Annotated in this window: 51 protein-coding genes and 2 pseudogenes (2 of these 53 running past the window's edge); 27 read left to right on the top strand and 26 right to left on the bottom strand. The window is 45.1% G+C overall.

The genetic code is table 11. The annotated features are described in order from the left end of the window. From NQ492_RS06460 to NQ492_RS06360, 21 genes and pseudogenes are all read right to left on the bottom strand, one after another. Positions 1 to 4,395 carry the 5' portion of a translocation/assembly module TamB domain-containing protein gene (locus tag NQ492_RS06460; protein ID WP_015547089.1) on the bottom strand. 291 nt of this gene lie to the left of the window's left edge, so 4,395 of the gene's 4,686 nt are visible here — the first part of the coding sequence; its start codon is at positions 4,393 to 4,395; the stop codon falls past the left edge of the window. 636 nt (positions 4,396 to 5,031) lie between these two features. After that, positions 5,032 to 5,763 carry an SDR family NAD(P)-dependent oxidoreductase gene (locus NQ492_RS06455; protein WP_044054332.1) on the bottom strand — a complete coding sequence of 244 codons (732 nt, stop codon included), beginning with the start codon at positions 5,761 to 5,763 and terminating at the stop codon, positions 5,032 to 5,034. Between the two features lie 198 nt (positions 5,764 to 5,961). After that, positions 5,962 to 6,348 (bottom strand): WbuC family cupin fold metalloprotein, encoded by a 387-nt coding sequence (locus NQ492_RS06450; protein WP_015547090.1) that lies wholly within the window; start codon positions 6,346 to 6,348, stop codon positions 5,962 to 5,964. Between the two features lie 2 nt (positions 6,349 to 6,350). Next, positions 6,351 to 7,318, bottom strand: a pseudogene (locus NQ492_RS06445) (MraY family glycosyltransferase). After that, entirely contained in the window at positions 7,315 to 8,427 is a 1,113-nt protein-coding gene (locus tag NQ492_RS06440) for a glycosyltransferase family 4 protein (RefSeq protein ID WP_044054333.1), read from the bottom strand. Before NQ492_RS06440 ends, NQ492_RS06445 begins: the two are co-directional and overlap by 4 nt. A 208-nt stretch (positions 8,428 to 8,635) precedes the next feature. Beyond that, a complete protein-coding gene (locus NQ492_RS06435) occupies positions 8,636 to 9,511 on the bottom strand; it encodes an NAD-dependent epimerase/dehydratase family protein (protein ID WP_015547092.1) in 876 nt (291 codons plus the stop codon). Further along, the gene (locus NQ492_RS06430; protein ID WP_015547093.1) at positions 9,508 to 9,942 is read right to left on the bottom strand and encodes a dTDP-4-dehydrorhamnose 3,5-epimerase family protein; all 435 of its coding nucleotides are present in this window, start codon (positions 9,940 to 9,942) and stop codon (positions 9,508 to 9,510) included. The genes NQ492_RS06435 and NQ492_RS06430 overlap by 4 nt, the downstream gene beginning before the upstream one ends. Continuing rightward, on the bottom strand, positions 9,939 to 11,039 hold the full coding sequence (gene rfbG / locus NQ492_RS06425; RefSeq protein WP_044054334.1) for a CDP-glucose 4,6-dehydratase: 1,101 nt from the start codon (positions 11,037 to 11,039) through the stop codon (positions 9,939 to 9,941). The genes NQ492_RS06430 and rfbG overlap by 4 nt, the downstream gene beginning before the upstream one ends. Positions 11,040 to 11,043: 4 nt before the next feature. Next, complete coding sequence (gene rfbF, locus NQ492_RS06420) at positions 11,044 to 11,817, bottom strand: glucose-1-phosphate cytidylyltransferase (RefSeq protein ID WP_259873971.1); 774 nt, start codon at positions 11,815 to 11,817, stop codon at positions 11,044 to 11,046. Next, positions 11,814 to 12,686, bottom strand: coding sequence for a beta-1,6-N-acetylglucosaminyltransferase (locus NQ492_RS06415; RefSeq protein WP_083810206.1), 873 nt, complete (start codon positions 12,684 to 12,686; stop codon positions 11,814 to 11,816). Before NQ492_RS06415 ends, rfbF begins: the two co-directional genes overlap by 4 nt. Positions 12,687 to 13,152: 466 nt before the next feature. Next, complete coding sequence (locus NQ492_RS06410) at positions 13,153 to 14,190, bottom strand: polysaccharide biosynthesis protein (protein ID WP_015547097.1); 1,038 nt, start codon at positions 14,188 to 14,190, stop codon at positions 13,153 to 13,155. A gap of 3 nt (positions 14,191 to 14,193) precedes the next feature. Further along, positions 14,194 to 14,640 (bottom strand): DapH/DapD/GlmU-related protein, encoded by a 447-nt coding sequence (locus NQ492_RS16200; RefSeq protein WP_316929256.1) that lies wholly within the window; start codon positions 14,638 to 14,640, stop codon positions 14,194 to 14,196. A 220-nt stretch (positions 14,641 to 14,860) separates the two neighbouring features. Next, entirely contained in the window at positions 14,861 to 16,081 is a 1,221-nt protein-coding gene (locus NQ492_RS06400) for a glycosyltransferase (RefSeq protein ID WP_015547098.1), read from the bottom strand. A 2-nt stretch (positions 16,082 to 16,083) separates the two neighbouring features. Then, entirely contained in the window at positions 16,084 to 16,845 is a 762-nt protein-coding gene (locus NQ492_RS06395; protein ID WP_015547099.1) for a glycosyltransferase family 32 protein, read from the bottom strand. A gap of 310 nt (positions 16,846 to 17,155) precedes the next feature. Then, positions 17,156 to 18,241 carry an EpsG family protein gene (locus tag NQ492_RS06390; RefSeq protein ID WP_015547100.1) on the bottom strand — a complete coding sequence of 362 codons (1,086 nt, stop codon included), beginning with the start codon at positions 18,239 to 18,241 and terminating at the stop codon, positions 17,156 to 17,158. Positions 18,242 to 18,376: 135 nt separating this feature from the next. Then, positions 18,377 to 19,279 carry a glycosyltransferase family 2 protein gene (locus tag NQ492_RS06385; RefSeq protein WP_044054337.1) on the bottom strand — a complete coding sequence of 301 codons (903 nt, stop codon included), beginning with the start codon at positions 19,277 to 19,279 and terminating at the stop codon, positions 18,377 to 18,379. Then, positions 19,245 to 20,384 (bottom strand): glycosyltransferase, encoded by a 1,140-nt coding sequence (locus NQ492_RS06380; RefSeq protein ID WP_044054338.1) that lies wholly within the window; start codon positions 20,382 to 20,384, stop codon positions 19,245 to 19,247. The genes NQ492_RS06385 and NQ492_RS06380 overlap by 35 nt, the downstream gene beginning before the upstream one ends. 505 nt (positions 20,385 to 20,889) lie before the next feature. Then, entirely contained in the window at positions 20,890 to 22,161 is a 1,272-nt protein-coding gene (locus NQ492_RS06375) for a nucleotide sugar dehydrogenase (RefSeq protein WP_015547102.1), read from the bottom strand. A 19-nt stretch (positions 22,162 to 22,180) separates the two neighbouring features. Beyond that, the gene (locus NQ492_RS06370; RefSeq protein WP_015547103.1) at positions 22,181 to 23,155 is read right to left on the bottom strand and encodes an SDR family oxidoreductase; all 975 of its coding nucleotides are present in this window, start codon (positions 23,153 to 23,155) and stop codon (positions 22,181 to 22,183) included. A 37-nt stretch (positions 23,156 to 23,192) separates the two neighbouring features. Continuing rightward, positions 23,193 to 25,106 (bottom strand): polysaccharide biosynthesis protein, encoded by a 1,914-nt coding sequence (locus NQ492_RS06365; RefSeq protein WP_172633814.1) that lies wholly within the window; start codon positions 25,104 to 25,106, stop codon positions 23,193 to 23,195. 79 nt (positions 25,107 to 25,185) lie between these two features. Next, positions 25,186 to 26,298, bottom strand: a complete 1,113-nt coding sequence (locus NQ492_RS06360) for a hypothetical protein (RefSeq protein ID WP_015547106.1) — start codon at positions 26,296 to 26,298, stop codon at positions 25,186 to 25,188. A 697-nt stretch (positions 26,299 to 26,995) separates the two neighbouring features. Between NQ492_RS06360 and NQ492_RS06355 the strand changes: the two genes are divergently transcribed. The 11 genes from NQ492_RS06355 (at position 26,996) to NQ492_RS06305 (ending at position 37,806) form a co-directional block, all read left to right on the top strand. Next, positions 26,996 to 28,120, top strand: a complete 1,125-nt coding sequence (locus NQ492_RS06355) for a transcription antiterminator (RefSeq protein ID WP_015547107.1) — start codon at positions 26,996 to 26,998, stop codon at positions 28,118 to 28,120. Positions 28,121 to 28,254: 134 nt separating this feature from the next. Further along, the gene (locus NQ492_RS06350) at positions 28,255 to 29,406 is read left to right on the top strand and encodes a glycosyltransferase family 4 protein (RefSeq protein WP_044054340.1); all 1,152 of its coding nucleotides are present in this window, start codon (positions 28,255 to 28,257) and stop codon (positions 29,404 to 29,406) included. A gap of 29 nt (positions 29,407 to 29,435) precedes the next feature. Next, complete coding sequence (locus tag NQ492_RS06345) at positions 29,436 to 30,749, top strand: oligosaccharide flippase family protein (RefSeq protein WP_083810208.1); 1,314 nt, start codon at positions 29,436 to 29,438, stop codon at positions 30,747 to 30,749. After that, entirely contained in the window at positions 30,742 to 31,206 is a 465-nt protein-coding gene (locus NQ492_RS06340; protein ID WP_157359471.1) for a GNAT family N-acetyltransferase, read from the top strand. Before NQ492_RS06345 ends, NQ492_RS06340 begins: the two co-directional genes overlap by 8 nt. A 37-nt stretch (positions 31,207 to 31,243) precedes the next feature. Then, the gene (locus tag NQ492_RS06335; RefSeq protein WP_083810209.1) at positions 31,244 to 31,786 is read left to right on the top strand and encodes a GNAT family N-acetyltransferase; all 543 of its coding nucleotides are present in this window, start codon (positions 31,244 to 31,246) and stop codon (positions 31,784 to 31,786) included. A gap of 3 nt (positions 31,787 to 31,789) precedes the next feature. Continuing rightward, positions 31,790 to 32,686 carry a glucosamine inositolphosphorylceramide transferase family protein gene (locus NQ492_RS06330; RefSeq protein ID WP_157359472.1) on the top strand — a complete coding sequence of 299 codons (897 nt, stop codon included), beginning with the start codon at positions 31,790 to 31,792 and terminating at the stop codon, positions 32,684 to 32,686. A gap of 110 nt (positions 32,687 to 32,796) precedes the next feature. Next, positions 32,797 to 33,417: an acyltransferase gene (locus NQ492_RS06325; protein WP_157359473.1), complete on the top strand. Its 621-nt coding sequence runs from the start codon at positions 32,797 to 32,799 to the stop codon at positions 33,415 to 33,417. Then, positions 33,417 to 34,655: a glycosyltransferase family 4 protein gene (locus NQ492_RS06320; protein WP_083810210.1), complete on the top strand. Its 1,239-nt coding sequence runs from the start codon at positions 33,417 to 33,419 to the stop codon at positions 34,653 to 34,655. The genes NQ492_RS06325 and NQ492_RS06320 overlap by 1 nt, the downstream gene beginning before the upstream one ends. Beyond that, on the top strand, positions 34,630 to 35,343 hold the full coding sequence (locus tag NQ492_RS16195; protein ID WP_083810211.1) for an acyltransferase: 714 nt from the start codon (positions 34,630 to 34,632) through the stop codon (positions 35,341 to 35,343). The genes NQ492_RS06320 and NQ492_RS16195 overlap by 26 nt, the downstream gene beginning before the upstream one ends. Next, the gene (locus tag NQ492_RS06310) at positions 35,333 to 36,406 is read left to right on the top strand and encodes a glycosyltransferase (RefSeq protein WP_172633815.1); all 1,074 of its coding nucleotides are present in this window, start codon (positions 35,333 to 35,335) and stop codon (positions 36,404 to 36,406) included. Before NQ492_RS16195 ends, NQ492_RS06310 begins: the two co-directional genes overlap by 11 nt. After that, on the top strand, positions 36,391 to 37,806 hold the full coding sequence (locus NQ492_RS06305) for a hypothetical protein (protein ID WP_157359474.1): 1,416 nt from the start codon (positions 36,391 to 36,393) through the stop codon (positions 37,804 to 37,806). Before NQ492_RS06310 ends, NQ492_RS06305 begins: the two co-directional genes overlap by 16 nt. Before the next feature lie 251 nt (positions 37,807 to 38,057). Here the strand turns inward: NQ492_RS06305 and NQ492_RS06300 are convergent, their stop codons facing one another. Then, positions 38,058 to 39,221, bottom strand: coding sequence for an IS4 family transposase (locus NQ492_RS06300; RefSeq protein ID WP_141405246.1), 1,164 nt, complete (start codon positions 39,219 to 39,221; stop codon positions 38,058 to 38,060). 122 nt (positions 39,222 to 39,343) lie between these two features. Between NQ492_RS06300 and NQ492_RS06295 the strand changes: the two genes are divergently transcribed. From NQ492_RS06295 to NQ492_RS06240, 12 genes are read left to right on the top strand one after another with little or no spacing between them, the layout of a single operon-like run. Beyond that, on the top strand, positions 39,344 to 40,249 hold the full coding sequence (locus NQ492_RS06295) for an acyltransferase family protein (protein WP_326929414.1): 906 nt from the start codon (positions 39,344 to 39,346) through the stop codon (positions 40,247 to 40,249). Positions 40,250 to 40,255: 6 nt separating this feature from the next. Then, on the top strand, positions 40,256 to 40,963 hold the full coding sequence (locus NQ492_RS06290; RefSeq protein WP_044054345.1) for a nucleotidyltransferase domain-containing protein: 708 nt from the start codon (positions 40,256 to 40,258) through the stop codon (positions 40,961 to 40,963). Positions 40,964 to 40,973: 10 nt separating this feature from the next. Then, complete coding sequence (locus NQ492_RS06285; RefSeq protein WP_044054346.1) at positions 40,974 to 42,071, top strand: glycosyltransferase; 1,098 nt, start codon at positions 40,974 to 40,976, stop codon at positions 42,069 to 42,071. A 10-nt stretch (positions 42,072 to 42,081) separates the two neighbouring features. Beyond that, positions 42,082 to 43,251 (top strand): glycosyltransferase, encoded by a 1,170-nt coding sequence (locus NQ492_RS06280; protein ID WP_083810282.1) that lies wholly within the window; start codon positions 42,082 to 42,084, stop codon positions 43,249 to 43,251. Then, positions 43,218 to 43,868, top strand: a complete 651-nt coding sequence (locus NQ492_RS06275) for a thymidylate kinase (RefSeq protein WP_044054348.1) — start codon at positions 43,218 to 43,220, stop codon at positions 43,866 to 43,868. Before NQ492_RS06280 ends, NQ492_RS06275 begins: the two co-directional genes overlap by 34 nt. Continuing rightward, the gene (gene pssD, locus NQ492_RS06270; RefSeq protein WP_083810212.1) at positions 43,861 to 44,319 is read left to right on the top strand and encodes a PssD/Cps14F family polysaccharide biosynthesis glycosyltransferase; all 459 of its coding nucleotides are present in this window, start codon (positions 43,861 to 43,863) and stop codon (positions 44,317 to 44,319) included. The genes NQ492_RS06275 and pssD overlap by 8 nt, the downstream gene beginning before the upstream one ends. Continuing rightward, complete coding sequence (locus NQ492_RS06265; protein ID WP_083810213.1) at positions 44,316 to 44,786, top strand: glycosyltransferase; 471 nt, start codon at positions 44,316 to 44,318, stop codon at positions 44,784 to 44,786. The genes pssD and NQ492_RS06265 overlap by 4 nt, the downstream gene beginning before the upstream one ends. Before the next feature lie 2 nt (positions 44,787 to 44,788). Next, entirely contained in the window at positions 44,789 to 45,370 is a 582-nt protein-coding gene (gene rfbC, locus NQ492_RS06260; protein ID WP_083810214.1) for a dTDP-4-dehydrorhamnose 3,5-epimerase, read from the top strand. Positions 45,371 to 45,387: 17 nt separating this feature from the next. Beyond that, positions 45,388 to 46,293, top strand: a complete 906-nt coding sequence (gene rfbA / locus NQ492_RS06255; protein ID WP_015547115.1) for a glucose-1-phosphate thymidylyltransferase RfbA — start codon at positions 45,388 to 45,390, stop codon at positions 46,291 to 46,293. Positions 46,294 to 46,310: 17 nt separating this feature from the next. After that, positions 46,311 to 47,210 (top strand): dTDP-4-dehydrorhamnose reductase, encoded by a 900-nt coding sequence (gene rfbD / locus NQ492_RS06250; protein ID WP_083810215.1) that lies wholly within the window; start codon positions 46,311 to 46,313, stop codon positions 47,208 to 47,210. Continuing rightward, positions 47,207 to 48,337, top strand: coding sequence for a dTDP-glucose 4,6-dehydratase (gene rfbB / locus NQ492_RS06245; RefSeq protein ID WP_044054350.1), 1,131 nt, complete (start codon positions 47,207 to 47,209; stop codon positions 48,335 to 48,337). Before rfbD ends, rfbB begins: the two co-directional genes overlap by 4 nt. Before the next feature lie 54 nt (positions 48,338 to 48,391). Further along, the gene (locus NQ492_RS06240; protein ID WP_083810216.1) at positions 48,392 to 49,201 is read left to right on the top strand and encodes a glycosyltransferase family 2 protein; all 810 of its coding nucleotides are present in this window, start codon (positions 48,392 to 48,394) and stop codon (positions 49,199 to 49,201) included. A gap of 219 nt (positions 49,202 to 49,420) precedes the next feature. Here NQ492_RS06240 and NQ492_RS06235 read toward each other — a convergent pair. Then, positions 49,421 to 50,583 (bottom strand): annotated as a pseudogene (locus NQ492_RS06235) (IS256 family transposase). 1,569 nt (positions 50,584 to 52,152) lie between these two features. Here NQ492_RS06235 and NQ492_RS06230 point away from each other — a divergent pair. Next, the gene (locus tag NQ492_RS06230) at positions 52,153 to 52,443 is read left to right on the top strand and encodes a helix-turn-helix domain-containing protein (RefSeq protein ID WP_015547120.1); all 291 of its coding nucleotides are present in this window, start codon (positions 52,153 to 52,155) and stop codon (positions 52,441 to 52,443) included. Positions 52,444 to 52,521: 78 nt separating this feature from the next. After that, the gene (locus NQ492_RS06225) at positions 52,522 to 52,749 is read left to right on the top strand and encodes a helix-turn-helix domain-containing protein (RefSeq protein ID WP_157359521.1); all 228 of its coding nucleotides are present in this window, start codon (positions 52,522 to 52,524) and stop codon (positions 52,747 to 52,749) included. Between the two features lie 86 nt (positions 52,750 to 52,835). Here the strand turns inward: NQ492_RS06225 and NQ492_RS06220 are convergent, their stop codons facing one another. Together NQ492_RS06220 and NQ492_RS06215 are read right to left on the bottom strand one after the other, a co-directional pair. Next, positions 52,836 to 53,831: a BACON domain-containing protein gene (locus tag NQ492_RS06220; RefSeq protein ID WP_259873960.1), complete on the bottom strand. Its 996-nt coding sequence runs from the start codon at positions 53,829 to 53,831 to the stop codon at positions 52,836 to 52,838. A gap of 45 nt (positions 53,832 to 53,876) precedes the next feature. Next, positions 53,877 to 55,046: a BACON domain-containing protein gene (locus NQ492_RS06215; RefSeq protein ID WP_259873958.1), complete on the bottom strand. Its 1,170-nt coding sequence runs from the start codon at positions 55,044 to 55,046 to the stop codon at positions 53,877 to 53,879. Between the two features lie 98 nt (positions 55,047 to 55,144). Here NQ492_RS06215 and NQ492_RS06210 point away from each other — a divergent pair, with 98 nt between their 5' ends. Together NQ492_RS06210 and NQ492_RS06205 are read left to right on the top strand one after the other, a co-directional pair. After that, positions 55,145 to 55,627, top strand: a complete 483-nt coding sequence (locus tag NQ492_RS06210) for a hypothetical protein (RefSeq protein WP_259873956.1) — start codon at positions 55,145 to 55,147, stop codon at positions 55,625 to 55,627. Continuing rightward, a complete protein-coding gene (locus NQ492_RS06205) occupies positions 55,624 to 56,514 on the top strand; it encodes an IS3 family transposase (RefSeq protein ID WP_014774758.1) in 891 nt (296 codons plus the stop codon). The genes NQ492_RS06210 and NQ492_RS06205 overlap by 4 nt, the downstream gene beginning before the upstream one ends. A gap of 27 nt (positions 56,515 to 56,541) precedes the next feature. Here NQ492_RS06205 and NQ492_RS06200 read toward each other — a convergent pair whose 3' ends face one another. After that, positions 56,542 to 57,671 carry the 3' portion of a leucine-rich repeat domain-containing protein gene (locus tag NQ492_RS06200; protein WP_259873954.1) on the bottom strand. Its footprint extends 115 nt past the window's final position, so only the last 1,130 of its 1,245 coding nucleotides appear in the window; its start codon lies off the right edge, out of view; it ends in the stop codon at positions 56,542 to 56,544.

The raw sequence follows: 57,671 nt of genomic DNA, 5'->3' as shown, positions 1-57,671 counted from the left end.
CGAGAGCCGGTAGGAGTAGTCGGTGCGCTGGCCGTTGGGGTCGTCTTCGCCGTGGGAGTCGATGCCGAAGGAGAGGTCCACGCCCTTGAGGTTGTTCTGCGCCCATTGGTTCAGCTCCTTCTGGATGAACGTGTTGAGCGGATTCTCGGAGCTGACTTTCGCGGTCGTTCCCGGGCCGGTGTAGGTGTTGTAGATCAGCAGGTTCATCGCCTGGTTGGCGCGCTGCTCGGCCGTCAGCGAGTTCAGCTGGTTCTGCATGGCGAGGTCCTCGGGGGCCGCCAGGCCGAAACTGATCGCCAGGTCGTTGAGCGAGTTGCGGATGTTGATCGAGATGTCGAAATTCACCGGCCGGGAGTCCTGCCCGTCGGAGGAGACGTTGGCCCGCACGGTCTCGACGGCCGTGATGTTGAAGGCCGGGTCGGCGATGTCGCCGATCCATTCGACGTAGCTGTCCGGCGTGATTTTGAAGATTTTCTGCGAGATGACGGGCGGGTTGTAGCGCACGCTTCCGCCCGAAAGCACGTATTTGCCCGACAGGCGGACGTCGCCCAGCGGGTTCATCGTGTAGGTGAGGTTGCCGCCGCCCCGGAGGTCGATCCGGTTGCTGCCGTCGGCCGAGAGGTCCACGGCGGCCTGCACGTCGTTGTTGATGTCGACGTTTATAAGCACGTCCATGCCCCCGATGCGTACCTCCTGCGGCGTGTCGTCCGGGGTTTGGGTGTCCAGCTCGCTGAACGAGACGAACGTCACGACATTCTGCGGGCGTTCCTTCACGTCCATCGGCGAGTCCTGCATGACGTAGTTGATGTCCGTGCCGCCCAGCAGGGCGACGTTGCCGCGGACGACGAGTTCGTCCACGGGACCTTTGGTCGTGGCGCCGAGGTCGAGATAGGCCTTGCCGTAGACCGCCGTGCCGGCCTTGCGGGCCACGTCGACGAACTGGAAATCCGAGGCCCGCAGCGCGAGGTCGGCCGTCATGCGCCCGAAGTCGGCGAGGCTGACCTCGCCGCCGACGGTCAGCGCGCTTTTGTTCGGGGCGTAAACCGCGTATTCGTCGAACAGGATGCGGCTGCCGGCGATGCGGATCGTGTCCGCGGAGAGGCCGAACGACGTGCCGATCATCGGGACGCGGACGTCGGTCCCGGCGAACCGCACGCCTCCGTCGAGTTTCGGCCGCTCGGGAGTGCCGCCCGCGTGGACCCTGGCCTGAAGGCTGCCCGAAAGGCGGAGCAGGTCGGCGGGCAGGAAGACGTTGGCCCGCTGCAAGGGGAAGCCCGGGACGGTCACCGTCAGGTCGAGCGGGCTTTCGCGCCCCTCGCGGCAGTCCCCCTGCACGGTCAGCACCTCGGCTCCGTCGAGCGTCAGACGCGCGTCGGCGAGGTGTCCCCGGTCCTGTTTGTAGAACAGCCCGAGGTCGACGCTGCCGAAACGCTGTTTGTCGTAGGTCAGCTCCGCCACCGAGACCCCGCCCCGGAGGGAGAGGCTGTCCGCCGCGAGATTCAGCGTCAGGTTCGCGCCCAGCACGCCGTCGACGGGCGGGGCCGAGGGGAACAGCCCCAGCGCCGGACCGACGTTCAGTCCGGCGATGTCGAGGCGGATGTCGTCGTCGGCGTCGCCGCCCGGGGTCGTGCGGATCGCGAACCGCTGGTCGCCGTGGGTCATGTCGAGGTCGGCCTCCACGCGCTTGTCGAAGCGGTATGCGAGGTAGTTGCCGCGATTGACCGTCCACGGCTCGAAACCGAACAGCGGGTCGGGAGGCGTCACGCTCGCGCGGACCAGGCTGTCGGTCCACGTCACGTCCAGCCCGAAGCGGAATCCTTCGCGGCCGGCGCGGTTGCGCTGGTAAAGGTTCGCCTGCCCGGTGTTCCGCACGAGGTGGCCGTACAGTCCGGCCCGGGCGATGTTGTCGAGGTTCTCGGGGGCGTTCGCCAGCCCGAGGGCGTATTCCAGCCGTTTCCCGTTCTGGCGGATGTCGGCCGTCACGGTGTCGAGGACCACGTTCCCGTAGGCCAGTCCCTCCGTGCGCAGGCGGATCGAAACGGGCAGCGAGTCGCAGTTCGCCCCTTCGGCGTTCAGCGCGTCGAAGGCGATCTTCCGGGATTTCAGCAGGCTGTTGAGGATGTTGTCGGGACCCGCCGAGACCCGCAGGGCGAAGTCGGGGAGCGCGGGTTTCAATTGCTCCATGTCGATGCTCTGCGCGTCGATCTGTCCGGCCAGCGTCCGGGCGCTCCGGGTCAGCGCCGCGATCAGCGAGTCAGCGGATTGGGGCGTGGAGAACGTCAGCGACAGGTCGCCGGAAGCCGCTTCGGCCCGGGTTGCGGCCGAGTCGGTGTGCAGCGAGACGCTCGTCGGGCGGATGCGGTCCGTCCGGTGTTTGTTCCGGATTTCGATGCTGTCCAGCGCGATGCGGGCGGCATAGGCCCCCTTTCCGGCGGCGGATGCGGAGGCATCGAGGGCGAACGATCCGCCGATCGGCTCCGGGCTGACGCCCAGCGCGGCCAGGTCGAACCCGAAGACGCTGCCCGAGAGGCCGATGCGCTGTTCGCGTTCGGTCAGCGTTCCGGAGACGGACAGCAGCAGCCGGAGCGCCTCGTCGCGGTCGGAGATCCGTCCCGAAAGACGCTGGCTGTCGAGTTCTGCGTCGAGTTCGATGCCCCCGAAGTCGCGTCCGCCGAACTCCGCGCGGTCGATCTGCGCCCGGAGGCTCGTCCGGGTCCGGGGCAGCAGCGGGTCGAAGCCCGTGCCGCGGGCTTGCAGGGCCAGGTCGACGATCCCCAGCGAATCGGCCGGGAGGAAACTGTTGAGCGGGAAGCTGTCGGCCCGGATCGCGGCGTCGTAACTCTGTTCGCGGGGGTTGAACCGCCCCTTCACGGAAAGTTCGCCGCCGTCGGCCGAGAGTGTCGAAGCCGTCGAGAACGTCCCCCTGTCCGCCCCGGCGGAGCCGCGGAGCCGGATCAGGGCCGGAATCGCCACGCGCCTCCGCAGGACCGTGTCGGGGAGCAGCGCCTTGAGGAACGCAAGGTCCCGGAAGTCGCCCTCGAAGCGGGCTGACGCCTCCATCCGGTTGGCGTCGAGCAGGTTTTTCGCCGCGGCGTCGGCCTTGAGGTCGAGGTGTCCGGGCGACGAGATTTCCAGCTGCGTCTTTCCGAGGTCGCTCAGAGTTCCCGCCGCGGAGAACGATAGCCGGACGGTCCGGTCGTCCAGCACGGGCGGGACCGCCTCCGGGGAGAGGTATTTCAGGTCCTTTGTGTTCAGGTCGGCCGAAAGGGCGGCGTCGAGCGGCGAAGCCGGCTCCAGTTTCAGGATTCCGGCCCCGGCGGTGAGCTCCGCCCGGATTCGGGAGAAGGCGGTTTGCAGGTCGAGGCCGGAGAGGACGATGCCCGAGGCGTCCATGCCGAAACGTCCGGTCAGGTCGCGGACCGAAAGCCCGCAGCGTTCGGTGAACGCCGTCCGGCGGATTTGCAGCGCGATGTCGGCGCCCCGGTTGTACACCGAATCAATCGTGAGGTCGAGCGGCGCGAGGGCGATGAACGCCGGGTCGAACCCCGCGGCGGGACGGTGGCCCAGCCGGCCGTATTCGACGCTGTTGTCGGTCAGCGCGACGCGGCCGACCCGGACGGTCCATGGTGCCGACGCTTCGGTCGTCCCGGCGGAAGTCCCGCTTTCCGCTTCGGCCGGTCCGGTGAGGTAGGAGTAGGCGCCCCGGTCGAGCAGGACGCTTTTCACGGAGACCTGCTGGCTGTCCAGCAGCACCCGGCAGGTGTCGACGCTCCCGTCGGCCAGGCGGACGGAGAGTTCGGAGACCGCAGGGGAGGTCCGCATCCCGAAGGCGAGGCTCGAGACCGCGATTCTGTCGAGTCCCACCGTCCACGGCAGGGCGGCGGCGCTCTCCTTTTTCTCGGCGGGAGCCGCTTCGGTCAGGTTCAGCCGGATGTCCGCGTCGGCGAGAACGAGCCGGGAGATGCCGGCCGTGTTGGCCGAAAGATCGGCGCGGACGGCTTCGAGGGACAACTCTCCCGCAGCCAGGCGCAGATCCATGCCCGCCAAGGTGTCCTTGTAGTGGGCGGCGACGCGTTCCAGCGCGAAGCTCCGGATGACGACCTCTTTGCGGATCAGCGGCCACAGGGCGGCGTCGAGCGAGAGCCTTCCGCAGCGAAGGAGCGTGTCCGTCCTGTCGGCCAGCAGGGTGTTGTCCACCGTCAGCCGCAGCGGAAAGGCGAGGCGGATGCGTTCGACGGAGACCTCCATGCCGAGCGTCCGGGAGGCATAGGCGACGGCCCGTCGCCGGGCCAGGTCCTGAACGGCCGGAACATAGAGCAGCGCCGGGACCAGCAGCAGGACGAGGAGAATGACGAGCAGCGTCCGGAGCGTATGTTTGAGAATTTTTTTCAGCATTTGTGGAAACAGCGTGTTTCGGAATCCGGCAAAAGACAGGCCGTCGGCCTGTCTTTTGCGCGTGCGTGTTTGCGGCAAAGCGGCAAAATCGCCGCAAATTACAAAAAAAACGATGATCCGTCAATGGAACGCGCCAAAACAAACGGGCCTATTCGAGGCATATCCCGGCGTTCTGTCCGGTCTGTCCGGCCGGAAACGGAGGAGGCGCCGGGGACGGCGGGGACGGTGGGGACGATGGGGCGGGAAGCCGGAGCGGCTGTCGCACCGGGCGGGTCCGGAAAAAGAAAAACGTCCGGCCTTGTAGCCGGACGTTTCGGTGCAGTTCGCTGTCATTGAGCGTCTCCTGGCGGAGAGAGAGGCTCTTCTGGTTGAAAATTAAGTATTTACCTCCCAATAAAATTCGAACCCGAATTTTTTGCGTTACCGAATGGCTCTCGCTGAATTTCCGCGTTGCTCCCTGTTTTGCATACGGTATTGCAAAAATAGGTAATAAAATGAACAATCCAAACTTTTTGCCGATAATTTTTTTCTCTTTCCTGGTGGCGGAAAAAAGTGTATGAAAAGCACAAAAAAAGACGCCCCGGAGCGGAGATTCCCGGGGCGCTTCTTGTTATTATATATTAGGTGAGTCGATCGCTATTCCGGGTAGATCATTCGGATGGTGGCACCGCCGTCGATTGTCAGAGTCTGCCCGTTGAGAAAATCGTTTGCCTCGTCGCACAGGAAGAGGCAGGCGCGCGCAATGTCTTCCGGGGTTCCGACCCGCCCCGAGGGGTGGAAGGCGTGATCCTCGGGACGCAGCTGCTCTTCTTCGCGGACGTGGATCCAACCCGGGGCTATGGCATTGACCGTGATGTGGAGCGGAGCCAGGGAGACGGCCAGCGAATGGGTCAGCGAGTAGATGCCGCCCTTCGAAGCGGAGTAGGCCTCGGTTCCGGCCTCGCTCTGCAGGTAGCGGGTCGAGCAGAGGTTGATGATGCGGCCATAGTTGTGGTTGCCGTTCTGCTGGCGGTGGAGCGCCAACTGGCGGGAGGTGATGAAGACCGGGCGCAGGTTGGTGGCGATGACCCGGTCGAACTCCTCGATCGACAGTTCGGTGAGGGGCTTGAAGGGGCTGATCCCGACGTTGTTCACCAGGATGTCGATGTCGCCCCAGGTCTCGAAGAGCTCCCGCATGCATCTTTCGAGGCTGACGGCATCGGTAACATCCAGCTGACAGAACCGGGCTCCGGTTTCGGCTGCGGTTTGGGCACTGAGGACGGAATCGATGTCGCAGAAGACCACTTCATCACCTTGTCGGGCAAAGGCCTCGACGATACCCTTTCCGATTCCGTGGGCACCGCCCGTAATGAATACGCGTCTTTTCATGGTTTTCGGATTTTTCCACAAAGATAGCGCAGGCCGGTCACCGGAACAAAACTCTGTCGCCGATTTTTCGGTTAACGAGCCGTGGAGTACGGTTGGTAGGGGAGGAAGTTTCGGGGTTTTGCGGGGTGTTGGATATGGAATATGGATACGGCCCGAAAGATTATTCTTCCGGGCCGTATAACGTGGATGAGTTGGGATCTATAAAACGTCCTCGGGCGAGATGGGCTTATAGGTTCCGTCCTTGGCTTCGAAGATGACGGCAGGCTCAATGACAACGAGATTATGCCAGGTACCGGCCGGAATATCGACGCCATACATTCCGTTTCGAGGATCGAGGTGGAAGCGCTCGATCTCACGGCGATGATCATCGTAGAACATTACGTCGATCTTTCCACGCAGCAGAAGTTGGGTCTCGGATGTCGTAGGATGCCGGTGAATTGGTAGCACGGTGCCGATCTCCAACGCATTCAGCATCCGTTGCGATGTGTCGTCCGTAGAATTTCGCATGTCGCGGTTCATGCGGAGGCGTTCCGAGGTTCGGGCCAATGCCGCTACCTCGTCCAGAAGTTTATTGTCGATAAGCATGATTAGGCTTGTTTGGATTTCAGATAGGCTTCATGCAGTGGGTAGTATTTCCTCATGAAGAGGAGATAGGCGAAGGTCAATAGTAGCAGAACGACTATTGCATAGATCCAATGGTTGATCGGCAGCAGGATCAATCCAAAAGAGATTGCGAGCTGAATGACCATATAGATGGAGGATACCACAACATGAGGGATTCTCAGTTCGTTGGCCATCAGTTGGTAGGCATGTTTGCGATGAGCCTGTCCCAGATTTTCGTGCAATAGGATTCGATGGCAGATTGTCAGTACGGAGTCTACACCATATAATGCCAGGAAAAGAATATAGGTGAAGTCTCCAGTCTGCAGGATCAATCGTCCGAGGGCAAAAATGACGATAAAGGCAATGCTCAGAGACCCCACATCGCCTGCAAAGCATTTGGCTTTCTTCCGGAAGTTGAAGAAGCAGAAAACCAGCAGGCTTAAACTTGCGACATAAAGGAAATTCGGATCGATGAACGGCGTTTTCGCATTGATGAAGATCAAAGGCAGCATGATGGCTAAAGAGTACCCTCCCGTAATTCCGTTGATTCCATCCATGAAGTTGTATGCATTCGACACTCCGACACACACGATCAGGGCAATGAGAATGATCCACCAACTTTCCCAATTCAGAATTCCAAATTGCTGGAACATCAGGAACATGGCGATAAATTGCACGACCAAGCGAATGCTGTCGGGTAAAGAGTGAATGTCATCGATGAAACTGATGATGGCAACCAGGGAGAGACCTGTCAGGAACCAAGGGTATTGTAATCCAAAGAATGCGGCATAAAGCCAAGCTCCGAACAAGAATATGATTCCCCCCCCCGGAGTGTGATACTTTTGTGAGAACTCCGTTCGTTGGGTTTGTCGATGATGTTGAATCGATCTGCTATGCGGAAATATACTTGCTCGATTAAGAATAGAATAATAAATAAAATCAAATAATTCATATTTTCATAATCTTCATTATATCTGCATTCACCTTATTTACATCGAAAATATTCTCAGCCATTTTGCGACTTTCCTTCCCGAATGAAGCTGCTAGATTTTCGTTGTCAAGAATCTGCACAATTGCATTTTCAAGTGCATCTACATCTTTCACAGGAACGAGAAAACCATTCTTGCCGTTGACAACCGTTTCGCGACAACCTGGAGCATCCGATGTGACAATAGGACGTCCCATAGCCATTGCTTCCAAAACTGATTTGGGAGTACCTTCATGGTAAGACGGTAACACATACACGGAACATTGTTTTATATAAGGACGTACATCTTTTTGTTCGCCAAAATATTCTATAATTCCATTATCAATATAGGGTTGAAGTTCTTCTACAGTAATTGCACTTGGATTTGTATCAAACGGGCCTACGAGTATACAACGAGTCTCTGGTCGGTTGATTTTAAGTTTCTTAGCCACAGAAAGATACTCCCGAACTCCTTTGTCGGCTATCAGACGCCCGATATAAAGAATAGCTTTCCTTTCTGAGGGAAGAGGACTTTCAATAAATTTTGATACATTAACCCCTGATCCATGGACAAGAGCGGTTTTTTCTTCTGATACCAGACCGAGTCTTACTATTTCATCCTTGTCGTCAGAGTTTTGAAAAATTACCTTGCATGAGTTCCTAAATGCCAATGAATATTGAATGTTTAAAACGCACTTAATTATCTCATTCTTCAATCCTTTGCTTCTCAAAATAGAACCTAGTCCTGCCATCATGGGATAAACCTCGATGTGCTTATCAACAATACGCGCTGCAAGAGAGCCGTAAACAATTGTCTTGGCTTGATATGTAAATATCTTATCGGGTTTGATCTCTCTAATCAATTGTGTTAAAGCCCCAAAAGTCTTGATGTCGGCCAGTATATTAAGCCCATTGCGACTTACGGGAATTTGTCTATATGCAATTCCCTCTGCTGCAAACTTGTCACCCCATATATTTTCAGATTCTTGTCCTACGGCGACAATTGAAGCGCCTGTTTTTATAAATGCACGCATCATATCTATCCGAAACCAAAATAGACTCGGGGTATGAGATGATAACACTATAATTTTCATGATTTATGACAAAAAGATAAAACCTAAGATATAGCGGAATAGTTAAAGTGATCTCTATATACTATATGTGTAACTGAACAATAGATTTTTTGGCCATATAAATTAATAGTTGAAGGCTACACGACTAAAGGAAATCATGAGGTATAAACATCAATATTGTCGTGACGTCTCCAACAAATTATGCGCTCTCTTTGTATTGAAATAACTCTCAATCAAAGTTTGAGATGAATAGTTTAATTCCTTGTGCAATTGTTATTTGAGGAGACCAGATCTTGTACGGTGCTGTATGTGTAGGGGCGCAGGCATACATTATGTCTGTATCTCTATATGGACGTCCGCCCCATTCTATGTTACATTTCTTAGAACTTATACGTTCAAATATCTCCACAACTTCCCGCAATGTGTAGGTTCTTCCTGTGCCTAAGTGAATAATGTCGCCCGATGTGAATTTTTGCGCATGCTCTATGGCTGAGATATAAAAATTAGCGACATCTTCCACATGAATAAAATCCAGCTCCTGCAATCCGGGAGTCATTTTTACCGGTTCAACAGCATCCATCGAATCCACAATATAATCAAATAAGCGCTTCACGGTCGATTTGCCGCCATACACTGAATATGGCACAGCCGTGATGTATTTTAGGTTATGGTGATTTGCATAGAATCGAAGAAAAACATCGAATGCACTTTTTGATGCAGAATAAAGATATGCATCGTTTTGCGCATACTGAGAGAACGAACCTGTGTTTATAAATAGTTTTATTCCATTCAAATGAGAGATAAATTCCAATAGCCGTACTCCAAATAATATATTGGAGGATATCAATGGCTCAATTACTTGTTCACCTTCGTCCGATGTGTTGTATGCTGCCAAATGTATAATGTACTCAGGATTAAATCTATTTATGGCCGCCTTGTCAACTCCCCTGCAGCACTCAATGTTTTGGACTATATTGTATATGCTCCGAAATTTCTCCGTATTTTGTACAATACATAGTATTCGACTTTTAGGAAAATGTGACAGTAGTTTTGGGACCAATACTGTTCCTATAAATCCTGTGGCTCCTGTTATGAGTATGTTCATATAAAATCATATTTTATTGCCGAAAGATCAAGTCTGTCTGCTTCATCAGGATCATGTGGCTCAGGAATTATATCCATCAACATTGCAGTGTCGTTGCTTGCGCAGTAGAATGCCATCCATAGTCCGGGTGGTACCGTCAGACGCTGATAATTGTTGTTCCTAGATAAAACAATATGCTCGAACTCTCCATAAGTGGAACTGCCTGGACGATTATCATACAACACAAAACCAATTGCTCCGTTGACCGGTATTATGTTTAACGTCATGCGCTTGTGGCGTTTCCACCCTTTGATTTCTTTGGGGTGAATTTCGGAGAAGTATGCCTCCCCAAAACCGCTATACACAGCATCTGAGGATTTAAGCGCATAAAATATATCACCTTTTGTGACGGAGATACGCTTCAGAGGCGCAAGTATAACTCCTTCAATCATAAGGCCCAAGCAAGTTTTTGCTGCGCAGCTGCGGCAGTGTATTTATCAATTTGTTCCATTGTCAGTCTGTATAAATCAGACGATTTGTCTATGTAGTAGGCTCTGTACCAGTCAGCAATAAAGTCTACACATTGGTCATAGTTAAGCGTTGAATGCCAATTGAGATAAGCAAGAGCTTTATCGCAATTTAATTTGAGAAGTGTTGCTTCGTGAAAGGGCACATTGCCCGTAAGTTTCACAGTCGAGTCCGGGTTAAGTCCCCACAAGGAAGAGAGATCCTGAACCAACTCCAAAACTGTTTTGGACTGTTCTGCCCTTGGCCCGAAATTGAATGCCTCTCCATTTTCACATTTCCCTTCGGATAGATATTGACCAAGTGTTAGATAGCCACTTAATGGTTCCAATACATGCTGCCATGGACGAGTGGCTTTAGGCGATCTGATTTCAACACAGTTGCCTGTTGAGAATGCCTTCACACAGTCCACAATAATGCGGTCTTTAGCCCAATCACCTCCTCCAATTACATTCCCGGCGCGGGCAATACCAAGACGAATATTCGGCATGTGTTTCACAAATGAATGCCACCAGCATTTTAATACAAGTTCTGCGGCGCCTTTCGATCCGGAATATACATCCTTGCCTCCCATAGAATCATTCTCACGGTAGCCCCATATCCATTCAACGTTATCATAGGCTTTGTCTGAGGTTATGATTACACAAGTACATTCCCAATCAATCTTTCGGATTGCCTCCAATACAACAGCAGTTCCTACAGCATTTGTTGTCAATGTGTCTAAAGGTTCTGCATACGATGTTGAGACGATGGCCTGAGCCGCAAGATGGAATATGAAGTTAGGGCGAACTGACTGAACAAAATCGTTGAACATTACTCCATCGCGAATGTCTCCATTCTTATGATTGACCTTTTTGTCGAGACCAATGGTTTCGAACATTGACGGATTTGAGGGAATGCCATCGGCATAGCCGTAAACTTTTGCTCCAAGCGAGATGAGCCATGTACTTAACCAACTGCCTTTGAATCCGGTATTTCCGGTAACAAGGACTCTTTTTCCTTGATAAATATTATTGAAAGCCATTATATTACCAACATTTCCAGGGAGCATTGCCTTGCTCCCACAGTTTATTTAATTCTTTGTTGTCATGCAGTGTATCCATAGGGCGCCAGAATCCAAAATGCTTGAATGCATGTATCTGACCTTTTTTTACTAACCGTGCAATAGGTTGTTGTTCAAACATCTCATGGTCGCCTTCAAGGACATCAAAAATCTTAGGTTCGCAAACAAAAAAACCTGCATTTATCCAATTATTTCCCGTCTTAGGCTTTTCGATAAACCCTTTGACGTTTCCTTTGGTGTCAATATCCACAACCCCCAGTTTGCCTTGAGGCTGATAGACCGTCATTGATAATGTCTTACCCGCAGCCTTATGTGCAGACAAGGTTGCATTGATATCTATGTCGGCTACACCATCACCATATGTGAGGAAGAATGTTTCATCTCCAACGTATTCCTGAACACGCTTTAAGCGACCACCGGTGAGAGTGTTGAGTCCTGTATCTACTAGTGTTACTCGCCATTTCTCGCTGTGTGTGTTGTGAATCTTCATCGTGTTCTCTGTCAGATTGAATGTCACATCACTATTGTGAAGAAAGAAATTTGCAAAAAATTCTTTTATCACATACTGCTTATAGCCGCAACAGACTATAAATTCATTTATACCGTAGTGTGAATATATCTTCATGATATGCCATAGAATCGGCATGCCTCCGATTTCCACCATCGGTTTTGGTACCACATCTGTACGTTCGCTGAGGCGAGTGCCATACCCCCCCCCAGCAAAAATCACTGCTTTCATTTTTGTTTGATATGATTTATGATTCGTTGTATTATTTCGTTGTCAATATTTACATCAAATTTTCGAGCAAACATACAGTCTGAATTGATCAAATAATCAAAGTCGGAATTGCGCCAAACATATGGAGTTCCTCTTTGCCAATCAATCTCACGAAGTGCAGCCATTGGGTTATATTCCAGACTGTAGATTTTTGCCTTAAAATGAGAATTATAGAGTAATGTCTGAACTAATAACTCGGAAGGACAATACGTTCTTCGAAAAAACTTTCTAAAGATAGGTTCATTTTCAATGACATATTCTGCTGCTGCATGTGTAATACTCCACCAGTCTGCACCTTTATGAATCGTTCCATTGAACCCTTTGGCAAAATTTACCTTCAATATTTTCTGAATATTCAATAGGACTTTATGTGTATAAATCAACAATCTTTGTCTTATTCCAGAGGACGTTCGAATTGCATTTGCGAAGAAAAACCAATATCCAGCTCTCGTAACATCATATCGGGGATTAAAATTAACGAACTCGGAACCATTGTGGCATTCAAAGAAATCATTGAATTCTGCAGGAGAATGTAGTGGCAGATCCGCTCCCGAAATAATATGATAATAATCGTAATGACCTTTTAATGCCGTTGAAAGTAAAGACTTAATAGCCTCAACCTGTGAATAGTTGCAATATGTAACTTTAATACGAGGAACAATGATGACTTTTGATTCATTTGTTATGCCGGCAACAATATTATCATCCCAATCTAAACTGCTACTATTGATATGTAAGAAAATATCAATATGAGAGTTGTCGAGCAATTTGATTAATTGGCATAGGCCCTCATAATTGGCATGTGCCATTATCATAATAGCATGCTTCATCGTCTCCGAATATGTATGAACTCTTTTATTTTTTGCCGTTGACCATTATCAAGTGCAACATAAAATGCGATAAGTGAATATAATGTCAGAAAAATGACAGAAGAAACAATGAGACTCAGTAGATCTGAGTTAATGTGACGAGTGGCAAATATTAGAACTATTAATGCGGGGATTGCAGCCCCGAAACATCTCAGCAAGCTCTGAAATAAAAAATAAACTATATTAAACTCTGCAACTAAATGTTTAAATACTATGCAGTTGTGAATCAGGGTGATTATATGAGCAACCAGCATGACAATATAGCAATATTGGGCACTCAACCCTTGGCTAAAGAGTATATAGGTTGCAGGTAGGGTAAGTAAATATATTGTCCCGGCTCCGATACTGAGTTTTGCAATCTCTCCGGTAGCATGAATCCCATTGGTCACCACCGCATTTATCGTATTAACAACCCCCGCAATGAGCATTATCTTGCAGAACTCCACTGTATGATAGGAACCATCCCCAACCATAAATGTAGAACATACTCCAGGTTTATATAAAGAGGGATGGTACCCATTATCATAAGTAGTGTTGCTATACGTCCGGCATCATTCATCAGTTTTATCATTGTCTCTGAGTTCTTCCTGGCAAAAGCATTTATGATTTGAGGACGATAGGCCATTGTTACATTTCGTCCCAACCATGCCACTTGTGCGCTAACTGTTGTTGTTATGCCTCCTGCTGCATTGACAATTGCCCCGAAGAACATATTGATCAATATTGTAGCGCCTTGAAGCATGGAAGTATACGACACATTGCCAAACATATCCCAGGCGGAAAATTTCAACATAGGGAGAATGTTGGTTTTGTCGTGATGATATATGAATCTGCATGATTTGAATGATTTATATGAATAGAGCACATATGTTATAAATATCACTAAATGTGAAAGTAGAATTAAAGCTCCATATAAAACCAGTTGGTTTGTATCAGCTTTCTTAATGAGTAGAGCCGACGCGAGTTTGATAATTACAGATATAATTTCTATTACAGAATATACTCCCATTTTTTCGTAGGACAAAACCATCGCGGTAAATGGGACCTGTATTACCGTAATGATTGTTGTAAGAATCGTAAACTGAAAGATCCAGTTAGCAGCATCTATCAAATTGGGTGCAATATTCAATTTATTATTCAGAAACCATACGCCGATTATTTCCGCTAAAAATAGAAATATCAAAGCTATTGAAAACTGGATCATCATGGATGATGAGAACCTCTTTGCAATGGCATGATCCAATCCAATTCCTATGTCGAAATTTATATACCGTGAAATGGCCCCGCTCATTGTAGTATTCAGAAATGCCAGCATGGATGTAAGACCGCCTACTACAATATACACCCCATATCTTTCCTCGCCAAGTGCATTGATAATGACTCGGGATGTGTATAGTGATATCACTATCACTAAAATCATTCTGACATAAAGAGCCAGAGTATTTTTCGCTACTGTCGACACCATTAATTATTGTAGACGTTTTACCAATAACCCAAATCGAGATTCGCGTAAACGATTGTTCATCCGTTTTTTGTTGTCTGCACTAATAAACGGAAGTAGATACTCTCTGTCAAAGTGCAGACTAATGGAATCCACCTTTGACAAATAGGTCTCAATGTCCATTATTATTTTACATGGATTCCCAGCAACAACGGTATTATCTGGAATATCTCTGGCTACCACTGAACCAGCCCCAATCACCACATTATTTCCGATTGTGATTCCCGGAAGTATAATTGATCCAGCTCCGATGAAGACGTTATTGCCAACCATCACTCGACCAATTTTTGTCACATTCCTAAATGCTTGTGGAGAGGCATCGTGAGCTAGAATTGTCACTCTTGGAGCAATAGTGACATTGTCGCCAAACTCTATTAGCCAACAATGTCCAGGATCAATCCATACTTTATTCATTATGTGTAAATTCCGTCCCGTTTTCATGCCGCGTTTAACTAATGTGCTAACAGCGACCTCCCCCCGAAGTCTCTGTAAGATCCTTTTTATAAGTTGCATTCTCTATACTTTTGTTGTGTTAGAGTCGTATTTGTCCATATTGTGTTTCAGGCTAAGTTCTAAAACAACGAGTTTTATTTTATCTACATGTATTGATATTTTCGACGATATCAGTTAATTGTTAAAGGTTGGAAGTTGCTGTTGATACATCGAATCGAGAATATATTTTCTGGATCTCAGATTCGTTGCTAAAGTCATGAGCTGAACAATAACTGGCAAGGCTGTCAAGCCGAGTATGGTCAGCGAGGACCTGTGTGAGTGCCGTGGCAAATGATATAGTGTCCATTGGTAGTATAAGCCCATCAACACCGTTGTTTATTTGACTCGAAGCTGTATTGTAGGCTGTGACAATAACGGGTTTGCCGAGCATTTGTGCCTCACGGACCGTCACGGCCTTTCCCTCATATCGCGAAGGCTGTACATATACGTCGCAAGCATATATATATGGATAGGGATTACTCCGTTTACCTATAATCTGTACAACATTTTCGACTTTAAATTTTACCAAGTTGTCACGAATCTGTTGTTCGCTCTGTCCATAGCCTATTATGTACCATTTAAAAGGCGCAACCCCATTATCGAGCATGATACGACACATCTCCGGTATCGAATCAAAATTTTTCGGTTCTGAAAAACGACCTATTGAAAGAAGGTTTACATACCCCGGCTCATATGGTAATTCTGTGTATTCAGCCGCAAGTTTGCGTACAAGCGAAGTGTTCAGAATATTCTCTATGACTATGGACCGTGCTTTATAGTCGGGATAGTGATTATCAAATATTCTTTTGCAGTCGTCGGAGACATTGACAATATAGTCTATGGGATCAAACATTTTACGGTCAATCGAAGCATTTGCCACAATACGATCGTAATCTGTGTGAATCCATGTCATTTTTACTTTTGCGTCAACTTTGAAGGCAAGTATAGACGGGACACCTAGAAAATTAATCGCCAAATCGTAGTGCCCTGTAACCGTAGGGAGCAGAGGCCTCATAGTGTTATGGATAATTTGTTGGGTGTGCCATACATTATGGTTAACTCCGCGACGTTTCGAATGAATTCGTTCTACGTAGCGTGCCCACAAGCGTATGGCCGCTACTAGCAGTTGCCCTCGCTTTATTAAAGATGTTATAGGTGAAATGAAAAAGTCATATCTTTTATCGTATGGCAGAATCTTCACATGTCTATTTATCATGGGCATAAATTCACCAGAATGCTGACATAATAATAAATCTACATCATAGTTCCTGTAATCAATCGAATCTAACAGCCCTAGCAAAGCACGCTCTGCCCCTCCGATCTCCATAGATGGGTGAATTATAAGAATGCTCTTTTTATTCATAATTATATCTTTTTCCCTGTAATCTTCTGGAGAATCATCTTGATTGGGTGCGTAACCGATGTCCCAATAATTCGATGAACAAACCGAGAAAACGGTATGCGCCGACGAATACGTGCATCCATCCATGTTTTTGAATACCAATGAATGGTGCGAGTGTTCTCTGTTTTGTTAATACGTCCCGTACCGTCGTCTAAAGGATTAAACCAATCAGCGGGATATATCGTGACTCCTGCCACCTGCTGAATTCCTTGCACACACTGCAACCCCTGCTTCCTAAGAAGTTGACTGACATGATAAACGACCGTAACGCTTTTTATTCCTGTTGTAAATTCTGCCGTAGAGTAATAGTCAAGAATATCCTTATATAACGGCATGCCTGCAATTGCACCTAAACCAAGCCCAGCAGCCACAGCGCCACAAGGGTACTGTTGACTTTTGGCATCAGGGTTTAGTTCGAATCCCATAAATGGCCCGGCCTCTATTACATCATCCATAGGTCGAATAACCTCGACATCAGTATCAAAGTATATGCCCCCTTGCTTATAAAGGACATAGAAACGGGCGTAATCACTTACAAAGGCGTATTTGCCCACTGCATACGCATCAGCTGTATAGGGAATGACATTAATATCGAAGTTGTCCTCATTCCATTCGATGATCTCATAATCTGGGAGATATTTGCGCCACGATGCTATGCAGTGTCTCGCTTTATCTGGTAAAGGTTTGCGCCCGAACCAGCAATAATGAATCTTTTTAGGTATCATTAGTGAACAATTCTATTTAATTTCCGTCAAAGGTGGCAGGTGTTTTGGAATGTTTGCTCCTTGAAAATCAAAGATCTGGGTAATCCTTGAATCAATTTCACGGTATTTCAAAGAACGATCTTTATATCTTATCAAAAAGGATTCTAATCTGGCAAAGTATTCATCAGCCATTGTATTTTTATGAAAATAAAAAGTAGAGATTCTCTAAAAATCATGATCTGTACTTTCCCTTTTATCTGTAACGATATATTAATGTATCCCTCTCTTATTGTGACTCAACAGCAATGGAATTGCCTATTTGTCGGTATAATTAGCGCATTTTAAGTTGCAGGAAACAGAAAAATACCAAAAATAGAGTAAGTATTCCCCATTTGATAACGGCCCTTTTAGGCTTGGGAATAATATACATTAGTATGTAAGGCAGTGCGACATATGTAAATGGCTCAAAGTATGTTGCCATGCGACTGATGAAGTTTGCGCCACCATACATTGCCATAAACATAAACCCAAAACTGATTACAGCCATTTGTATGAAACCATTCATCAATGGGGTCGATTTTGCGTTGATTTGCTTACGATAACTAACCGAAAGTACAGGCGTGATTGCGAAGAATAAAATTCGCTGCCAGCTCACGCCATGTTCATTTGAAAACCAATTCGCATCATGCGAGTCACCGAACACAGTCTCCGTAACTTCAAGCATGGCGCCTAATATTTCTGATAAGAAATAACCGGCGATGCACATTGTAATTAAGATCAATATATTGCGCGTTGTCCACACCCTGTTGTTTATTAGCAAAGGTAAAGTTGCATACATGATTATATATGGATGTATCAGCATCATCAGTGCTAAAAGTGCATAATAGAGGATGTACCTTCTTTGCTGAATCAATGTAATTCCGATCAGTCCCACCCCCATAGCTATAGATTGTTTCCATGATACCATTGTAAAATAGAATAATCCAGATGTGATGGTCATGAACAGACTCATTGATAATGATGGTGAATAACGACGATAAAAGAGAACTAAGCATGTTTGTACTACAAGCCCTTCAAAAAAGTGGAATGTGGCGGGATCACTTGATATGTAACGTATGAACAGAACTTGTATGAAACCAAAGAGAGGGTTTGAACCGATTCCCTTCTCAAAAAGGCTCTTCCATGTGACTGTAGTAGGAATTAGCGAGTAATTTTCCCTGTAAACATAAACATCATTGGCTATGGTATTCGATGTGTAGAATGCCAACAATAAGATAGTGACACCGATCCATAACGGATTAATGATGCTCTTGTAATAGGTTGTATTGTCTGCCAATACTACTTTTTCTTTTCTCAAAGAAATAGAAGTAAGCGCTATCGTTGCTATTAACAATATCCAGAGAGAAAATAGCTCCATGCTTTTTGCAAATAAAGATCAAATGGCGTAATGTCTTTTACTTCCGTTCCCAATATTATTCAGCCTGTTATAATGTTCTAAGGCAATTGCAATACAGGCTCATTTAGTTAGATGGAGCTCTGTTGTGTTCATTTCTCAATGTTTTTCAGGAACAGAAAGAGCTCTTCTTTTTGTGTTGGCAATGTAAAATGCGAGAATAGATCCAGGAATATAAAGCAATATGGCAAGTGCTTTTCGAGACGATTTCGAAATGATTTTTTTTTCTTTGTTCAGCTTTGATATAGCAATATACATCAGACAATTTTTGATTATCATTTTAGGATATTCATAACATTCCATTGCTGTATTGTAATACTGAATGAATCCCTTGGGACATCGTCGATATTGAGCTATTTTGTCGAAACTCATACTGTTATCATTATAATCAACCACACAGATACCCACGTTTAAAACCAACATCTTGTACAATTTGTCTATGAGTAAGAATTTATAACTTGCAGGGAAAAAGTTCTCTCCAGGATACTCTGGATAAGGATATAGTCTTGATATATCTGTTCGATAGATAAGCTTTTTGTCACCTCTAACCTTATGCTTCCCGAAGGCTTCCATTACCGTTGTCTCTTTCAGAAAGGAGGGTAATGTCGTCCCGATAACTTCTCCATTGGGTTTTATGTCAAGAGCCATTATACCAGCCAAATCCTCTCTTTTGTTGGCGTTCCAAAAATCAATAATGGTACGCACTGCGCCGTCGGCAAGCCAGTCATCCGAGTCTATGATGGTATTCAACTCGGTCTTGCATGCATTATAGGCTGTATTTCGGGCTCCGGTCATGCCTTTGTTTTCCTGATAAATATACTCAATATCAACCAATCCTTCGTTCATAAAGTCCTCAATCACCTCCCGAGTATTATCTGTTGACCCGTCATCAACCACAAGCCAACAGAAGTCGTTGCTGTCTTGACGTTTAAGCGATTCATATACTTGATGGATGCAATATGCTCTGTTATATGTTGTTGTTATTATTGTGAGCGTTTTCATAAATATCTGTTAACTGCTTTATTTCATTTGCAAGTGTAAAGTTCCTACTAGAGAACGCATTGTTTATATCTTGAAATGACTTTTTAGGTCTACTCAACATCTTTTTAGCTTGCTCTATCCATGCTTCAAGCGGAGCATCAAGATTTAGAAAGTGCACAAGCTCAAGTCCCATATCAACATTATGCGGAATACTATCGGATATAAGAGCAGGTATACCAGACGCTTGTGCCTCAATAACGCTACCTCCCAGACCTTCAAAAATCGATGGAAAGATAAACAAGTCTGTACGTGCCAAAATTGATGGAATATCACTGCGTAGTCCTAGAAACATTACGTCATTCTTTATTCCCAGATTAATGGCATGTGCTTTTATCGTATCTTTTAGAGGCCCATCACCAACCAATACTAGTTTTGAATTCTTATTTTCGTCATGATAACGATTGAAGAAATTCAAAATAAACTCATGGTTTTTCATCGGTTGGAAGCGACCAATATGGCAAATAACAGTTGTGTCTGATTGTAAATCAGATAGTTCGGCGCAAATAATAGGCTCTCTGAACTTTTCCAGATCTATTGCATTTTGTACAATTATTGTTTCCCCGCGTTCGTAACATTTACGTCCGTATAACGCGCAAGCCGTTTCCTCGTTTAACGCACACTTTGCTGTCGCAAAAAGCTTAATCAAACTTCTCCCAATGAAAATCATGCAACGACTTGAAAAACTACCTTTATTAATCGAAGATGTAGTTCTAGCGTGCGATATACGAATGGGAATGCCGGCCATCTTCGCAGCCATGAGTACCACCCCACAATGATATGAAGTGTGAGCATGAACTACCGTCAATCCTTCGGTTTTTAATTGCCGAAATAATCTCAGTAGGCGCCATATATGCTTAAAAATGCTTTCACTGCGAGGTGATGGAAGTTTAATGATACGACCTCCTAGAGAATATATCTTGCTCTCATAGAACTGTTTATCCTTTGAGTCAAGGCTGATAAATATAAACTCGTATTGAGAACGATTTATAACCGAGAAAACATCTACCATCCTGCTTTCTGCTCCACCTGCATCAAGGGAGCCGAAAACCTGTGCAACTTTGATCATCGGAAATTGCCAAAAAGTTTTATCGAGATATCAACTAATAAAATGGCCAGTAAACTTATAATCACGCCCCTATTCATACCTATTAATCAAATAAAAAATATGAGAAATAGCAATCACTGCAACTATATAGGGAAAAAGAGCCATAGCGTTCGTTATATTGTTAATCCCAACCCGATAGATTTAATAAGAGGTTACAGTCAAATATGTTTGGATGTATAATATTTTTCTAGTTATGGCGAATGTTAAGACTATAATAACAATATTGTATAGTATTATTAACCTTTGAAATGAAACCTTCGGCTTTTAAGACAAAGATGTGTATAATCCATAATCGCCCAAAACTAGGGAAATATCAATAGGATCGCAGCCTCTTGCGGAAAGATGAAACAGAGGCAAATTATAAAGTTCGAGCAGAGATCTGTATTATCAAAACGCTTGAATAGGTGTAGCCATACTTATAATGTTATGGCTACACCTTTTTAGAAGCAATGACTCCTCTTGGCCATCATAACCTTCCATCGATAGAGTTTCGGTCGCAGGTGGCTTTAACATCGAAGATGATGTGTGTATCCTTTAGATATGAAGAAATATCGATGTTCTCAAATTTTTTATGCGCTACGGCAACGATGACTGCGTCGAATTTCTCCTCCGCTGGAAGTTCATTAATTACCTTGATACCGTATTCGTGGCATACAGCTTCAGGGTTGGCCCAAGGGTCATAGACGGTGATTTGAACATTATACTCTATAAGAGCTTTGTAGATGTCTATGACCTTAGTGTTTCTTACGTCTGGGCAGTTCTCCTTGAATGTGAAGCCCAAAATAAGAATTTTGCTGCCGTATACCTGTATACCTTTCTTGATCATCAGTTTTACTGTTCGATCTGCTACGTATTCACCCATGCCATCGTTCATGCGTCGGCCTGCAAGGATAATCTCGGGATTATATCCGTGGCGCTGTGCGCATTGTGCTAAATAGTACGGATCCACCCCGATGCAGTGTCCACCGACCAGGCCCGGTTTGAAAGGCAGGAAGTTCCATTTAGTAGAGGCTGCCTCCAACACATCCTGCGTGTCGATACCCATACGGGTGAAGATTTTCGAGAGCTCGTTTACAAAAGCGATATTAATGTCGCGTTGTGAATTTTCTATGACCTTAGCTGCTTCCGCAACCTTAATTGAAGGTGCGAGGTGTGTTCCGGCTATAATGACTGAGGAGTAGACAGAATTGACATATTGTCCAATCTCGGGTGTTGACCCCGAGGTCACCTTCTTGATTTTCTCTACGGTATGCTGCTTATCACCCGGGTTAATGCGTTCGGGGCTATAGCCAGCAAAGAAATCCTCGTTAAATTTTAGTCCGCTGACACTCTCTACGACAGGAATACACTCGTCTTCGGTAACACCAGGATAGACTGTCGATTCGTAGACTACGACGTCTCCTTTCGAGATGACCTTTCCGACGGTGGTTGATGCGCCATAAAGCGGTGCTAAGTCTGGATTATTGTTCTCATCTACGGGCGTTGGAACCGCTACTACATAAAAGTTGCAGTCTTTAATCCGCTCAATATCAGATGTGCAAACAAATCCATAGTTATTGATGGCGTCTTGTAGCAGTTCATCGCTTACTTCCAATGTGGCATCGTGCCCTGCCATCAGCGCCTCGCAGCGCCTTGCATTCATATCGAATCCGATAGTCTCGTATTTCGTGGAGAACAGACGGGCAAGGGGGAGTCCGACGTACCCAAGTCCGATTACGCAGATTTTGGTCTTTTTCATGTTGTGCTTGATTTTTGATTTAAAGATTATTTTTATACCATTCGATACTCTCTGCCAGCCCTCGTGCGAAGTCGTATTCGGGGTCATAGCCCAAGAGTTTGCGTGCTTGGGAGATGTCGGCATTTGAGTGTTTGATGTCGCCTTTGCGATCGGGGCCGAAATGAGGTTCGATATTTTTGCCTAATACCCGGGTGAGCGTATGGTAGATGTCGATCAAGTATTCTCGACCGCCGTATGCGATATTGAATGCCTTGCCTGCTGCTTCCGTGGATGCAAGACATGCTTTGAGATTGGCTTCGATGACGTTCTCGATATAGGTAAAATCCCGGCTTTGTCGGCCGTCTCCGTTGATGGTCGGCTGCTCGTTATTCAAAAGCATCTTGATGAACTTGGGCAGTACAGCGGCATACGCACCGTCGGGATCCTGTCTGCGCCCGAAAACATTGAAATAGCGCATGCCGTAGGTGTCTAGGCCATAGTGACGAGTGTACTGTTTAGCCCACTCCTCGTCACACCTCTTGGTTACGGCGTAGGGCGAGAGTAGATTGCCTTCATGCCCCTCTTCTTTGGGTAGAACCGGTTCGTCGCCATATACGGATGAACTGGAGGCATAAACAAACTTCTTGACTCCGTTCTGCCTGGCTGCTTCAAGCATGTTCAGCGTTCCCTGAATATTGTTCAGCGAGTAGAATAACGGCATTTCCAATGAGCGGGGGACGCTTCCCCATGCTGCCTGATGGAGGACATAATCAACATTCTTGCATGCGTCGATACAGGTTTGGAGATCTTTGATGTCTCCTTGAATAAATTCGTAATTTGGATGCCCGAGGAATAAGTCAATATTAGCTTGTTTCCCCGTAGATAAGTCATCCAGACAACGAATTCGATACCCAAGATTCAAAATAGCCTCACATAAGTTGGAACCAATAAATCCTGCTCCGCCCGTAACCAAAAATAGAGAGGCTTCAGGAAATTTCAATTGCTTATAAGACATATGTATTAATAATTTGATTATTATAATTCAAGAACAATCAATCAAACTTCTCATATTCGGAATTTTTTGAAATGAATTCCGGAACGGTTTGTTTCATTAGGCGTACCATGTCTGGAATATTTACGGAGCGGGAGAGATTCTCAAGTTCCGTGGCTGCCATGCGCGCGTCGCTGAAGTCGTACTCGCGGACCTTAGCGATGCGGATGCGGTCGTGCGACGTCGGAAGCGTGTTCTCCGTGTTCGACAGCACCTCTTCGTAGAGTTTCTCGCCAGGGCGCAATCCCGTGTATTCGATCTTGATGTCCTTGTCAACCTCCAGTCCGGCCAGCTCGATCATGCGCTTGGCCAGGTGGGCGATCTTCACCGACTTACCCATGTCGAAGACAAAGATCTGGGTGCCCGTCGACATCGTGGCGGCCTCCATCACCAGGCGGCAGGCCTCCGGGATCGTCATGAAGAAGCGCGTGATGTCGGGGTGTGTCACCGTAACCGGGCCACCCTTGGCGATCTGCTCGCGGAAGCGCGGGATCACCGAACCGTTCGAACCCAGCACGTTGCCGAAACGCGTCGTGACGAACTTCGTCTTGCCCTTCACCTTGCCGGCTTCGATGGCCAGACCGAGCGACTGCACGTAGATCTCGGCCAGACGTTTCGTACAGCCCATGATGTTGGTCGGGTTGACGGCCTTGTCCGTCGAGATCATGACCATCTTCTCGACGTCGTATTCGATACACTTGTCGGCCACGTTACGCGAACCGGCGACGTTGGCCAGCACGGCTTCGCAGGGGTTCTCCTCCATCAGCGGCACGTGCTTGTAGGCTGCCGCGTGGAAGACCACCTGCGGACGGTAGGTGCGGAAGGCGAAGTCCAGACGCGGGATCATGCGCACATCGCCGATTACGGGGATGAACTTCAGATTGGGGAAGCGATCCTCCAACTCGAGGCGGATGTTGTGCATCGGCGTCTCGGAGTTGTCGAACAGCACGAGTTCCTTGACTCCGAACGTCGCCAGCTGGCGGCACAACTCCGAACCGATGGACCCCGCCGCGCCCGTAACCAGGATCGTCTTGCCGCGGAAGTTGGCGATGATCTCGTTCATCGAGATCTTGATCTCTTCACGTCCCAGCAGGTCCTCGATCCTGATCTCGCGGATTGCCTGACGCTGCACCTTGCCGTCGACCACCTCGTCGATCGAGGGAGCGATCAGCACCTTGAGGTTGCAGTCCGTACAATAATGGATTAGGCGCTCCTGCTCTTCGCGAGCCTCATGGACGTGGGCGAAGAGAATGGCGTCAATATCCTTGCAGTTGTGCAGGTACTTGACATTCTCTTCGGTCTCGAAGTAGTAGACCGGGAGATCGGCCAGCATATGATTCTTCAGTGTTTTGCCGTAGGTCAGGAAACCGACGACCTGATACTCTTGAGAATTTTGGAGTTGGGTCACCAACGAAACGCCCTTGTCGCCGGTTCCGTAGATCAGGATCCGCTGGCATTTGCAATGCCTTTGACGGCTGTCTTTGAGCCAGTCATAGACGACAACCATGGCAACGCGCATAATCACCAGTCCTGAAAGGCTCAACAATATGTCAAACAACAGAGTGATCCAGATCGCTGGAAATGTCGGGCCAGCGACACCCAAAGCCAATATAACTGCGATCCCAATTCCCTTGAAAACAACGGCGACACTCAAACGGCCCAAACCCCGCAAGGTGGCGTGACGGATGATTGATTTGTGGGTTTGGAGCAACACGAACGCGATCCAGGAAAAGACAACGGATCCTCCGAGCCACCAGCCGATTGTTTTCCAGATAAGGGCTTCAGCACCCAAAAGAATGCTTGCAACTAACAGCGAGATGATAGAGGCCCCGACCGAAACCAACAGGTCCAATGCAAGAATCAACCGTGAACTGATATAACGATCCAGTCGCAGTTTTTCAATTAAACGATACATGATCTGATGTATGAATTTTATTGGGTTGTAATTCAAAAACAGCGTGCGATCTTGGCGGATTCCGGATCCGTGAAAGGGCTTATTCGCCTCCGTGGCCAAACTCTCGGTCGAAATCAGCCAGGTGGCGGATCAGCTGCGCCTTGCTCTTCTTGGGCGATTTCTCCGCGAGCCAGGGATCGATCAGGGCGTGCGCCTGATCGTAGTAGAGCCGATTGTCCGTGCACCCATAGAGCGTCACGAGCAAGAGGGCCCGGGATTGCTCGGCCCGCACGGCCGGCAGCATCTTCTGGATCGCCACGAGTTGACTCTCGCGCTTCGACGTTTCGTCGAGAATCGTGTAGGCCTGTAGCAGCAGGGCATAGAGTTTGCTGCGCATGATGTCGGATTCGAGCGTCAGACACCCGTACTCCTGCAGTACCTCGGTGGCGATTCGGCGATCCTCGTCTGCGCCTTTCCCGGCCAGATGCCTGCACAGGGCGTCGTGGATCCGGTCGAGGAGTTTGCTGTTGTTCAGTCGGGAGTAATAACTCGGGGTTTCGGCATTCAGTTCGACCACCTCATACTCCCCGGGCTGGACCTTCAGCAGCGGGACGCACATCCAGTTGTCGATCGAGACCAGGATCTCCTTGTGGCGTGTGGGGGTGTTTGTGACGACTTTGGCCTCAATTCCCGCAAAACGCCCTTCCGTGATACGAATCCGGTCACCTTTGACCAGCCAGGCGGGGTCTGCGGTGCAGATCGGTATTGGCTCGGCATACGAACGCGCAATCCATTGAAGATCACGCATGGCCTTGTCGGTCAGATAGGGGTAGTGGTAGCTCTCCTTGCTGTCCTTAACGCGCGGGAGCAGGTTGTATTGGGGCAGGCGCTGCTTGATCCGGTAGATTTCGCACTCCGACGCGTGTACGAACAGGTAGTTGTACAACAGCGAACGTCGGGTTGTCACCAGCCGCCCGTTCATCTTTCTGGCCTCGACAAGAACCGGTGCAAAGTACTCGAACAGAGGCTCGTTGTCGCGCCGCCTGCGGGTCAGTTCGCGATCCAGCTCCTCGGTCATGGCCCGGCTGCTGGTCGGGTAGACCATCACGTACCAGCGCACGATATGGCGGTTCTGGGCCTCGGAAACCGGGGTTGCGGCGGATTCGGTTGGATCGGCGGTTCGGGTGAGTGCGGACGACACGGATTTTGCCATTCTTTTCGGGAGATTGCGCTCCGCGACCTCGTCAGGCTAAATGTAATAGCCTGACAAATAGTAAATTGCGTATTTCTTTTGAGTGATGCTTAAAAATTTCATACAGTTTCGCACGTGTGTTTCAACCGCACATAATCCCGCACTTCTTTTGCTTTCCCGTAATAGAATTACCTCCCGTTTATGCGGGAGTAAGGTCTCTATTTAAGAAACCATACGTGACCTAAATTGTTTAGCAGTCAAAAGCATACGAATATTGACCGTTTCACCATCCATTCGGGAGGTGTATTTTGTGTAGAATTATGGCACAATCGGCCTCTGGCATATCTGGAATGCGGTTCTTGAAACCATTGGCAGGACCTGGCGCGAAGTGATAGTTTTAAAGTTCGGAGTATGAACTAAATAAAGACCTCACAAGACAATGTTACAAGGATGAGAAATGTGCTGTTTTTTTTTGTTCTGAGTCCCATTTTTTTTACCTTTGCGGCAGTGATGTGTGATTTCTTAAATAGAGACGTGAGATTTTGGAAGGTGGACTCGGCAGATCGATGGGATTCTGTTGGCCCAAAATTTTCACGAATGTTTCTATTTTAGGTTCAATCATCTGAATGTCAGCACATTAAATTCGTGCATTGGCAAGGCCGGGATTTGCCCGTGAATGAGATGAATCTCCGGTCATTTTCACTTTCGACTGCAAATCATGGCAAGTTCGAACAAGATCGGTTGGAACTGGACAGATTCGGTCTCGGAGCAACTCCGTGCCAGAAAGAACAGCAATGCCGTCAGATGGTATGTGCTGGCCCTTCCGACGTCGCGTCAAGGCCACTATCAGGGGAATCCGGCCCGGGCCCTGCGGATGGAGCTGGAGCGCCGGACTCGAAACGGAGAGCCGGTTTTCGAATACTTTGCCCCTTCGTATGTCGAGGTTCGGAAACAACACGGGGAGTTGGTCCGCACGAACCATCCGCTGCTCTACAACTACGTCTTCATCCACGCCTCGGAGGCGGAGATCTACCGGATGAAACGTTTCTTGCCTCAGTATAACTTCCTGCCCCGTGTCCGCGAGAAGGACGATGCCTACTATCCCTACCTTTCGGACGAGGCGATGGAGAACCTGAAGTGGGTGGCTGCCTCCTATTCTGACGTGCTGCCGGTCTACACGCCCGGCCCCGAACGACTGATGAAGGGCGACCGGATCCGCATCACCGAGGGGCAGTTCAAGGGGGTTGAGGCCAGCGTCATCATTCAGCCTGGAGGGGGCCGCAAGGAGGTGATGGTCTGTGTGGAGAACTGCATGTATGTGCCGCTGCTCTGTGTCGAACCCGGGCAATATGAGGTGATTGCGCTGAATGCGGACAACCGCCATGTCTATACGCGCTTGAACGGCGACCGCCTCCCGGCTGGACTCCACAAAGCGCTGAAACGCTACCACTCGCCCGAGGGGGTGACAGACGCCGACCGGGCCTTGGCGTCGGAGGTCCTGCAGCAATATGCCAACCTCCAGCTGGACAGCGATGTGATGCGCTGCAAACTCTATTCGATGCTGCTTCCGGCCTATGCCATCCTGGGCGACCGCGAAGCCTTCGATCAGTTGCTCGGAACCGTTCGGAGCATTCTTCCGCTGATCCGGGCCGAACAGTCGCGGTCGCTGCTGCTGGTGACGCTTTACGGCTGCACGAACTGCTGTCTGGATTATGAACAGGCCCATGCCGCGGTTGATCCGTGGCGCGGGGAGCAGCCGCTCAAGAAGAGCAAGGCGCAACTGCTTCGACGTCTCGATGATTATGACTGCTGGTTGAGCCACCATACCGGCTCGAACGGATGAAATAGCTATTGATCAAATAAATACCCTTGAAAGCCTATTCGCGGAGGTCCCCGTGTTGAGGGAATCCGACCACTACGGTTCAACAGCCAGCTTCGCGATTATGCCCCTCAAAATTGCCTTATCGCTATTCGGTTATGTTATACATCCTCTCTTTTCTGGTCGCTATTCTGAGCGTCCATTGGATTCATCCGCGTTTGGTGCGGATCGCCCTCGACAAGAACATCGTCGACAATCCCAATGCCCGCAAACTGCAACGTCGTCCGACTCCCGTTCTGGGCGGTATTGCCTTCTTCTTCGGATCGGTCATCGGGCTGGGCTGTGCCAGTATAACTTGCGACTGCTCCGAACTCTTCATCGTCGTCGTCGCGATGATGATTATGCTCTATACCGGCACGATGGATGACATCCTCGATCTTTCGCCGGTCCTGCGGTTCCTGATCGAGATCGGCACGGTTCTGCTGCTGATTTTCGTCGGAGGATACACCTTGAATGACTTCCACGGGTTGTGGGGCCTCAATCAGATCCCGCAAGGGGTGGCTATTCCGCTGACGGTCTTTGCGGCCGTGGGCATCATCAATGCCATCAACCTGATCGACGGGGTAGACGGCCTCTCGTCGGGCTACTGCATCTTGACGAGCCTTCTTTTCGGTGTGATGTTCTGGTACGTGGGGGATCGGACAATGGGCATGTTGGCTGTCGTGGCAGCCGGATCGCTGATTCCGTTCTTCTTCCACAACGTCTTCGGAAAGAACTCGAAGATGTTCATCGGCGATGGCGGAACGTTGGTTATGGGTATCGTCATGTCGGTCTTCGTGATCCGAATCCTGCGCCACGGCTCGATGAGCGAGGTTTATGATGCGGCAAATATCGGGCTGGTTCCCTTTACGCTGGCGGTCCTATCCGTCCCGGTCTTTGATACGCTCCGCGTGATGACGACGCGCATCCTGAAGCGCAAGTCTCCGTTCCACCCGGACAAGACGCACCTGCACCACATGTTCATCCGCCTAGGATGCTCGCATGCCGCCACGACCCTTGCGATTTTGATCTTGAACTTCTTCGTGGTGCCGTGCTGGTGGGTCAGCTACATGGCCGGCTGCTCGATTGATGTCCAACTGTATATCGTGCTTGTGTTGAGCATCCTGATTACATTTGGCCTTTATAACTTCATGGAGTGGCATATCCGTCACAAGACGCAATTTGTCCGCTTGCTTCACCGCATCGGCTACCGCACGCACCTTAATCGAACGGGTATCTTCTTCTGGTTCCAGAGAATAGCAGATAAATAGTAAAATGGTATTTCGATTTACGAAGATTCATGTTTTTCAAACTATTAAAGACCGATAATTCCAATATTACAAGGCGAATTGTATCCGGCTCATTTTGGGTTTTAGTAGGTACAATTGTATCGAAAATAATGGTTTTTGTCGCGACTATCATCGTGGCTAGAATCTTATCAAAAGAGGTATATGGACAATTGGGTATTATCCGATCAACGATTCAACTTTTTGTGGGACTTACGGCATTTGGTATAGGTGCAACTGCCACCAAGCATATTGCCCAATATCGTATCTCAAATCCGCATATGGCAGTTAGAATATATTGTATTGCTAATATATTCGTTTTTCTGATGGGCCTTATTGCTTGTATTATTCTAATTAGTGCTGCTGGTATTATTGCGAATCATAAACTTAATGCACCAGAACTAGCAGTAGATATTAGAATTGCCGGTATTATATTATTCTTTACGCTGATAAATGGAGCTCAGACAGGAACATTATCCGGCTTTGAGGATTTTAAACGTATTGCTACGACAAATTTAATAATGGGCTGTTCTGAAATTATACTATTATGTATTGGCGCTAAGTTCTTTGGGTTGGTAGGAGCAATTTTGGGTTTTGGCTTTACATATTTTATAGCATGGTGTTATAATACATTTTATATTCGTAAACATATTTGCAGCCTTGGAGTTTCAGTCATTGAAACAATTAAAACCTTAAGGTTCTCTGATTTTAAAGTCATTTATTCTTTTAGCCTCCCTATTGCTATCTCTTCTTGGATTACAATGGGGGCATATTGGTGGGTAAAAACATGGGTGGTACAACATGCTGGTTTTGAAAATATGGCAAATTACGATGTCGCAGAACAATGGAAATCCCAATTATTATTTATTCCTGGAATTGTAGCAAATGTGTTATTGCCTATTTTGTCGAGTTCTATGAATAATAAGCAAGAAAGGAAGATTGCGATTAAAATTAATCTTATGATAAATCTTTTTGTAACGGGAATTCTATTCTTCGGCATCTGTATATTTGGTCATAAAATATTGTCATTATATGGGGGTGGATATACTAATCTAACTCCTTTGTATATTTTAGCGTTTGCTGCAATTATTGATTCAGTCTCAAATCTATGTGGCACGATAGTTATCTCTTCGGGACAAGCTTATCGAGTTTTTACTTATAATGTGATTTGGGCTGTTGTTATTATTTCTGCGTATCTGTATTTCGCAAAATCTGCCCAGCAACCTGAAAATAGCTTAGCTTTTGCTTATTTAATAGCCTCAATTGTGCAAACTATGTTCATGGGCACTTTTGTAATCAGGAACTTAAAACGTGGTAACTATGTGTAAATATAGAGTTCAGGCATATGATCCATTTGGTTTTAAGAAGCTAAAAGATGTTTGGGATAAACTATATGAAGGAAAAGATATGACCTACTTCCAATCATATGATTGGTATGAAATTATAAATTCAATGATCCCTTTAAAAGGGGAAGTTTTATATTTGGTGGTATCAAATGGTTTACAGCCAATACTAATTGCTCCATTATGGATATTGCGGAGAACATTTGGATTTATAAATAAGAAAGGGTGTTATTTCTTTGGTAGAGGCGGTTATACTGATTACCTCAATTTTATTTATAAGTCATTTGATCCTTTGGCATTAGACGCTATATTCGTTTATGTGAGAACAAATTATGGGATCTCGCGTTATTTTCTAGAATGTATGCCGGAGTATAGCGCAAGTTATCAATATATAGTGCGGACAAAAACGGTTGTGAAGATTCACCAATCGATATTGTGTTAAACTCGCTTTACCCGATAGTAGTAGCCAATATGAGAATATGCTATCTAAGCACGTACGGCAGAATTTACGTACAGCCAAGAACCGTTGTCAAAAATCAGGCTTGGTTTTAACGCAAACATTTTATAAAGAGACAACTGATCGCTTGTTGATTGATAACTGTAAGATGATTAGGGAAATGAGGTTAGACCTTAAAACTAGTCGAGCTAAAAAACAGATGTCATTGATGCAAAAATGTCGAAACAATGTAGAACGTATTTTAAAATATCAGTTTCCGGTTTATCATGTATTGGATGTTCATACCCAAGGATGGTTGTTAACGATTACATGTCAAGATGAGCTTTGTGCTTTTTTTCATGGGGGATATGATATGTTTCGTAATAGCTTGGTAGTAATGTGTGCCGGGGTAAATCCTAAATTTGCTAGATATTCTCCGGGCTTATTATCAATGTATAATCAGATTAAAATATTTCTTGAGGAACAGCATCTAGACTCAATAGATTTTACTCGTGGTAATGAAAAGTATAAGTATGATCTTGGAGGAAAGGATGAATATATATATCATGTACAATTCAAAGTATAAAAGATGAGTAGATTAAAAAAAATATTGAATATTGTTAAATATAAATATGCCGATAAACAATGGAATATCGCAATTTGCGATTTGCAGCAAGATTTACAGCCGATAAATATACGATGGCTTAAGCATAATTATTCAGATCGATGGTTTGCAGATCCGTTCCTCATTGAGGAAGATAAAATGCATTATGTCGTTCTAGTCGAAGAGTTTATGTATGATACGGGCAAAGGCCGTATTGCGCGATTGACAATTGATAAAAAAACTTGTCGATTGATAAAAAATGAATGCTTGCTAGAATTACCCACGCATCTTTCTTTTCCCAACTTTATAAAGCATAACGGAATAATATATGTAATTCCTGAAAATAGTCGTTCTGGTGCTACCTACTATTATAATTATAATGATGGAATGAAGTGCGAAGGTGTATTAGTTTATAAGCCTTTGACTGATGCTGTCATAGCATCATTTCATGATGAATTTTTAATCTTTACAACCCAATCATATAATTGTAATGGGAATGTTTGTGAGCTTTTTCATGCCCGAGAATTATTTGGGCCTTATGAAAAAAAACAGGATATATGTTTTGTCGATAATATAGCTCGTGGGGCTGGTCATATCTTTAAATATGGGAATCATTGGATTCGACCAGCTCAAATATGCAATAATGATTATGGAGAAGGTATTTGTTTGCAAAAAATTGTTACGGAAGGAGAGAAGATAATTTTACAAGAGATCAAGCGTATACTCCCCCCGTCAAAAGAATATGCAGATGGTTTTCATACCTATAATGTTTTTGGAAACTCGGTTGTCATAGATGGATATTACTATAAATCAAAATTTGTTAAGTCAATATATGATTTATTAATACGAGTTGTATTAAAGTTTTATCATCTCTTTCAGTGAAAAGATCATATTTCAACCGATGGTGCATTCTAAAGCATATTATAGCTTCCATTCGCTTTAATTTTCATTATCTGCCCTTTAGGCAGGCAATTCATCTTCCCTTTGTGTTTATGGCACCGGTGAGATTTTACTCAAAGGGCGGAAAAGTAATGATAACAGGGCCGATTCGACATGCGATGATTTCGTTAGGTTTGCCTGGTAATGACGTGTTTGATAGACAAGAACCATTTATTTGGAATGTAGAAGGTGGTGTTTGTCATTTTCAGGGATCTTGTGCAATAAATCCAGGTTCGTCAATAACTCTTCGTAAAGGAGCTTATTTATCATTTGGCGAAAGAGTTTCTATGGGTCAGCATACAAAAATAATATGTTATAAAAAAATTGTCATAGGACATCAATCACTCATATCTTGGGATTGTACCTTAATGGATTCGGATGCCCATCCTTTTTATGATTTGGAGCAACAGCGTTTAATTTCAAATTCAGAGTCGATAGTTATAGGTTGTCGAACATTTATAGGACAAAGATCAACTATATTGAAAGGGGCTTTTTTGCCTAATTATTCCAGCCTCGCATCAAATAGTCTTTTAAATAAAAAGATGGTGGATCAATTTGCTTTGTATGGCGGAATTCCAGCTCGTTTGGTGAAAAAGAACATTGCCCGAATAATAAATGAACGTGATATACAAGAAGGAATAAAAATATTGCAACAAAATTATAACAATAAATAATGAATATACTGTACTTGTGTGATGAATATCCACCTGCGAAGACAGGAGGAATTGGAACAGTTACTAAAATTGTTGCGGAGGCAATGGTTCGAAAAGGGCATATGGTATATGTTTTAAGTGGTCGCCCAGCGGGACATACTTTGCCTTATGAGACATCAATTAATGGGGTTATAGTATATCGATTAACCTATTTTAAAATTCTGTTGCCGCTATTTAAAATGCCTGAAAGGTATAAGAATATAGCAATCAATATTTTGCGTAAGATTGGAGCTATGCATTTTTTTGCAAAAAAAGCTCAGCGGCAAAATGATCGTTTTGCAATGTCTCTAATTCGCAGCAAGAATATAGAGATTATAGAAAAACCTGATTATAGTATTTTATCTAAATATTTTTCTCGGCCTATACAATTTGTTCATTATGGAATACCTACAATAATTCGAGTGCATGGAGCTCCTTCGTTTATTTCATATTATAAAACAGGGTATATTACAAATGTGCAGCGGACTAATGATATAAATAATTATTTATCTGCTGATCGTATCTGTGCAGTAAGTGAGTTCTCTAAAAATTTTGTTCAGAACATACTTCAGGTTGATAAAAAAATAGATGTTATCTATAATCCTTTAGAGAATAAATATCTTCAAATGGCTTGTTCGACAAGCCGCAGCAATACAATAGTTTTTCTGGGTAAGATCATTGAAACAAAAGGCGCATTTTCACTAATTAAAGCTTTTTGTAGTATTGCCTCTAAATATCCTAATATAAATCTCATTATGATAGGAGGGGGGAAGATTAGAGCGGCTCAATCCTTAATTGACGATCAATATCGAGGGCGTATAAAATTTACGGGTTATTTATCTCGGGAGGAAATAAAACAAAAGATTTCATCATCCTTATTTTGTGCTATTCCTAGCTATTTTGAGAATTTTAGTTTGGCCGCAATGGAAGTTATGGCTTGTGGTAAGGCGCTTATATATACAAATCGAGCGTCGGGTCCAGAACTTATTAATGATAAAGTTAATGGCCTGCTGGTTGATCCGGAGAATGTGTGTCAAATCGCATCGGCGATAGAATTTCTTTTGAATAATCTGGAACAATGTCAACAAATGGGGCTTGAAGCACAAAAAACAATATTGCATACTTTTTCCGAAAATGTAGTGATGGAACAAATTGAGAATTATTATAAGAGTTGCATAAATAGCCATAGAAAAAATGATACTTCATCGAATAATAAATAAGATTAAAAGAGTTAGGGCTCTTCGAAATGGAGACGCATATGTAAAGTATATTCGCAAATTAGGTGTTGAGATTGGAGAAGGATATTTTATACCAGAGCCCAAACAGATTGAGATCGATATTACAAGGCCATCTTTAGTGACTATTGGTAATAATGTTCGTTTGAATATTGGATTCACTCTTTTAACCCATGATTTTGGATCTGGGGTATTTAGAAATTTGTATTCAGAGTTTATTCCGTCGTCTGGGCCTGTTACGATTGGCAATAATGTCTATTTTGCCAGGCACTGTACAGTTCTCAAAGGGGTCTCTATTGGCGATAATTGTATTATTGGATATGGAAGCGTTGTTGTAAAAAGTATTCCTGCTAATTCTGTAGCTGTTGGTTGTCCTGCAAGGGTAATATGTAGTATTGATGAATATTATAATAAACGAAAACGATTATGTATAGATGAGGCAGTTATATATGCTCAAAGTATTATAAAACGTTATGGTCGACAGCCTGTTGTATCTGACTTCTGGGAAGAATTCCCTCTTTTTGTTGATAAGCATAATATGTCTCAATATCCAGACTTGCCATATAAACGTCAGTTAGGCAATGCTTATGGTAATTGGATAAAAGATCATAAGGCTCCTTTTAATGGATTTGAAGATTTTCTAAAATATGTTCATTCCTCCTTTGAAAAATAAAAGAAACCGGATAATTATTGTGTCTCCCCGGCAATTTGGATATCAGACTGATTATTTAAAATATTGTGAGTATCTGAAAAATAGCAACGAGGTTGTTTTTTTTACTTTGGATCAAGGTGAAAAGAAGATCTCAAGCAATGGAGTATGTGTAAAATATAGTAAAATATCAAGCCGGTTTAAGCTGTTAGGAGAGATCTGTTTTATTTTAAAAGTTGTTCTATATATCATGACACATCGGGGAGAAGTTATGATTGCATATGGTTCGCATTGTTCCATTTATAAACGACTGCTTCCGTGGAGGAAAATGGTTGTTAATTTCCGAACTGTATCTGTTGCGTATGATCCCGAACAAAGGAAAAAGGAGAATGAAAGGTTTCGTAAAGAATCACTTCTATTTGATCGAATAATAATGATTTCTGAAGAGGGAGCATCGCAAATAGGCTTTGATAAATCAAAGTTAGCAGTTGTTTCTCTTGGCGCAGATATTATATCATCTACGCATAAAGATTTTGAGCCTCTTCGTTTGTTATATGTTGGGACTCTTTATAATCGAGATATTATAAAGACTATAGATGGCTTTTATAAGTTCCTTTCTCAAATGGCAGTTGAAAATATCCATTATGATATTGTAGGAGATGGAGAAGAACGAGAGCTTTTAAAGAATCGCATTGAGGAACTAAATATACAACAATATGTCACATTACATGGTAAAAAGCCATATGATGAGTTAAAATACTATTTTGATAAATGCAATATTGGAGTTTCATTTATTCCTATTACAGACTGGTATGAATATCAGCCCCCTACTAAAACCTTCGAATATTGTTTGTCCGGGTTGTTTTGTATTGCCACTGCTACGGCGGCTAATAGCCGTGTAATTAATGAGACAAATGGCATTCTAATCCAAGATACATCGGATGCATTTGCCGATGCATTAACAGAAATATACAAAAATCATAGTCATATAAATTCCAATCAAATTAGGCTGTCAATGATGCAATATACTTGGCCTATGATTGTGAATGATCAGTTGATACCAGCATTGCAATGGAAGAAGAGTTGATTGGCTGGCAGGTTGGATCGTATAGTAAGATATTAGCGATCTGTGCTATTGCAGTATTCCCTGTAATCATTTGGTTTTTGAAAAATCGAGTGTCTCGTGGCTCTACTCTATTGGGAATATATGTTATTTGTTTGTTTCTAAAAGGGTCGGTTGATCTTATTGGAATCAACTCTACAATAACACGGTTTATTTTAGAAGGTGTTGCTCTTGGTATTTTCTTTGCAACTGTAAAACGTCAATGGCCCGGAGTCATTTGGTTAATCATATTCATTTTTGCATCATTAGTTTCTTTAGTATTGCCAGGAAGTAGAAGCAATATTGTTTTGTTTATATTATTCCTGATGCAATATTTGGAACTTCCCCTTCTATTTATAGCACTTGTCAATATGCAATTTGACGCTAGAGAACAGAATCTACTCACGCGTCTAATTGTTTATTTATGTGTTTCTCAGATATTTGCAAGCATTATTAAGTTCTTTATAATAGGAATAAGTGAACCTTATATAGGGACAATGTCAGTTCATGAAGGTGGAATAACAACTTTTTTCTCGCTTGCAGGTTTTGCTTCGGCCATGGGAGTATATTTTATAAATCACAAAAATAAGTTTTTATGGGCTGCTTTGGGCTTTGTAATTTTTGCTATTGTTGGGGCTAAGCGAGCTAGTGTCTTTTACATTCCCCTAATGTATATCATAACCTTGTTGTTTTATAAATATATGGGGAATAGGAGAGTTCATATTAGCCGATATATGATTAGCGGTCTGTTATTGGTTCCTATTCTTTTTTATTTCATGGCTCGGATTAATCCATCTTTTAATCCAGAACAAAAAGTTTGGGGGGCTTTTGATCTTGCTTATATTTTAGATTATTCTGACGCATACCTTGGGGGGGAAATGGATAGCAATCAAGTTTATCAATCGATTGGTCGTGGTAATGCTTTTGCTTATATTCATCAGCAGATGAATTCTGGCAAATTACTCCATATGTTAATGGGTAATGGAGCCGGCGAGTTAATCCAATCTGCGTTTAATGCTAATATTATCTTGACAAATAATAGTACTGAATTATATACACTTAAGCAATATGGTGTTGGTTATGGATTTGCACCAGGTTATTTAAGACTTCTTGTTCAGGTTGGTTATATAGGTACATTCTCATATGTATTTTTCTTTGTTGCAATCTTATTTCAGCTTCTTTCAAGAAATAAGATATTGTTTAGACGATCAATTTCAAGGTATGCACAAGCAATCGCGTTATGCTCTATTGTTTGTTGCTTTATTATTTTATTTATTTTTATTCAATATAGCAATTCTGCAATAATATTAAATGCTGCAGGATTTGCCGTGGTATGGTTTATCTCTCGTGGATATTGTCTTGTCGACAATTTACCAATTAATTAGGGCGATGCCCTATATGTGTCAACATATATTTTATGGCAATGAACTTTCAACAAAGAAAAGATTGGGTTGATTTTGGTAAGGGCCTTCTGATGATTCTTGTGTATGTTTATCATAGTGAGGTTATTATAGGTAGTCAACATTCTTTCAGCTGGTGGTTCGCTCCATTTTTCTTAACCGGCTTTTTCTTTTTAAGTGGATATTTATATACCTCTAATCATTAGTGTCCCGTTAAAATTGGGACGAAGTTAATATTAATCAAATAGTCCCTCCAAGAGGGGATAATCGAGTTCTTTGACATCGTTGAAATTAGTCTTTTCGAAGAGATCTCTCAGTGGAGTCTTATCCGTTAGTGAGATGCTCAAAATCTGCAGGACCTCATAAGTTGACCGCTTTAGTCGCATGTCGTGTTGGACGATGGCGACAAGGCAATAAGTTATGATTGCAGAGCAAATTTGTATTCTGACAGCGTTCTCTGTAGTGCCCCAGAATTTCTTAATCTTGAGGTGCTGCTTGAGCCACTTGAAGAACAACTCAATCTGCCATCGGTTCTTGTAGAGATTAGCAATTTCGAGAGCGGTAAGATGGAATGCATTCGTCAAAAATGCGAAGTCTCTGTCTTGCTCGTCATCGTGAAATCTCACAAGTCGCAGCCTCTCAGGAAACTTCTTCTGTGTGTTCACATCCGTGAGTTCAATAACGGAATCAGAAAGCACATTCTTAGGCAATCTACGTTTCCATTTCGTACACTTGTACTGTAAGTTCTTCTTCGCCCGAACCACGAAGTATGATTCATTAAGACAAATCTTGTAGAGTTCCTTGAATGCATTGTAACCACGGTCAAATACGTAGTAAGAACCTGATTCATAGGGAATCTCCTTCATTGCCTTTGAATCGTGTACCGATGCAGTCGTAATATGGAAGAAAGCAGAAACTTGGGACTCCAGATCATAAAGGACATGCGCCTTAACGCCTCCTTTCTTCTTGCGGAACTTTGCCCACCAGAATACTGACAAGCAGAGCGGAATCGTTGTTGAATCAAATGCATAAACATTCCCCTTCAGCTTGAAGATGTCGGTTGCTCGTTTCTTGCGAGCCTGTTCCATCATGAAGAAGGCAAAGTCTTCAAAGATCCTGTAGTCACGATTCTGATTCGCTGTGGCAAATGTCGTTTTCGCTATTGGATTACGCCCCATTCCAAGGTGATAACATTTGGATTGGTGAGTCTCCAATGCAACGACAACATCACGCAGGCTCTCACGGTTACAGAGTTGTCCGAACATGAGTGCCATGAGCTGATTCCAGCAGGTGAAGTTCTTGACATACCTGTTCCCATCATACTTGTCAACCAGGTGACGGAACTTGTTGTTGTCGAGAAATGCAACCAATTGAGCGAATACATATTTGTCTTTGTTCATAGAGCAGTCCCTTTATGGGCTGCAAAATTACAAATTCAAATCGTCGCACATGAAAAATTACTTCTAATAGACTATGTTTCAACTATTTCAAAGACCGACTTGCCCGCTTTTACGGGACAGTAGTGACCTCTAATATTCGATTAGTTAATTTTAAGGAGAAACTAAAACAAGTATTTAGGACTATTTTGGTGCCATATGTCATTTTTATGGTGTTCATGTTAGGGCCCAAAATAATGTTATTAGATATTGATGCTGAACAACAAATCATTGATGTGTTGATGTTTAGAGCATCCTGGTTTGTCGTTGTGATTGGGGTGCTGCAAATTATATATACTTGTTTGATTCGGATTAAAGCTGATCTTCTATTTGTATCATTGGCTACTATTATACTATTTGGCCTTGGATATTTTATTCAAGTTAATTATGATGATTTTTTATCCTTTGTTAATAATAACATATATATACAGTCCAAAGAATTACCGAACAGGTTCCCATTTTGCTTCAATATATGTATGATAATGAGTCCATTTTTTCTATTAGGAATAATATATAGACATTTTGAAACATCTATTCTTATTCCGAATTCATGGAAATTTATTGGCGGATGTGTTGTTTGCTATATTGGATTGATGGGGTTAGATAGTTGCTTTTTTGATAGTCACATAGTAGTTGCAACTAACAGTTATAAGAATTTACCGCTTATTTTTATATATGCATTTGTTGGAATCCTCTCTCTCTTATTAATATCGAAAAAAGTAAGTAGTATTCGGTTTGTAAATTATATAGGCAGATATTCTTTATTATTTTATTATTTAAATGCATTTGCCCTTAGAATTGTGAGGGTTGTGTTATTGAAACTTCATATTGATCTGGAGTCTACTTGGTCAATTATAATAGGTGCATTAATAGCTGTCGCTCTAACATTTCCTATGGTAATGTTTATTAATCGATATTTACCTGTTTTATCCGGGCAAAAAGAAGCGTTTAATAGAATTAGTAGAGCTCTTAATTTAAATATCCAATGGTGATGTATTATGGGGAAAAAGCAATCTAAGATTTCTGTTCTTTTCAAAAAACAGAAAAAGCATTTACCTGCAAAATTGGAAGGTACATGGATTGGTGAATTATGTAGATATGGCTGGATGATATTCATTTCTGCATGGATCTTACAAGGCATGCGCATTATGAATTGGCGTGAAGTTGTTATCAAATTGGGATTGGATATTTTTATTACATTTTTGTTGTGGTTGTGTGGTTTACCTTGGATAATATCATTATTGATTGCTCATACTTTAAATTTTACTTTTAATGGGCAATTATTTGCCATGTTTACGCATATGGGAGCAACCGGGGTGCCGGCCTCAAATTTCTTGAACTATACGATCAAAATATCTGAGTCTTGTCATCGTAAGAAGTTTTTACGGGCAGCTATAGCTTATGGGTCTTTATCTAGAGGATGTTATAAATCTACTTCAGATATTGATCTTCGGCTTATTCCTCAGCCTGGCGCTATAAACTGGTGGAAGACTGCATTTTGGGCGTTGGGATTGCGTGCTAAAGCCTTTGTCGTCCGTTATCCGTTGGATATGTATGTATATGATCCGGAGGTTGTGGTGAAGAAAATGCGGACAGATGAGTTGCCTATCATATTGGATGAAAAGAACGGGAGTATGAAATCATATTATCCAGAAAGAGTTGAGATGTCCGAATTTGTCGATGTTTTTAGTCGAAATAATTTATAAAAATAGGATCATGAAAGTATTAAATCTTATTTGGGGATTTACTCTTGGTGCTGGGATAGACAAATGCTTTTTAACATATGCCCGATTGAATGAGATTGATGAAATGTTGGAGATTCGGAATGTTTGTATCAATATTCTTAGTTTAAACTCGCATATTGAGCCATTAAAAAGGATTAATGCTGATTTTATAAATATAAAAAGTCGTAAAGATTTCTCGTGGGTTGGAAAATTAGCCGATTTGATTCGTGTTTATCAGCCTGATATAATATTTACACATGGATTCAATGGTGCAATTGTCGTATTGATTGAACGATTGCTGAAGAAAGTAAGGACTAAGACTATTTTAACGTACCATGGAGCATACCAAGCTCCGACTAAAGCAAAAAAAATCCTCGAGAAATTATATAATGGTTTGTCAATTTGGGTGTACAAGCATGTTGCATATAAAACGATCTGTGTAGCTGAATATTCTCGTCAATATTTGATCTCTAAGGGTGTTCCTGCCTGCAAGGTTATTACAATACATAATGGAATAAAGAATTCTGTGTCTTCATGCCATCCCGTGAAGATGTCTTCTAATATTATAAATATTATAACAGCTTCTCGTATAGACGAGATTAAGGGGCTGAATTATATGTTAGACGCCATAAAAATCTTGCGGAAGAAAAATCTCGATTTCCATTATTATATGATTGGAGAAGGGCCAGAATTAACAAATCTAAAAAATATATGCCATGAATATGCGTTAGATGATCGAATCTCATTTATGGGATTTCAAGATAACGTGCAAGATTGGCTTGCAGCAGCAGATATTTTTGTAATACCATCTCTTAGTGAGAATCATTCTATTGCCTTATTAGAGGCGATGCGTGCGCAACTGGCTATTGTCGCAACTAAGGTTGGAGGAAATGGCGAGTCGATTACAGATGGGGAACAAGGATTGTTGATCCCTAGAGCAGATAGCATATCTCTGGCTAATGCTTTGGAAAAGCTTATATTAGATCCTTTGTTGCGAGAAAAACTTGCAATTGGTGCTCGAATCCGATTCGAAAAAGAATTCACGGAAAGCGCTATGATGCATAATTTAATCAAAGTCTTGCATTCGTAACCATTTTTATATGAAGATACTCTTTTACACCATAGATATGGTTGATGGTGTAGAACGCCTAATGCCATGGCGGACGGTGGTTGAAATCGCAAAGTACATATCGAGATCGGGACTATATGAAACCTCCATCTGTTCTGCACAAGAACAAGGTTTGAATCAAAGCAGACGCATCTATGAAGGGATTCGAGTATATCAAATTGAATATGGAGATCGGGCTTTGCGACATTTTGTTGACCAAGGTGGATGGCAAGTTGTTTTCTATCCGGTTTGCTGCCGGATGGGTGCGAAAAATTTTTCTGAGCTATCTAGGATAAAAGCTCAAAAAATAGCATATGTTCCCGGAGGCTTATATCCTTTAAGCGGCATTGTTGCTTTATGGAGAGTTCAAAAGGTTAAAACGGTTCTTCCGTATTTTCTGGAGCGGATAATTCCCCATTCCATTCTTTCTCGAAAATTACAAGTTGCAGGATTTAATAGCATTATTTGTCAATCTCCGTTAACGGCCTCTGATGCAATTAAGAGTGGATGGCCTATAAATAAGGTATGGATGTCTTTGCCCGGGTTGGATAATTTTGGAGACTTAGAGCCGGATACAACGATATTGGAAAGACTTCATTTGTATAAAAATCGTTTTTTATTGTTTAGTGGCGCTCCGGCTCAGATCCGAGGAAGCCAAATGGCCATAAGGGCTTTTGATTATATCGCCGATCAATTGCCTGATTTTAGATTAGTTTTGTTGATGCGTCGAGATGTAAGTAGCGATTTCTCAGAATTTGAACGTTTGGTTCAGTCAATCCAGCATAAAAACCAGATATTGATCTGTTATGATCGTCTTACCCCTCAACAACTCAAGGCCTGCTTTTCTGCTGCATATGCTGTTCTACTTCCATTTTTACTTATACCATCGGAAATCCCGTTGACATATTTTGAAGTAATGTCGTGTGGTACACCGGTTATTAGCTTTAGAAATGAGGGAACGACCGATTATTTACATTCAGCTTTGAAAATTGCTCCTAAGCGAAATTTTAGGGATTTGGCTCAAACGATCGTTGGGCTTTGTCGTAATCCAACTGAACGTAACAGCCTGGCAAATAAGGCACAAGAACTTATGTCTAAACATCCATCATGGAATGAATCAGCAAAAATATGGATTCAAGCAATAGAACACAGTGTATTGTAGTAAGTGGAATAGACGGTTCCGGTAAAAGTACGATTATCGAGTCTTTAAAAAAAGATTTGGAAAAGGATGGTAAGCACGTCGGTTATATTTGGCTTCGATTCAATCATTATTTAACCAAAGGAATGCACGCTTTAGCACGTTTATTAGGCCTGAGTGTGCATGTTCAGAATGAAATGGGAGTTGTATGGCAGCATCAATTTTATAAATCACAAATCTTTTGTCGTTTTTATATCATTACTACATATCTTGACAGCTGGATTAGCCGGATAAGATATAACAAGGCTGCTTATAAACAAGATGTAGTGATATGTGATCGGTGGATTTGTGATATCCTTGTCGATTTAGCGACAAAAACTCACAATAAAGATTTTTTGGATAGTTGCTGGTCTCGTCGGTTCCTTAATATTATGCCGTCAAATGCAAAGTTACTGGTCATTCAGCGGAATGAAAAGGCTTTATTAGAATGTCGTTTAGAAAATAGAGTAGATCCTGATTTTAGGTTTCGACAGGAAGTTTATAAGCAGTTATTGATGGAGCCTTACATCCATGTGGTAGATAATAACGGGACCATTCAAGAGTCAATAGAGCAAATCCGAAATATTATTAAAAATGGCTAATAGGAATCTAAAAATCTGCTGTATTAGCTCTCATGGCGGGCATTTGCATGAATTAATGGAGGCAACGAAAGGGGTTTATGGCGATATGTATTGGGTAACTTATAAAACGAAACATACCATCGCATTATTGAAAAGTAAAACGCATTATTTTGTCATAGACCCTCAAACCAGCAAAGTGCGCTTTTTTATCAATGCTATACAAAGTTTGAAGCATCTGATTATGGAACGGCCACGAGTTGTAGTATCAACGGGATCTGGAATTGCGATTCCTACTATACTATTAGCTAAATGGTTTTTACACTCTAAGATAATATATATTGAGAGCGCGGCTTGTGTGGTGGAGCCCAGTAGAACAGGGCGATTCGTATACAAATACGCAGACCTCTTCTTAATTCAATGGGAAAGCCTTCGTAAGTTTTATCCTAATGCTAAATATACTGGTGTGTTATGATATTTTCAAGTTTTGGGAATGCTCCTGCAGAGATGTCATTTATTCGGATGGCTCATGCCATTGATGAATTCGCGAAAGAATCGGAAGAGGATGTTTTTGTGCAGGTTGGAAATACTCGTTATGAATTTAAATATGCTCGGATTGTTAAGTTTTTAGAGCATGAAGAGATGGTAGACGCAATGAGACGAGCGAGTATTGTTGTTCTTCAAGGTGGTTGGGGTACAATCTCTGAAGCGATTTTTCTTAAAAAACGTATTGTTGCGATTCCTCGAAGAGTCGGCCAGGAATGTCATCATCCACAAGAAGAAGTTGTTCGGTATTTGGAGAAATTGGGCTGTTTGATAGGTTGTTATAATACGGCTGAATTACCAAACCTTATAGAAAAAGCTCGTCGAATTGAATTTAAAACATTGTCTCGAGGTAACGCGGCCCAATATATTAACCCGTTTCTTGATAATATCAAATAATTATGAAAGTTATTAAGACTTCTTTGGATGGAGTTGTTATTATTGAGCCTCATGTCTTTTTAGATTCGAGGGGGTATTTTTTTGAAAGTTTTTCTCTTCGCGAGTTCGAAGAAAAAGTGCAGAAGATAAATTTTGTACAAGATAATGAAAGTATGTCCTCATATGGGGTAATGAGGGGACTGCATTTCCAAAAACCTCCTTTTACACAAAGTAAATTAGTGCGTTGTGTTAAAGGAGCTGTTTTGGATGTTGCTGTGGATATTCGTCGAGGAAGTCCTACATATGGCGAACATGTTGCCGTAGAACTTACCGAAAAAAATCACCGGCAGTTGTTTATCCCGCGTGGATTTGCGCATGGTTTTGCTGTTTTGAGTGATGTCGCAATATTTCAATATAAATGTGACAACTTTTATGCTCCTCAAGCAGATGGGGGAATTTCAATTAAGGACGATTCTTTGGGAATTGATTGGATTATTCCTATTCAAAATGCCGTTCTTAGTGAGAAAGATACCAAACATCCGTTATTGAAGGATTTTACTTCTCCATTTTCTATAGACCAAGATCTTTATCCTGAACTTAAATAAGAAATTCGATTAAGGCCATGAAGGGTATTGTATTAGCTGGAGGTTCGGGGACGCGCTTGTATCCCATAACAAAAGGTGTCAGTAAGCAACTTATGCCAGTTTATGACAAACCAATGATTTATTATCCGATATCAGTACTTATGTTGGCTGATATTCGAGATATTCTAATCATCTCTACTCCTGCCGATCTCCCGGGATTTAAAAGATTGTTGGGGGATGGCAGTGACTATGGTCTGCATTTCGAATATGCGGAACAACCCAAACCCGATGGATTGGCCCAAGCCTTTACTATAGGGGCTGATTTTATAGGAACAGATGATGTTTGTTTGGTTTTAGGCGACAATATCTTTCATGGCGCAGGTTTTACCGGGTTGTTGCGAAATGCTGTAGATGCTGTTGAGATTGAGCGCAAAGCTGCTGTTTTTGGCTATTGGGTTTGTGATCCGGAACGATATGGTGTTGCCGAATTTGACAATCATGGCAATTGTTTGTCAATTGAAGAGAAACCGGTACATCCCAAGAGTCATTATGCTGTAGTTGGTTTATATTTTTATCCTAATAGGGTTATTGATATTGCTCGTCATATTCAGCCAAGTGCCCGTGGTGAATATGAGATAACAACGGTAAATCAAAAATTCCTGGAGAATAATGAATTGAAAGTGCTAACTCTTGGTCGGGGGTTTGCTTGGTTGGATACAGGAACTCATGATTCATTGTCAGAGGCTAGTACTTATATTGAGGTTTTGGAGAAACGCCAGGGCCTGAAAGTCGGGTGTTTGGAAGGCATCGCATTTCGTAAGGGTTGGATTACGGAAGATCAAATGCGAAATCTTGCGAAACCGATGATTAAAAATCAATATGGCCAATATCTATTGCGAGTTATAGATGAAGTAAAACAGACAGGAAAATCAAATCTTGAATAGATATAAATATACAGACTATGACGATATTGGTAACAGGAGCGAATGGGCAACTGGGTAGTGAACTGAGGATAGTCTCTAGAGATTCTAGAGATCGATATATATTTACGGATATCAATCAAGTCGAAGGACAAGAGACTATATTTCTTGATATTACGGATTTGGCGGCAGTCCGAACCATTGTGAAAGAACAGGAGGTACAATGTATTGTCAACTGTGCAGCCTATACCAATGTTGATGCAGCTGAAAGTAATTCGGTCTTAGCTGAACGGTTGAACGCCGATGCTCCGAAGAATCTGGCTGTTGCGATGCTTGAAGTCGGAGGTCTTTTGATGCACATCTCTACGGATTACGTTTTTGGGAAAGAGCCCTACAATAAGCCGTGTAGGGAGGATCAGACCGGAACCCCAACTGGGGTATATGGAACTACTAAATTGCGTGGAGAACAATATATTATAAACAGTGGCTGTCAATATGTCATTATTAGAACAGCGTGGTTGTACAGTGAATTCGGAAAGAATTTCTGTAAAACCATGTTGAATCTGACGGCGACACATCCTCAAATAAAAGTTGTTTTTGATCAAGTAGGAACTCCAACCTATGCATTGGATCTAGCAAATGTAATTTATAGGATTGTTGCTAATCGATTATATGTGAAAAACTGCGGGGTTTATCATTATTCAAATGAGGGCGTATGTTCTTGGTTTGATTTTGCTAAAATGATTGCAGAATATAGCCAACAGAATTTATGTGATATTCAACCTTGTCATAGTGAAGAATTCCCTTCGCCTGTGGTTCGTCCAGCATATTCGGTTCTTGATAAAACAAAAATTAAACAAACATTTGGTATAACAATTCCATATTGGACGGAGTCTCTTTGTCTATGCATCCATAATTTAAAGAAAGATATAATCTTATGAAGAATATTGTTATAACCGGAGGCGCCGGATTTATTGGCTCTCATGTCGTGCGATTATTTGTAAACAAGTATCCGGAGTACCATATTATTAATCTGGATAAGCTAACTTATGCTGGGAATCTAGCCAATTTGAAGGATGTGGAGAATAAACCCAATTATGAGTTTATTCGGATGGATATTTGTGATTTTGAGAATGTTTATAAACTTTTCCAGGATAAGCATATCGATGGTATCATCCATCTTGCAGCAGAAAGTCACGTGGATAGGAGTATTAAAGACCCGTTTACCTTTGCTCAAACTAATGTTTTAGGTACGTTGTCTTTACTTCAAGCAGCAAAACTTTATTGGGAGTCTCTACCTAAGCGATATGAAAATAAACGGTTTTATCATATTTCTACCGATGAAGTATATGGAGCTCTTCAGATAACAGATCCATTGGGTATAGAATCACCGTTTACTACTAAAGCGTCTTCAGAGCATCACCAAGCGTATGGTCATGAGTTTTTTGTGGAGACAAGTAAGTATAATCCACATAGCCCATATTCTGCAAGCAAGGCAAGTTCAGACCATTTTGTAAGAGCTTATCATGATACATATGGAATGCCTACTATTGTGACAAATTGTTCTAATAATTATGGGCCATATCAATTCCCTGAAAAATTAATTCCTCTGTTTATTAACAACATTCGTCATCGAAAGCCTCTGCCGGTTTACGGGAAAGGTGAGAATGTGAGAGATTGGCTTTATGTGGAGGACCACGCAAGGGCAATTGATGTTATTTTTCATCATGGCCATATTGCTGATACCTATAATATTGGAGGATTTAATGAATGGAAAAACATCGATATCATAAAAGTGCTAATCAAAACAGTTGATCGTTTGTTAGGACGTCCGGAAGGCGCTGACCTGGATTTAATAACTTATGTGACGGATAGACCAGGTCATGATGCACGCTATGCCATTGACTCGCGCAAACTTCAAGATGAGTTAGGTTGGGAACCATCCTTGCAATTTGAAGAGGGTATTGAAAAAACCGTACAATGGTACCTTCATAATCAAGAATGGATGGATTATATTACATCCGGTGAATATGAACGATATTATGAGGATATGTATAGTAAGAGGTGACTATTATTTCTTTTAGGCTATCTAGATTTCTATTAGGAAATTACTTTTGAGTTTATGAAAATATCTGTTGTAGTGGTAGAGTATCACTCTCTTGAAGAGTTGAAAAAATGTACAGAAACGATTCAAACAGCTTTTTCTTGGGAAGTGGAAATTATAGCCTCGTCTAATTCTTGTTATCCGCCGACTGAACAAGAGCGAATAAAAAAAGAGTATAATCAATTTGTTTGGAGTTTTAATGATCGGAATGGAGGTTTTGCCTATGCAATGAATCAAGGCCTTAAGATTGCTACAGGGGATTATCTTATTATTGCGAATCCGGATTGTGTCTTTTTGGAGAAGATGGACAAAATGGTGACATTTATAGATTCTCACCCTGAGGTTGGTGCTATTGCTCCTCAAATTGTTGATTCTGATGGGGTATTGCAAGATACATGCCGAAGTTATGTAAGTGTTCAGTCTTTTATCTGGAGACAAATACGTAGAATTGTTACCCATCGGGAGTGTATTCTTGAAAGATCTTTTGATTATAATAAGGTTCAAACGGTTGATTGGGTTATAGGAGCATTTATTATGGTGCGACGCAATGTGTATGAATCTACATGTGGTTTATCTGAAGATTATTTTATGTATTCAGAAGATCAAGACTGGTGCACGCGTATCCGTTTGGCGGGATGGGAGATTGTATATTATCCTAAAGTAAAGATTCAGTATAAAGGTACGCGAAGTGCTAGAACGAATAGGTTTTCTGCAAAAGTTTTCTTAAAGAGTGCCAATATTTTTTGGCGGAAATATGGATATTTTAGAGGGTATCCTCAGCGAAAGAAAATTATATATGAAGATATAGAGGAGGGTTGCTTCGTGTAAATGCCGCCTCGTTTGAACAGAAAGGGCCGGTTTCGAACCTCGGAACCGACCTATTTTTGTTCTCAAACGGGTTGTCTTTGGCGCTCGATGCTGGGTAGTGTTTCAAAAAGTGTGTCTGTGCAGACGTCTTCAGATTCCTCAGATATGCAAAAATATAGTGATTCTTGGTTTCAGCACAACACGCCGCGGCGTGTTGTGCTTATTTTTGTGTTATAGTCTTCACTCGGGGAATAAATCCCGATCCAGGTCGATTCGCGGCACCGGCCTCAGGTAGGATTTCTTATCCATGGCCGTTTTGCCCATCAGCAGCAGAACCGACTCCTCGTTGGGCATGGCTCCCTGCATCCTTGTAACCCGTCGAAAATCCTTCTGCAGACGCTCGATCCAGTTCGTTGTGTAGATCATCGACTGAATCTTTGCCTCGTAATTCAGATAGGTGAAGTAGACCTTGTAGGCCGGATCCTCGCCACGTCGTCGAAAACTGCGATAATCCTGCCCCCATTTCTCACAAAGTGTCTGCCACTGTTTCCAGGCACTCTCCACCGTATAGCTGCGATCCCCCGTACGGAAGACCTGCCGCAGATCCTCGGCCAGCTCTCCTTTGTCGCCGTTACGCACGCAGCTCAGCAGATTGCGTTTCAGGTGCGTCGTACAGCGTTGCAGCGGGGTTCCGGGAAAGACCGCACTGATGACATCCTCCAGGCTCTTCAGCCCGTCGGCACAGACAAGGCCGATCTTCCGAATGCCTCGTTCCTGCAGCTCTGTGAGCATCTCGCCCCAGCCCAGGGCGCTCTCCGTGGGCTTATTGAAGATCCTCAGCACTTCACGCCGCTTGTCTTCACGCACGGCAAGTACCACATAAAAAGCTTCTGTTTCTACGCTCCGCTTGCGGTGGATCTTCATGTGCACGCAATCGATGAAGACGATTGGGTAATAAGCCTCCAGAGAGCGCGTGAGCCATTGCGAAACATCTTCTCGAAGGTAGTCCAGCATCCGCGAAATACTCGCCTTGCTGTAGTGCTCGCCATAGATATCCTGGAATACCTCGCCGACCTGTTCCTGCGTAAGACCTTTCGTATACAGCATTCCGGCAAGGCGTTCGCATTCATCCTCCTGATGGCGAAGGATCGCCAGAATCCGGGGATGAAAATACCCGTAGCGATTACTCGGAATCCGGAAAGTCAGCGTACGTTCATGACCGCAACTATGTTCCGGCCGGCTCCGTTGCATTTGTTTCCTGACGCGGAGTTTTCCCGGGGATATTCCCGATGCTCCGAGACCATCATACTCTCCAACAAGATCTCCAACAGATCCTGAAGACCATTTTCCCGCTCCGAATGTTTGCATATTAATTCGGAAAGTTGTTCCTTTGTCAACATCATAAGTCTACTCCTTTTTTAGTTTTTGTTGGTTCCCTATACAAATCTAAAAAATCTGTAGACTTTTTTATTTTACCTTCCTTCAGACACACTTTTGGGAACAGTATCGTCTGGGCAGGCGAAATACGTGGTTGAAACCTCTTTTTGATGAGCCGGTAAACACGTATTATTGCCCCTAATTTTATGTAGCCGGATCATCAAAAGCGCTCTGAATTGACAAAACTAAACTGCAAATCGAGCATTTATTCGCGAAAAATTGAATCGAATCAAGCCTTTTTACGGGGTAAATCCAAGCAGGATTTGCTCCGTTTTTGTGTGCGGTAATGTGCAAAAACAGAGCTTTGCGGAGCCAATTTCGAGTGAAAATGACGAGGATCCTATGGTCTCCAAGAAATCGGTTTCGGCACACGGGGTGCCCGGTAAAAAACGACGACTTCGGAGGAGTTTTCAACCCCCTTGCGGGCAAGCTGTTTTCTGTTACGAAACCTATTTCGCGTAACTGAAAACACAGCTTGCTGAGTCCCGAACATATAATGCTCCGGGGACTCAAAAACGGGTCGAATATCACGTCCCGTTCCCGCTTGTTCGCCGGCCAATCTGAAGAGGCGAACCATCCGTTCCCGAAACCGACTTCGGGAACAAAACCGGTCAAAATGGAAGGGCCCGAAAGGCTCGCCCTTCCAAAAAGTGACTGACTGATTGACGTCAGTACTGACTGACTTCAGTGCTGATTGAATGACTGAATTCAGTACTGACTTCAGTACTGACTGACGTCCGGAAGTCTTGACGACATGACGTCGAGAAGTCTTGACGCCCAGAATTCATGGTCTTCTGATTCCCAGTTGTGCTGTTTTGTTGTTTTGTCGTTGTACAGTTGTGTTGTTTTATTGTTTTGCTGTTTTGTTGATGTCAGTATGGATGGGCCGATGGAGATCCCGATGCCGGGTGGAAGGTCGGAGGTTTTCCGGGCCCGTGGATGCGAAGCCGAACGCCTCCCCGAGGAGCACACTCTTCCGAGGTGGGTGGTGCCGATCGGGTAGGGGAGGGCTACCCGCACCGCGGAGGAGGTCCCTCGTGAGCGGAATTTCGGTGCCGTAACGGAGCCGGTGCGGATGGTATCCGGGTTCGGACGTCAGCTTCCACCGCGGAGCCCGGCCCGGGACGGATTTTTGACGCCGATACGCTCGCCCGCTGCCGCTGAAACCTCGAACAGCACTGGCGCGTCGAGGAAGATCGGCGGCAAAACCGCCTGCGGCTCGATGTGCCCCGGCCCGACGGCTCTGCGGTACCTTTGCGGCCGAAACGGATGCCATCCGCCCGGGCGGCACTCCCGGGACGGCGCGGAATCCCGGGACACCCCGCCTGCATTCCGCTCCAATGCCGATCCCCCGGCGTGCCGCCTGAACCCCCGGACGGCACGCCTGAATCCCGCTCTTTGGGAGGCGTCGCACCCCCGAAACCGACGCCAACCGGTGCCACACCGACGCCAACCACTGCCATAGCGCACCGATGGCGGATCAATCGGTCCGGGATGCCCTATCTTCGCTCCCGAAACCCTAAACGCGCAAGATTATGGAGTACATGATGGTTGAAAAACGGAGTTACGACCGCCTGGTCGCGCGCATCGAGGCGCTGGCACGGCGGGTGTCGGAGCTGTGCCGGCGTCAGGACAAGACGCTGCAGCACTGGCTCGACAACGAGGAGGTGTGCCTCCTGCTGAACATTCAGAAACGGACCTTGCAGCGTTACCGCGAACGGGGCCTGATTCCCTGCACGCAGATCCGCCACAAGGTCTACTACAAAACCGCGGATGTCGAACGGCTGCTGGCCTCGGCGGCCTACCGCTGTCGGCGCCAGTCGTAAAACGGGACGGTTATGGACAAGCAATCGGTTTTTCAAACGGACGAACGTCCGGAGTCGCTGCTCCGGACGCTGGAGCAGATGGAACAGGATCTGGACCGCTGCATCGGGGCGCTCCGTCCGACGCTGGGCGGCGAACGCTACCTGACGGACCGCGAGTTGTCGGAACGGCTGAAGATCAGCCGCCGGACGCTGCAGGAGTATCGCTCCTCGGGCGAGATCCCCTATTACTGCGTCTGCGGCAAGGTGCTCTACCGCGAGTCGGATATCGAACGGGTGCTGGAAGAGCACTATTTCGCCTTACCATGATGGCGGGGCCTTGTCGGCAAACGAAAGACGGCCCGGAGTGCTCCGGACCGTCTTTGGCGCGTCGCCCAGTAGAAAGCAGGGCGGAGCTACTCCGCCTTTCGGAAGTCGATGGTGATGGTCTTGCCGTCGTACGTCCACTGTCCCTGGTAAATTTCCAAATTGTCCGGTTTCGTATCGTTGTCGAACCAGGCCGTGATCGGGAATTTCGACTCTCTGTCGCCGGGATTGTTTTCGCAGGACAACCACGTCAGCGCCGTGTTCGCACTGACATCCAGCGTCGTCAACGAATTGGAGGAGCAGTCCAACCACGTCAGCGCCGTGTTTTTGCTGATATCCAGCGTCTCCAACGAATTGTAGGAGCGGGACAACCACGTCAGCGCCATATTCGCACTGACATCCAGCGACGTCAACTGATTGCCGTAGCAGTACAACTCTGTCAGCGCCGTGTTCGCGCTTATATCCAGCGTCGTCAACTGATTGTAGTAGCAGGACAACTGCGTCAGCGACTCGAAATACTCGATTCCTTGCAGGGATGTCAGGGTGCCGGGGTTTTCATAAGTTCCCGAAACATCCAGTTCGGTCATTGTGGCGATCTTTTCCATATCCTCCGGCGTGATATTCTCCGCGTCGGCAATAATACCCTGTTTCTGCAACTCCTTCGCAAAGTCCGGGTCGAACAGGGTGGTGAAATCCGTGTCGTCGGATGCCGCTGCCTGGGTGACGGTCAGCCGCACGCTCTGCTCCCCGCAGGCCAGATCGGCGTAAGCCGTGCGGGCCGATGTCCGGTAATTGCGGGTGGCCGACAGTTCGACGGTCTGTTCGCCGGCCGTACCGCTCGCGGGCGTGACGGTCAGCCAGTCGGCGGCGGATTCGGCATCGTCGTACACGACCGAGAGGGCCCAGCCGGCCGCGGCGGTAAACGCGACCGTTGCGGTCCGATTTTCGACGGCGTCAAGCGCATATTCGGTCTTCTCGATGGTCAGGGTCCCGGGAAGGGGATTGCCGCCATTATCCTTCTTGCAGCCGGCGAAGGCAAGGGCGGCAGCAAGTGCCAGCAGGTAAAATGATTTCAGGTTTTTCATGGCGTATGATTCATGATCGGTTAAAATTCGGTTTCTGGGGTGAGGTTATTCCGCCTTCCGGAAGTCGATGGTGGTATCCCGATTATTGTATACCCACGATAAGTAGTTGATCGACAAACTCTCCGGACGCGTCTCGTTGTCGAACCAGGCCGTGATCGGGAATGTCGAAAGTCCGTTGCCGGGATTCCTTTCACACCGCAAGTAGTTCAATGCCCGGTTTTTGCTGATATCCAACCCTGTCAACAGATTGTCAAAGCAATGCAGCTCCTGCAATGCCGTGCAATGGCTGATATCCAGCGACGTCATGCCATTGTCGCAGCAGTCCAATTTCTGCAGCTCCGGACATTGGCCGAGGTCCAGCGTCGCCAACTGATTGTCGCGGCAGTTCAGTTCTTTCAGGGCTGTACAGCCGCTGATATTCAACGACGTCAACCTGCTTTTTTTGCAGCTCAGAATTTCCAAAGCCGTGCACCCTCCGGCATCCAACGACGTCAATCTGTCCCCTTCGCAGTCCAATGTCCGCAACGCTGTGCAGCCGCTGACATTCAACTTCGTAAATTCTGTTCTTAAACAGTATAGTAGTGTCAGTGTTGAACAGCCGCTGACATCCAGTGAGGTCCAAGCCGTTTCTTGGAAACCCAGATGTTTCAGCGATTTGAAAAACTCGATACCCCGCAGGTCGGTCAGAGATTCGGAACTGCTGTGGCCACTCCCAATTTCCAGTTCGGTGACGCTGGCAATCGTTTCCATGTCTTGCCGCGTGATCTTTCCCACATCGGAAATAATGTCTTCCTGTTCCAGAAAATCCGCGAAGACCGGGTCGAAGAGCGAGGTGAAATCCGCATCGGCGGATGCCCCTGTCTGGGTAACGGTTATCTGCACGGTCTGCGCTCCGCAGGCGATGTCCACATAAGCCGTGCGGGACTCCTCCGTGATTCGGGGAGCGGCGGTCAGTGTGACGCTCTTGGAGCCTGCCGTGCCGATTGCGGGCGTGACGGTCAGCCAGTCCGAGTCTTCGCCGGTGACGGAGAGTGTCCAGGCGGCCGTGGCCGTGAAGGAGAGGGTCGTAGAACGGTTGTCGATGGCGTCGAGCGTATACTCAGTTTGTTCGATGGTCAGAGGCTGCGGGGTGTCAGATCCTTCATCCTTGCTGCAGGCGGCAAGGGAAAGGAGGGTTGAAAGTGTCAGCAGGTAAAACGTTTTCAGGGTTTTCATCGCGTTTGTGTTTGTTATCGGTTAGGAACAAGGGTTAGGGAGGCTATTCCGTCTTTCGGAAATCGATGGCGATCGTTTTGTCGTCATAGGTCCACTCCATGGGCAATATTCTGAGATTCGCCGGTATGTCCCGTCCTGAAAAAGGTTTACAGAAAAGAGTAAATCTTATGCAGCAAACAACGAATTCAGACTTATCACGTCATTATTTACCGCGTCAGTTGCGTCATCTGATTTTACAGGAGTATTTGAGCGGAGTCAAGACGGCTCGCCAACTCTCCGAAGAACATGGTATTCCCATGTCTACGATTCATAAGATGGGTCAGCGCTGGAAAGCGAAAAATAGTTGTAGCTTTGTGAGTACCCCTAATCCTTATCCGATCATGTCCCGCGTTACTAGTGAAGAAGCCAGTGAATTATTATCCGAGAACAAAGCCCTTCGGCGGCGCTTGGAAGAGGCTTTATTACGTCTGGAAGGCTATGAGATCATGGGAGATATCCTTCAGGAAGAATACGGTATCGACCTATTAAAAAAATCCGCAGCCGGACAGTCCAGCGTCTCAAAGAAAGACACACAGCAATGAGCCTGTCGTTTCTGTGCGGGTTGTTCGGCTATACCCGTCAGGCCTATTATAAACATTTACGGCGTAATAGGGAAGGATCCTTGTCCGACACCCTTCTTTTGGAGCGGGTGGGTTACTACCGGAAACTGATGCCCAGGCTCGGCGGTCGTAAACTGTGGCATTTGCTGCAACAAGACGGATTTCCGGTCAGCCGGGATCGGTTATTTACGCTGCTTTCGGAAAACAATCTTCTGGTCAAACGTCGGAAGAAATACAGCGTTACGACCTGCTCGCGGCACTGGATGCGTAAATATCCGAATCTGATCCGGGGTTTCGACCTCGAGCGGCCGCATCGTTTATGGGTCGGAGATATTACGTACATTTCTTTGAAAGAAGGATTTGCATATCTGGCTTTGATAACGGATGCCTATTCCAAACGGATCGTAGGCTATGATCTGAATACGACATTGGAACGGGACGGAGCGCTCCGTGCACTGAGGATGGCCATAGACCAGACTCCGCAGCAAAAACGGCAAGGGTTAATCCATCATTCGGACAGAGGATGCCAATATTGTTCGAAAGAATATGTGAAATTGCTGACCGATAATGGGATTCGCATCAGCATGACTGAAAAGGGCGATCCGTATGAGAATGCCGTTGCCGAACGGGTGAACGGTATTCTGAAGAGCGAATGGATCGACGAGGAATGTTTTGAAAGTTTTCAGGCAGCAAAAGAACGCATCGACCAGATCGTTATCCTTTACAATTCACTCAGACCTCATGCCAGCTGCGATTGGCTTACGCCCTTGGAAGCGGAACTTAGAACCGGGAAACTCAAACATCATTGGGGCCGAAAGACGGTTGTTCGGAAGGCATATGTAAACTTATATCAGGACAATATTTTTTGAACCAAAATGTTTATCTTTAATTATCAATCACTGTAAACCTTTTTCAGGACGGGACAGTATGTTCGAGTTGTCGAACCAGGCTGTGATCGGGAAGGTTGAAACTCCGTCGCCGGGATTGTTCTCGCACATCAATGTCCGCAACTTCGTACAAGTGCTGATATCCAGCGACGGCAGCTGATTGCTGTCGCTGGCCAGCCCCATCAGCGACGTACAATTGCTGAGATTCAGTGTCGTTAACTGATTGTTGTAGCAACTCAGGATGATCAATGATGTGCAACCGCTGAAATCCAACTCCGTCAACTGGTTGTCGGTGCAGTCCACTTCTGTCAGCGACGTACAGCCGCTGAGACTCAGCGCCGTTAACCCGTTTTTATTGCAAGATAGGTGCTGCAGCGGCGAGCTGCCGCTGAGCTTCAGCGACGTCAACCCGTTCTCATTGCAGTCCAGGTACTGCAGCGACGAGCAACCGCTGACATCCAATGACGTTAATTGGGCCCTGTAGGCCATTATCTCCTGCAACGACGTACAGCCGGAGACATTCAGCGATGCCAACTCACTGTTGTAGCAGGTGAGCGTCTTCAATGCCGTACATCCGCTGACATCCAGCGAGGTGATCGGATCCGAGCTGCAATGCAACTCGATCAGTGTCGGATTATTGCGGATAACCAGCTCGGTCAGGTCCGTATCGGAGCAATCCAGTTTTCGCAGCGACTCGAAATACTCGATCCCTTGCAGGGAGGTCAAGGGTTCGGTATACTCGCTCAAATCGTCCAACTTGATCACATTGGCCAGATATTCCATATCTTGTCGCGAGATCTTTCCCGCATCGTAGATATGGCCCATCTCCTGCAATCCGCGGGCGAACGACGGGGCGAACCGGTCGGTGAAATCCGAGATGTCGGTCATGTGCTGGGTGACGGTTACCGGCGCGGGTTGCTTGCCGCAGGAGATTTCGAGACGGACTATGCGTTCCGCCTCGCTGAAATTCCTTCGGGCCGCCAGTTCGACGGTCTGGCTGCCGGCCGTGCCGCTTGCGGGCGTGACGGTCAGCCAATCCGCGTCTTCGCCGGTGACGGTGAGCGTCCAGTCGGCCGAAGCGGAGAAGGTGAGGGTTGCAGAGCGGTTGTCCAGGGCATCGAGCGTGTACTCGGTCTGTT

Source organism: Alistipes shahii WAL 8301, from assembly GCF_025145845.1.
GTDB classification, from domain to species: domain Bacteria; phylum Bacteroidota; class Bacteroidia; order Bacteroidales; family Rikenellaceae; genus Alistipes; species Alistipes shahii.
Note: the sequence above shows the minus strand (reverse complement) of the source record. Positions and strands in the feature narration are given on the sequence as shown.

Bases quoted from the DNA above. Each gene is read 5' to 3' on its own strand.
- NQ492_RS06455 (WP_044054332.1), bottom strand. From the start codon at position 5,763: ATGAAAAGACGCGTATTCATTACGGGCGGTGCCCACGGAATCGGAAAG.
- NQ492_RS06450 (WP_015547090.1), bottom strand. From the start codon at position 6,348: ATGCTTATCGACAATAAACTTCTGGACGAGGTAGCGGCATTGGCCCGA.
- NQ492_RS06440 (WP_044054333.1), bottom strand. From the start codon at position 8,427: ATGAAAATTATAGTGTTATCATCTCATACCCCGAGTCTATTTTGGTTT.
- NQ492_RS06435 (WP_015547092.1), bottom strand. From the start codon at position 9,511: ATGAACATACTCATAACAGGAGCCACAGGATTTATAGGAACAGTATTG.
- NQ492_RS06430 (WP_015547093.1), bottom strand. From the start codon at position 9,942: ATGATTGAAGGAGTTATACTTGCGCCTCTGAAGCGTATCTCCGTCACA.
- rfbG (WP_044054334.1), bottom strand. From the start codon at position 11,039: ATGGCTTTCAATAATATTTATCAAGGAAAAAGAGTCCTTGTTACCGGA.
- rfbF (WP_259873971.1), bottom strand. From the start codon at position 11,817: ATGAAAGCAGTGATTTTTGCTGGGGGGGGGTATGGCACTCGCCTCAGC.
- NQ492_RS06415 (WP_083810206.1), bottom strand. From the start codon at position 12,686: ATGAAGCATGCTATTATGATAATGGCACATGCCAATTATGAGGGCCTA.
- NQ492_RS06410 (WP_015547097.1), bottom strand. From the start codon at position 14,190: ATGGTGTCGACAGTAGCGAAAAATACTCTGGCTCTTTATGTCAGAATG.
- NQ492_RS16200 (WP_316929256.1), bottom strand. From the start codon at position 14,640: ATGAATAAAGTATGGATTGATCCTGGACATTGTTGGCTAATAGAGTTT.
- NQ492_RS06400 (WP_015547098.1), bottom strand. From the start codon at position 16,081: ATGAATAAAAAGAGCATTCTTATAATTCACCCATCTATGGAGATCGGA.
- NQ492_RS06395 (WP_015547099.1), bottom strand. From the start codon at position 16,845: ATGATACCTAAAAAGATTCATTATTGCTGGTTCGGGCGCAAACCTTTA.
- NQ492_RS06390 (WP_015547100.1), bottom strand. From the start codon at position 18,241: ATGGAGCTATTTTCTCTCTGGATATTGTTAATAGCAACGATAGCGCTT.
- NQ492_RS06385 (WP_044054337.1), bottom strand. From the start codon at position 19,279: ATGAAAACGCTCACAATAATAACAACAACATATAACAGAGCATATTGC.
- NQ492_RS06380 (WP_044054338.1), bottom strand. From the start codon at position 20,384: ATGATCAAAGTTGCACAGGTTTTCGGCTCCCTTGATGCAGGTGGAGCA.
- NQ492_RS06375 (WP_015547102.1), bottom strand. From the start codon at position 22,161: ATGAAAAAGACCAAAATCTGCGTAATCGGACTTGGGTACGTCGGACTC.
- NQ492_RS06370 (WP_015547103.1), bottom strand. From the start codon at position 23,155: ATGTCTTATAAGCAATTGAAATTTCCTGAAGCCTCTCTATTTTTGGTT.
- NQ492_RS06365 (WP_172633814.1), bottom strand. From the start codon at position 25,106: ATGTATCGTTTAATTGAAAAACTGCGACTGGATCGTTATATCAGTTCA.
- NQ492_RS06360 (WP_015547106.1), bottom strand. From the start codon at position 26,298: ATGGCAAAATCCGTGTCGTCCGCACTCACCCGAACCGCCGATCCAACC.
- NQ492_RS06355 (WP_015547107.1), top strand. From the start codon at position 26,996: ATGGCAAGTTCGAACAAGATCGGTTGGAACTGGACAGATTCGGTCTCG.
- NQ492_RS06350 (WP_044054340.1), top strand. From the start codon at position 28,255: ATGTTATACATCCTCTCTTTTCTGGTCGCTATTCTGAGCGTCCATTGG.
- NQ492_RS06345 (WP_083810208.1), top strand. From the start codon at position 29,436: ATGTTTTTCAAACTATTAAAGACCGATAATTCCAATATTACAAGGCGA.
- NQ492_RS06340 (WP_157359471.1), top strand. From the start codon at position 30,742: ATGTGTAAATATAGAGTTCAGGCATATGATCCATTTGGTTTTAAGAAG.
- NQ492_RS06335 (WP_083810209.1), top strand. From the start codon at position 31,244: ATGCTATCTAAGCACGTACGGCAGAATTTACGTACAGCCAAGAACCGT.
- NQ492_RS06330 (WP_157359472.1), top strand. From the start codon at position 31,790: ATGAGTAGATTAAAAAAAATATTGAATATTGTTAAATATAAATATGCC.
- NQ492_RS06325 (WP_157359473.1), top strand. From the start codon at position 32,797: ATGGCACCGGTGAGATTTTACTCAAAGGGCGGAAAAGTAATGATAACA.
- NQ492_RS06320 (WP_083810210.1), top strand. From the start codon at position 33,417: ATGAATATACTGTACTTGTGTGATGAATATCCACCTGCGAAGACAGGA.
- NQ492_RS16195 (WP_083810211.1), top strand. From the start codon at position 34,630: ATGATACTTCATCGAATAATAAATAAGATTAAAAGAGTTAGGGCTCTT.
- NQ492_RS06305 (WP_157359474.1), top strand. From the start codon at position 36,391: ATGGAAGAAGAGTTGATTGGCTGGCAGGTTGGATCGTATAGTAAGATA.
- NQ492_RS06300 (WP_141405246.1), bottom strand. From the start codon at position 39,221: ATGAACAAAGACAAATATGTATTCGCTCAATTGGTTGCATTTCTCGAC.
- NQ492_RS06290 (WP_044054345.1), top strand. From the start codon at position 40,256: ATGGGGAAAAAGCAATCTAAGATTTCTGTTCTTTTCAAAAAACAGAAA.
- NQ492_RS06285 (WP_044054346.1), top strand. From the start codon at position 40,974: ATGAAAGTATTAAATCTTATTTGGGGATTTACTCTTGGTGCTGGGATA.
- NQ492_RS06280 (WP_083810282.1), top strand. From the start codon at position 42,082: ATGAAGATACTCTTTTACACCATAGATATGGTTGATGGTGTAGAACGC.
- NQ492_RS06275 (WP_044054348.1), top strand. From the start codon at position 43,218: ATGGATTCAAGCAATAGAACACAGTGTATTGTAGTAAGTGGAATAGAC.
- pssD (WP_083810212.1), top strand. From the start codon at position 43,861: ATGGCTAATAGGAATCTAAAAATCTGCTGTATTAGCTCTCATGGCGGG.
- NQ492_RS06265 (WP_083810213.1), top strand. From the start codon at position 44,316: ATGATATTTTCAAGTTTTGGGAATGCTCCTGCAGAGATGTCATTTATT.
- rfbC (WP_083810214.1), top strand. From the start codon at position 44,789: ATGAAAGTTATTAAGACTTCTTTGGATGGAGTTGTTATTATTGAGCCT.
- rfbA (WP_015547115.1), top strand. From the start codon at position 45,388: ATGAAGGGTATTGTATTAGCTGGAGGTTCGGGGACGCGCTTGTATCCC.
- rfbD (WP_083810215.1), top strand. From the start codon at position 46,311: ATGACGATATTGGTAACAGGAGCGAATGGGCAACTGGGTAGTGAACTG.
- rfbB (WP_044054350.1), top strand. From the start codon at position 47,207: ATGAAGAATATTGTTATAACCGGAGGCGCCGGATTTATTGGCTCTCAT.
- NQ492_RS06240 (WP_083810216.1), top strand. From the start codon at position 48,392: ATGAAAATATCTGTTGTAGTGGTAGAGTATCACTCTCTTGAAGAGTTG.
- NQ492_RS06230 (WP_015547120.1), top strand. From the start codon at position 52,153: ATGGAGTACATGATGGTTGAAAAACGGAGTTACGACCGCCTGGTCGCG.
- NQ492_RS06225 (WP_157359521.1), top strand. From the start codon at position 52,522: ATGGAACAGGATCTGGACCGCTGCATCGGGGCGCTCCGTCCGACGCTG.
- NQ492_RS06220 (WP_259873960.1), bottom strand. From the start codon at position 53,831: ATGAAAAACCTGAAATCATTTTACCTGCTGGCACTTGCTGCCGCCCTT.
- NQ492_RS06215 (WP_259873958.1), bottom strand. From the start codon at position 55,046: ATGAAAACCCTGAAAACGTTTTACCTGCTGACACTTTCAACCCTCCTT.
- NQ492_RS06210 (WP_259873956.1), top strand. From the start codon at position 55,145: ATGGGCAATATTCTGAGATTCGCCGGTATGTCCCGTCCTGAAAAAGGT.
- NQ492_RS06205 (WP_014774758.1), top strand. From the start codon at position 55,624: ATGAGCCTGTCGTTTCTGTGCGGGTTGTTCGGCTATACCCGTCAGGCC.